This is a genomic window from Chitinophaga sp. 05T412, assembly GCF_056396465.1.
Genome location: NZ_JBFTLN010000026.1, coordinates 1 through 49,731 on the forward strand (window position 1 = coordinate 1; position 49,731 = coordinate 49,731).

Consider the following 49,731-nt stretch of genomic DNA (forward strand, 5'->3'; position numbering starts at 1 on the left):
CTTTTTAAACGTTTGGGTGATTGAAGGGTTTCGAACCCTCGACCCTCAGAACCACAATCTGATGCTCTAACCAACTGAGCTACAACCACCGTGTTTCAACGGTTACCCCGTTTTTCGGAGTGCAAATATAAGAGAATCTTTTTCTACTAAAGAAATTTTTTTTGATGTTTTTTCAGATAATATTTTTCTGTTGGAAGAAAGGAGATTTTTGAGCAGTTTTTGCGCAAAAATTATGGCGCGATGTTTTACGCAGGATGTAAAAACAAAAAAGGCTTCCTTTTACAGAAGCCTTTTTAAACGTTTGGGTGATTGAAGGGTTTCGAACCCTCGACCCTCAGAACCACAATCTGATGCTCTAACCAACTGAGCTACAACCACCGTATTTCCGTTGTTGGGAGTGCAAAGATAAGCGAAACTATTTTTAAATTCCAAATACTTTGAATAAAAAATTTTCAGCCTATTACACATGTAGATAATTTTTCAAGTAAAAAGCTGCATCAGCCGGAGATGATGGAGGGACTTGTATAAGCAGGGCTGTGACTGATCAATTTCCTTTGCTGGCTTGTGTTTACTGCGTTGTGCACTGTGAATTATACCCGGGCAGGTATGATATCAAAAAACAGCTATTTATACACGCTTATCAACAGCTATAACCGCTGCTCCCTTTATGCCCCGGGCTTTTTGTTGCTTCAAAAAATATCGTATCTTTGCGCACTTTCCCATTCCATTCCCATTTATATAAGTTGTTGGTAATCAACTGTGTGTTGTTTTTCAAAGCATCCGCGCGCCCGTGTTTTTGGCCTGTTTAGGCTGGATATGTTAACCAGCGCGAAAATTTTTTTTAAAATTACGATGCGCTATCAAGGATTTAAAGTAAGTATTTAATATTTAATTGTATATACATTATGGATCAGCTTAAACTGAAGTTGCAGGAGTACTATCAGCGTTACCAGCAAATGGATCAACGGGTGAAGCCTGGAAAGGAGGAGCCTGGTTTTGAGGACGTGCTGGACATGGAAAACGATATTCTTTCACAATTTGGATTGCCTGCATCACGGCGCTTTGTGCAAATACTGCATGATTTTGTGCATCATGGGCACGTAAGTGATCAATTGGTGGATTATGTGAGCAAGAAACTGCGTGCGGCAGCACGTAAGTACCTTTTGGCACCGGTTATGTCAGATATTGATCTTTTAGAAAGTGGACGCGACCAAAAACGCAGTCCATATGACGTGTTACCTGAATTGGGATACCCGGCACAGGAATACGCCTTATTTCTCATTGGAGAACTCTTCTATCGCCGTAATATGGATGCCGGCGATATCCTGGATGAATTGAAAAAAATGCAGCATTTCGACAGCTGGAATGACCTGATGCTGCTAAGTAAAATACATAATCATACTACGCATKAACTCTATGCTAAACTGAAAAAGCAGGAGCTGCGTTTTATTGATGAATTCATACAATTCACCCGTCGCCAAGAACCTTCCCGCCTCGTGAACAAGCGCGCTACGCCACTGGAAGAAGGGTATACGCCCAACTATAAAACCATTACCAAAGTACAGGTAGAAGATATCATCTTTGATGAACAAACGACGCCCAGTTTATTTGGTAAGATAAAAAGCGGCAGAGGCTATGCCCGCATCACCATCAGCCTGGAGTTTTCAGAACTGAACCAGATCCTGATGAGCAGCGATGAACTAGGCGTGACCATCAGCAACCACATTAAAAAACGGTTGGCTAATCCCGCTGCTGAAAAACCAACGGTGATAGATATACGCGCAGAATTTGGAGACGTGTTAAAACTCGACAATTGCTACCTCGAAGTGTATAAACCACAGCACAGAGAAGGCAAGAAGTGGGTAGAAGATAAGGATAACTTCTACTTTGTAGATAAAATTCTTACTAAAAAGGAATTCGAAAAACGCTCCAAAGAAGCAGAAGTAAAAACTAAAATAACGGAATGCCTTGAGCTCATTGGTGGTTCTTATGTATACTATCAGCGCTTGCGCCGCTTAGGTATCACTGACGAGGAAGCCAAGCTGCGGGCAGGTTTGCAGGACGAACTGTTGTTTAAGTTGTCCTACTTCCTGAATAAAGTAAAAGAATAATGTTAAGGTGAGATGAGCAGCATAGCTCATCTCACTTTTTTTATAGTAATCCTAACCCAAGCGTAATTACACTGACCCCCAACATCACTACTCCCACATACAGGATACCAATCCATTGATTGGGTTGTGTGCGGCCACTGCCTGCTGCCGCAGCAAAAAATCCTCCGCTGATAAATATAGTACCTAAAGGAATGCCTATTCTTACTCCCCACAACAGGGTGGCGCCTAACATGGCTTCATCTGCCAGCAGCTGRCAAACCAGCGATAATATCACCAATACGCCGGCATGCGCATGTCCTGCACGGAACATGGATCGCTGGAAAGGCGTGAGTGGCAGCTGTTTCATTTTACCACTAAGGATTTTTAACAGGAAATACCCCCCAAATTCAATGGTAGGAATAGTAATGAGAATAGCACCGCACATTAATTTGGCTGCAGGAGTCATAACGGTTGTATTTGGTAAAGCCAAAAGTAAATGCTTCCCCTGCCATATACCCTAACAAATGTTAGTTTATTCCTTTTGCCGGAATTTTTTATGTTTGAGGAAAAAAGAAAGATGGAAGAACTCACACTTGGCGTTGGCTCCAGGGTACAACATGCGCACTATGGTCCCGGCGTAATTGTGGCGGTAAAATACGCCCAGTACCGTGTTACTTTTATGGACCATGGCATTAAGATGATCGATAAAACAGATCCGCTTTTTGAGGTGCTGGTAGCTGAAAATACCACCCCTGAAGTGGAAACGGCTTCAGAGGTGGAAACATCGTTGCTGAAAATTCTGCGTTTATGGGGAGGCATTGCCGAAGTAGTGCCATTGGGTGATCGCTGGAAAGGTGGTAATCTCATCCTTCAGCCCGGCGATCCAACGCTGAAAGCCAAAGAACTGCCGATTGATACCTTCTTCCATAAAATAGTCATGCTACGGGATCGCCTTCGTGTACTGGAGCAAAACATCAACAGTCACAAAGTACTCACCGACGAAGAGAAGGTAAATATGCAGCAATACATTACCCGCATTTATGGTTCCCTCACTACTTTCAACGTGTTGTTCAGAGATAAGGAACATTGGTTTACCGGAGAGAAGAGCGGTAACGATTAATTGGCGTCTACATGGTAGATCTGCTCCAGCTCCCATCTGTAGGGCTCTAACATGTGATGCCTGAAAATGTTTTTGCCATCAAACGGAAAATTCTCATCGTACCCTTTTACCGGGTATAGAATAACAGGCGTACCTGCCGGCGTATAATTGTGACTGGTCACAAAATCCGGGCGCTGATACTCCGGCAGTATCTTTTTTACACGGGTATAGGCAAACTTGCCTAAGATCCGCTGCATACGCCTGGCGGCCCGTTTGGCCGGACGATCCAGCCGGCCGTACATATAATTGAGTACCCAGCGGATGGCCCATTTCTGGTCCTTCATAGATGCTTTAATGTTAGAGAAAGGATTCACCGTCGTGAAGTCCCGCGTAGTTTGCAGGGAAAATGGTGTTTCCGGTACCCAGTCGCGTGTATTCACCACACGTAGTCCCCAGCCATCTCTGGTAATATAATCGTAGTCGTAAGCATAGTTCAGGTTACCCGGCTTCGGGGCTGCGCTGGCGTAGGTTTTAAACACGATGTCTTTGGGCAATCCATCCGTATAGGCAAAATAGGAACGCATCAGAAAAGAGATGGCGCCGCCCTGGCTATGACCAAAGATGATAAATTCGTGTATGCCTTGCTGATAGTACTCTTTTATTTTACGGATCATATCCGGTCCCATGGCTGCTACGGCCAACATCCAGCCGGCGTGTACATAGGCTTTGGGATCTTCTGCTACTTTATAAGGAACGGAAGTACTGTCGTTGAGTTTCACCGTACCCTGCGCAGGAATCATGCCCGCATAAAAGTTTTCCAGCCACGAAGTGCTGCTGCCTACTGTGCCCCGGATCACTATAATCCCCACACCATCTTTTCGTTTCCACAAATCCCAGCGATTCACCAGCCCCGATTCGGGGGAACGGTATACCAGTTCACAATCGCGGGGAGGACTGCTTTTTACTTTCGTCCAGGGAGTATCAGCCAATCGGTCCACCATTTTCAATAGTTCCGCATATTCAGATGGGTTAAAATGAGGTTGGAGGTGTTGGGCAAAAGTTAGATTTCTCCCGAAAAATAAAAATAGAAAACAAACCAGTGAAAGGCGGTAGATCATGGAAATTTATGAATTACTAATCGTGAACAATAGGCGAACTACTAATAAAAGCGCATCTCTTTAAGATAAAATAAAACAATTCGCGCTGTTTCATTGTTGTAAATGCGTTTAACTTTCAAGCCTAAATTACTTTAAATATGGCAAAGAGAATTGAGCACGATTTCCTCGGTGAAAAAGAAATACCACACGACGTCTATTACGGTATTCAAACCCTGCGTGCAATTGAGAATTTTCATATTACGGGCATTCCCCTGAAGGTAGAACCCATTTTCGTACAGGCGTTAGGCTATGTAAAGAAAGGCGCTGCGATGGCCAATCGCGACCTTGGTGTACTGGATAAAAATATTGCGGAATATATTATTAAAGCCAGCGATCGCGTGATTGCCGGCGAATTTGATGACCAGTTCCTCAGTGACCTGATACAGGGCGGGGCCGGTACTTCCGTGAATATGAATGCCAATGAAGTGATCGCTAATGTGGCCCTTGAAATGATGGGCAAAGAAAAGGGGCAATATGAATTCTGTCACCCTAACAACCATGTAAACTGCTCCCAGTCTACCAACGATGCGTATCCTACTGCTTTTCGTATAGCCCTCATCAATAAGCTCACCGGATATAAAGTTACCCTCAGCCAGCTGGCAGATGCCTTCGCAGCCAAGGGCKAAGAGTTTAAGAACGTGCTGAAAATGGGACGTACCCAATTGCAGGACGCTGTTCCGATGAGCATGGGGGATGAATTCAAAGCCTTCGCTACCAATATCAATGAAGAGTTGGCACGTGTGGAAGAAAGCAAACGCCTGATCTCTGAAATTAATATGGGCGCTACCGCTATTGGTACGGGCGTAAATGCACCGAAAGGATATGCGGAACTGGTGACTAAACACCTGGCCACTATTACGGGGCTGGACCTCATACTGGCAGGCGATCTGATTGAAGCTACGTATGATACCGGTGCTTATGTGCAATTATCAGGTGTGCTGAAACGCACAGCTGTAAAGATTTCCAAGATCTGTAATGACCTCCGGTTATTATCTTCCGGCCCACGTACAGGCTTAAACGAAATTAACCTGCCACCTATGCAGCCGGGATCTTCTATCATGCCTGGTAAAGTAAATCCGGTGATCCCGGAAGTAGTGAATCAAACGGCATTTTATGTAATTGGCGCTGATTTGATGGTAACCATGGCCGCAGAAGCGGGACAGTTGCAACTCAATGTAATGGAGCCTACCATTGCGTTTGCATTGTTTACTGCCATCACTTATATGAATAATGCATGTCAAACGTTGAAAGATAAATGTGTGGTGGGTATCACGGCCAATGCGGACCGTACCAAAGAAATGGTGATGCAGAGCATTGGTATTGTGACGCAGCTGAATCCTATTATCGGTTACGAAAAATGTTCTGCCATTGCAAGGGAAGCGCTGGCAACGGGTAAGTCGGTGCACGACCTGGCAGTAAAAGAAAAGAAGTGGGTAACACAAGAGAAATGGGATGAGATTTTCACTTTCGACAATCTGATCAGACCCCAATTCATACAATAAAGTACGAAGGCAGCCGCCCGGTGATGCCGGCTGGCTGCCTGTTTTATTTTCCCTGTCAGAGCCGGTTGGCAGAGGAGAAAAAGCTAATCATCAGATATACACGCTTCATATGATCTGGTTACAATTTGCAATTTTGTTGGCGGCTATCCTGGTAGGCGCGCGTATGAAAGGCATTGGCCTGGGAGTGATGGGTATGGTGGCATTGGCCATTTATATATTCCTGTTCCGGATGCGGCCCGCTGACCCGCCCATTGATGTGATGCTGATTATCCTGGCGGTAGTAACTACTGCGGCTACTTTGCAGGCAGCCGGTGGAATGGATTACCTGGTACGACTGGCCGAAAAAATATTGCGTAGCAAACCTTCGCTGATTGTATTGCTGGGACCATTGGTCACGTATATGTTTACGTTGTTTGCAGGCACTGCGCATATTACGTATTCACTGTTACCCATTATTTCAGAAGTATCTACCAAAAAAAGAATCCGTCCGGAGAGAGCGCTTAGTATTTCTGTAATTTCTTCTCATCTGGCGATTACCGCCAGTCCTATATCTGCCGCTACTGCGGCGTTGCTGACTATACTCAGCGGCAAAGTAGAGCTGTTGGAAATTCTTAAAGTATGTATCCCGGCTACGCTGGCAGGTACATTGGCAGGTGTGGCGGTTTGCTGGAAGAAAGGGAAGGAGCTGGACAAAGATCCGCTGTTCCTGGAAAAAATGAAGGACCCCGAATTTGCAGCAAGTATTAATGCAGATCAGGCATCTGCAGAAGCGCCATTGCTGCCGGGCGCAAAATTATCGGTGTTGATTTTTGGACTGGCCGTGTTGTTGATTGTATTGGTGGGTGCTTTCCCTGCGATGTTGCCTTCCTTTGGCCCTGGTGTCAGCAACCTGGCGGTAGATGGCGTGGGCAATGTTAAGATGGCTGCTGTGATAGAACTGGTGATGCTGGCTGCTGCTGCGGCGATTATGCTGCTGTGTAAAACGTCTGCCGCATCTGTTGCCAAGGCCAGTTTGTTTAACTCCGGCGCGCAGGCTGTGGTGTCAATTTTTGGCGTGGTGTGGATGAGCGCTACGTTCATGCAAACGAATACGGCCGTGATAGAACATACCTTGGGAGACATGGTTCGTTCTGCTCCCTGGACTTTCGCGATTGCTTTATTTCTCCTGAGCATCCTGCTCTTTAGCCAGGCCGCTACTACCAAGGCGTTGATGCCGTTGGGATTGTCGCTTGGCATTATTCCTCCTCACCTGGTAGCCATGTTTCCGGCGGTGAATGGCGATTTCGTTTTACCAGGCTATCCTACATTGCTGGCGGCGATTAACTTTGACCGCACCGGCAGTACACATATAGGCAAATTTCTCGTGAACCATAGTTTTATGATACCTGGTATTGTGAGCGTAGCGGTTTCTGTCGCGGTGGGCTTCCTCCTGGCGGGAATATTGTGGTAGCGCTACATACCGGCTAGTTACTTCCGAAATCTATTGATTATGCATATCCGTAAATGGTGGATGGCATGCATACTATTGTATGCTGTCACTGCATCCGCGCAGCAGCAGGAAGCCAAAAATGATACCCTGCATACCCCGTTGATCCCCGTCAGCAAGCAGTCTTTACTCAATAATGTAGATGTGCTGGCTAATATGCGTGTTGCATTCCGCAATGATTTTCAAAATGGGACGTATACTGGTTCCCGTTTCGTGAATGAACAGTTCCGGTTGGAAATCAAAGGTAAGGTATCGGATAAGTTGTATTTCCGATTCCGTGATCGCTACACCCGTGACCCTGCCACCCAATCGGTCGATAACCTCAGCAGATCCACCGACCTGGCATATGTACGTTTTGATCCGAGCGAGAAATGGAAGATATACGCCGGTAAGTTATGCGCCGACTGGGGCGGTTATGAGTTTGATTTAAACCCCATCGATATTTATGAATACTCTGATATCATTGAGTATGCCGATAACTTCCTGACAGGCGCCGGGCTGGGCTTTCTGCCGGATAAAAACAATGAATTTACTTTCCAGATTTTAAATAGCCGCACCAAAACATTCAAAGAATTATATGATACCATCCCCGGTATCAACGAAAGTAAATTCCCATTTGCCGCCGTAATTAACTGGCGGGGTAATTTGTTTGATGGCAAGTTCAGTACGATCTGGTCTTACAGCATCTTTAAAGAAGCTACCCATCAATACATGAATTATTTTGCTTTTGGTAACCAGTTGTCCCTGCACAATTTCCGGCTGCAATATGATTTTAAATTAAGCCTGGAGAACCTGGATCGTAAATTATTGGTGAGCAGCTTTACACCTGATAAAAAGGCTGTACAGGGAGTGAGGTATATGAGTCATTGGCTGAGTGCTGATATTAAACTGAGCCGCATTGTGCACCTGGCCTTAACCGGGATGGTGGATTTTGCTTATTGGGATGGTAATCCTGATCCTGCTAAAGATAAGAAACTGCGTACTGCCTGGGGATATATACCGGGGGTAGAAGTATATCCGTTTAAAACAGTCAACTTAAAAGTATACGCTAATATGATCGGCCGGGTATACCGTTATAGCGACTACGCACAAACGAAATTTGGTATGGTGAACAATGATAACTTCCGTTTCTCTGTTGGGATCGTAACACCGTTATTGATTTTGTAACAGCGGATATTTTTGATTAAAAAATTAGGGAAGATGAATGCGGATATTCGCTTTCATCTTCCCTGATTTTTTATAATCTATTATCAGAATAATTCTGAAAAAGGCTAAAATCCGCTTTTATAATTCCTGTTCCAGTCTGCCTACACTACCATCATCTCCAATGCCTTCTACTACTAAACGGAAACGTTTAGTGAAGTCGTTGTTGTAGAACTGTATTCTCGCGGTGTGCGTGAGGGTATCTACTGCCACATTTGGATTCCAGTAGAGGGTCAGGCGTTTATCAGGTAATGCATGTACTTCTTTCTTGACGGAGTAATCCGGAGAATAGAATTGTTTTACGATGGTATAACCTGCTTTTTTATAGAGTTTGAAACCGCGGATACTCGGATCGTTTTTAGGGGCGTTATCACCGCCTTTCTTAGTGTATACCGCGATAGCGCCGTTAGCGCCGCCAAAGCCACCCATAAACGGAGGACGGAATACTTTAACGAGGGCGATGTCCTGCATAGAGAGGGTACTCAGCATGCTTACATCTGTTTGCATTTCATTCAGGTATAAGCCTGGTTTACCACCCCGCCAGGAGAGCGAAGGATTATTGTAGTCGCCGGTAATCTGGAGGCCGGCTACTTTTGATTGCAGGTATTGGAATACGTTGAGTGCAATCGGATTTTCCTTGGTGAGGTCAAAGGTGTAGCCATCGCCGCCGGAGAACATACCGGAAGTATAGCGTTTCTCGGTGGTTTCTTCTGGTTTTACTTTGGCTGCGTTTACGTTTACCTCTTTCAGGTATACCATTTTATTGTTGATAGAACGGTTTACCTTATTGCCTTCTGAAGCGCTGGTGAGGAATTGTTTCAATGCATTATTATCTACTGCTGGTGGAATGCGCAGCGGATAAGGTATCTTAATTTGTGTAGGCCGTTCGAAGAAGTGATTATCGAACTTCACGTTGACGTCTACACCTTTTTTCACGAGGTCGTTGCCCTGGTAGTAAATGTAGGCGGTATCCGGGAATACCATGTTGGCTATTTCGAATTCTCCTTTTTCGTTGATGGGAGCAGAAGCAAACATAGAGGAGCTGTCTATCGGCAGGCGGATGATCATATCCAGTTTACCGGTAGGCATGGGGCGGCCATTCAGCATGGTAGCCTGTCCTTTCATGAGCAGTCCTTGTTCATAGGGGAACCTGATTTCCGGGAATTCGTTGTTCTCAATTTTTTTCCAGTCGAAGCGTGTCCAGCCATGGGTCATCATCACGAGGTCGAGGCCACGGATGGTAGAATCGGCTTCGTTACGGAAATACCAGGAAGGGTTGTATATGTAGCCTTTCAGATCGGAGGTGAGTAAGAAAGTAGAGATGATGTTATTGGAATTTTTATCTACTGGTACCGCATCAGCGTCTGTGATAGACATCGATATGTTGGTGGTCATAGAATCCGGCAGGCGTATTTCGATGGCATTTTTGGCTCTGGGCTCTTTGTGGGTGTCGGCATCCAGTACATCCATTTGGAGGAAGTCATTTTTGCGGACAAAGGAGAGTCTTTCAGAAAGTGGCAAGCCGGATTTGGCGAAAAGGGTAATATGTAAGATGCCGGAGGGCAGGTGGTCAGCCGGGATAAAGCCACTGATCCGACCTTCGCCGATATCCAGGTTGGCTTTATATACCAGTTGAGAACCCATCTGGGCAATGATAACGAGGTCATTAAAGGCGGTATCGCTTACGCTGGCGGGAACGGCCTGGTAGAAGATGCGGGTGCCTTTATTGAATACTTTCAGGGAAACGCCGGTGGTAACTGGTGCGGGGAGGGCAAAGGTTTTGGTTTGTCCTTTCGCATTTTTTATCGTTGCCTGGAAAATATCCTGTCCGTTGGTGGGAGTGATATCGAAGGTACCCATCCCATCGTGAACAGATTTGAGGGCAATGGGATTGCCGCCTTTGGCATCTTTCACGGTACCGGTGATCTCAGTKGGGTAGCCGTTGTTATCGATGGCTTTGAACGCTACGATGTTAGGCTGACCGGCGATGAGGTTACCCCCTTCCGGGAAAAACTGTACGGCAAAGTCGGGCGTGGTAACGCTATCGGCTGGTGCGGCTGTTTTTTGGGAAGGATCAAATATTTGTATGGTTCTGCTGTAGCTGAAAGCGGGATCGAAGTTGAGCATCCATGCGGTATAAGCACGGAGCTGATATACGCCGGGTTTCTGTGTTTCGGGCAGGTCGAAGTTGCCCGGAGAACCTGCATTACCCGCTGCGAACAGTTTCTTTTGTACTACGTTATTATTCTTATCCAGCAACTCTACATAAAGGTTGGTAGCGGTGGTGGAAGGCATTCCCTGCAGGGTGATATAGCCTTTAAACCAGATGGTTTCACCGGCAGCATAGTAGTCCTTATCAAGGTGGAGATATACTTTTTCGGCTGGGTAACGGGTGCCGAATGTTTGTAATGCCTTTACTATGTGATCAGACCAATCGTTGGGCGAAGGTAGTATAGCCAGTGCACTCATTGCGCCGGTCAACAGAACGGCAGGGATCATCCATTTCAGGTGTCGCTTTTTCTTCAGGTGCGGTTGCATGCAATATATTTTGAGCCAGTATAATATATGTAAAAATATAAACTTCGGAAGATTAATCGGTAATTAATCGCAGGTTTGTTATTATTGCGTGTTCAAGCCATGGTTTTAACAAGATTTTAATGAGTTCAGAACAGAAACGTTTAGTGGTGGCAGGCGGTGGAGCTGCCGGATTTTTTTGTGCGGTAAATGCAGCCAGACTATGCCCGCAGCTGGAAGTAGTGCTGCTGGAGAAAACAGGCAAGCTACTATCGAAAGTGAAGGTAAGTGGAGGCGGCAGGTGTAATGTGACCCACAACGCACCGGATATTACGTACATGGCTAAACGTTATCCGAGGGGACAAAATTTTGTCAAAAAATCATTTTCCCGCTTTTTTGTGACGGATACCGTCAACTGGTTTGCGGAAAGAGGAGTGAAATTGAAGGCAGAAGATGATGGCCGCATGTTTCCCGTAACAGACAGTTCCCAGACCATTATAGACTGCCTGCTGCGTGAGGCAGATAAATACCGCCTTAGCATCCGTACCAATACAGAAGTGACTTCCTTTAAGAAAGATGCTGGTGGCCGTTGGCAGCTACAACTGCAAAATGGCAATACCCTCACAGCGGACTACCTTTGTATTGCCGCAGGTGGCTACGCGCAGGCGGATAAATTTGCCTGGCTGGTGCAAAGCGGCCATAGCGTAGTGCCTCCGGCGCCTTCGCTGTTTACGTTTAATATGCCAGGGAATCCTATCACCAGCCTGATGGGCGTGGCACATACCGCCCATGTTAAAATAGCCGGTACCAAACTACAGGAGCAAGGTCCTTTGCTGATCACCCACTGGGGAATGAGCGGGCCGGCAGTACTCCGGCTCTCCGCCTGGGGCGCCCGCGAGCTGCAGCAACTGCAATATACTTTTACAGCCATCGTAAACTGGTTGCCGGATTATAATGAAAACAGTTTGCGGGAAGACTGGCAGCACCTGCGTTTTGAGTTAGGCAAACAGAAACTGCATCATAAAAATCCCTTTGGGTTACCACAACGGCTATGGCAGTTTTTGCTGCAGCAGGTGGGAATCCCTGAAGATCTGCGCTGGGCCGACCTCCCGGCAAAAGATCAAAACCGGTTGATGAAATTACTGGTGAGCATGGAATTTCCGGTAAAGGGCAAAACGACTTTCAAAGAGGAGTTTGTGACCTGTGGCGGTATTACCCTCAGTGAAATTGATCCCGCTACCATGGAAAGCAAGCTGGTACCCAACTTATATTTCGCCGGAGAGGTGATGGATGTAGACGGGATTACCGGTGGCTTCAACTTTCAGCACGCATGGACCAGCGGTTTTGTAGCCGCGAATGCTATTGCTGGTAGGCAGAAAGCATAAAGCGGAAAGCAAAAAGCTATTGTTGCGAATGATTAGAGCGTATAAATATCCGCATTGGTCATTCGCAACAATAGCTTTTTGCTTTCCGCTTTATGCTTTTTGCTACAGTTTCAAATAGTGTACTCCCGGTGTATACTCCTTTTCCAACGCTACCAGCAGGTTTTTAAAATCGTCCGGCTGACGGATAAAATCCACTTTAGTAGTATCTACCATGAGCGTACGTATAGGATGCTGCTTGATGTACTGCATGTAGGTATCGTGTACACTCATCAGGTATTCATCCGGTATCTGTTGTTCGTACGTGCGATTGCGGTGTTTGATATTTTCCTGCAGCTTGGTAACTGGTGCATTCAGGAAAATCAGTAAATCGGGTTGTACCAGTTGTGGATTAATGATATCGAATAACTTTTGGTACAGGGCATATTCTTCTTCCGGCAGATTCACTTTGGCAAACAGCAGGCTTTTGATAAAGAGGTAATCGGAGATGATGATATCGCTGAAAAGATCCTTTGATTGCAGCATTTCCTTGAGTTGCTTGTAACGTTCCGCCATGAAAAACAGTTCCAGCGGGAAGGCGTATTGCTGGGGGCGTTCGTAGAACAGTGGCAGAAAAGGATTGTCTGCAAATTCTTCCAGGATTAGTTTGGCGGAGAAATGAGCAGAGAGCATATTGGCTAAAGTTGTTTTGCCAGCGCCGATGTTTCCTTCTACCGTAATAAATTTATAGTGCATGAATATGTTGTTTAGTGTGTAGGCTTACCAGTTCTTTAGGGAAGCTGGTAGCGGGTTACCGGTAATGTATCCGGGCAGATATCAGCCAATTCCTGTACTGTTTTGTGTAGCACAGGATGTACGTAGTCTGGCACAATTTCGTTTAAAGGTACCAGTACAAATTGTCGCAGTTGCATTTGTGGATGCGGAATCTTTAATTCCGGCAGCGACAGGATACTATCGTTAAAAAAGATCAGGTCGATGTCGATGACCCTGGAACCCCATTTCTCCTGACGAATCCGGCCAATCTTCCTTTCTATTTCCAATAGTGTATGCAGTAACGTTAGTGCATCCATAGTGGTGCGAATGGCTACTGCCTGATTCAGGTAATCAGGTTGGTCCACGGCTCCCCAGGGAGCGGTCTGGTATAAGGAGGAGGTGTTTACGACCTCACCGGCTGTTTCGTTGATCAATTGTACCGCCTTTTCCAGGTTCCCGGTACGATCGCCCAAATTGCCACCTATAAGTAATATTGCTGTATTCATGTATATTTCGAATCCCAAAAGTAGCCATATTCCTTATTTTTGAAAAAATGTATCTTTCCACTTCAGTTTCATCTTAACAAAAAAGTATGCGTTTCTTCAAAGTTTTTCTGGCCGCCCTGCTTGCATTCATTGTATTTGCAGGTATATGCGTCATCGTTTTGCTGGTGATGTTAGGCAAGGCCTTAGCCCCCAATGAGATTACCATTAGCCCCAATTCGGTACTGGTGCTGGAAACCGGTCAATCCTACAAGGAACAAACTGTCAGCAATCCGCTGGGCACCTTCCTGCAGGATGAAGAAGGAGAGACGCCAGGTTTGTTTCAGGCAGTACGATTAATCGAAAATGCCTCCCATGACGATAATATTAAAGGCATTTATCTGAAAGTAAATGGTAACCCCAGCGGTTTTGCCACTACTGAAGAGTTGCGTAACGCGTTACTGCGCTTCCGCAAATCCGGCAAGTTTGTATATGCCTATGGCGAAGTAATTGGCCAGGGTGCCTACTATCTGGTGTCTGCAGCAGATAAAGTGTATCTGAATCCCAAAGGAGGCCTGGATTTCACCGGTTTCTCCACACAAATGCCTTTTGTAAAAGGTACGCTGGAAAAGCTGGAAATAAAACCAGAGATTTTCTATTGTGGTAAATTTAAAAGTGCCACAGAGCCGCTACGCGAAACGCAGATGACAGATGCTAACCGTATTCAGACCAGCCAGTTCCTGGGTGAGTTATACGGCCATTTCCTGACAGGTATCGGCACTGCGCGTAATATAGACACGGCGGCTTTACATGGCTACGCCAACGAAAACATGATTCAGGAACCCAACGACGCCCTGAAATATAAGCTGGTAGACGGCTTGAAGTATGATGATGAAATTACCGCAGAATTGAAAAGCAAAACCGCTACCAAAGCAGATGATGCCATCAATTTTGTGTCTCTCGGAAAATATAACGTAGCGGCCGACTTGCCGATCAGCACCGCCGACGGAAAAATTGCCCTGATTTATGCAGAAGGTGATATCGTGGATGGGGAATCTGACCGAGGCACCAACATTGCCAGTGCCGACTATATCAGTGAAATCCGCAAGGTAAGAGAAGATAAAAGTGTAAAAGCCATCGTGTTCCGTGTGAACTCCGGTGGAGGTAGTGCCCTGGCATCTGAAGTGATCTGGCGGGAGCTGTCGCTGGCGAAGAAAGTAAAACCCGTGGTAGTATCTATGGGCGATTACGCTGCTTCCGGTGGTTATTATATTTCCTGTATGGCAGATAGTATTTTCGCAGAACCTAATACCTTAACGGGTTCTATCGGTGTATTTGGGGTGATGTTTAATATGCAGGACTTCTTTAAAAATAAGCTGGGGGTAACGTTCGATGGCGTAAAAACCGCGCAGTACGCCGATCTGGGCAGTGTTGGTCGTCCGTTGACAGAAGGCGAAAAGCGCTTTATCCAGAATGGGGTGGACAGCACCTATGCTTCTTTCAAGTCGCGCGTAGTAGCCGGCAGAAAGCTGGATGCTGCTGTGGTAGACAGCATCGCACAAGGACGTGTATGGAGCGGTCTGGAAGCAAAAGAACTGGGCCTGGTAGACCGTATTGGTGGCGTAAAAGAAGCCCTGGCTTGTGCCGCACATCTGGCCAAATTATCTGATTATCGTTTGAGGGAATATCCGGAAGCCAAAAAGAACAAAATTGGCCGGTTCCTGAGAGGATTGGGCGCGGAAACCCGCACTGATATGGTTAAGAAAGAATTAGGTACTAATTACGAATTATACCAGGAGCTGAAAGAAGTACAGCAAATGCATGGCCGGATACAGGCCAGGATGCTGCCATTTAAGTATAGCTTCTAAAAAGAGCAGAAAGCGGAAAGCTTAAAGCAAAAAGCTATTGTAGCAAGTGACCAACGCGCATGAATATTCGCAAAGATCACTTGCTACAATAGCTTTTTGCTTTAAGCTTTTCGCTTTCTGCTTTCTATCCTATGCTTTCTCCTTTTTTATTGTAGTTTTGCCTGCAACTTTAGAAAAAGGATGAAAGGAGCTAAGTACAATCAGTTGAGGGCCATGTTGGCTATTACGAAAGGAAGTTTAAGGGGTATATTCCGCAGTCCTTCCGCCGTGGTGTTTAGTTTGGGGTTCCCGCTGGTATTTATCCTGGTGTTTGGGTTTATTGGGGGGAGTTCCGTTTCTGTAAAAGTGGGGATCGATCGCCAGACCGATATTAAAACGGGCTTTTACCAGACCCTGGAGCACGTTTCTACGCTCAAACTGGTAACCACCCAGCCAGCGGCCGAAATGGAGGACGATTTGAAGAAGGGAAGACTGGTCGCCATTTTGAATATAGTGCCGGTTCCTGGCACAGATTCCATCCCACATTACGAAATCAACATCCGTACTTCTACCGCTTCCGATGCCGGCAAGAAGATGATCCTGATGGGAATATTGAAGAGTGTGACCACCCAACTGGATGATGTAAGTTATAAACGTCCTTCTGTGGCTGTTTTCAAGCAAACAGAGATCCCCGGACGTGAATTTAAGACCATTGATTTTATTTTACCGGGACAGCTGGGCTTTGCGCTCATGAGTGCGGCCGTATTTGGCACTGCTTTCCTGTTTTATAATATGCGTCAAACGCTGGTTCTCAAGCGTTTCTTCGCTACCCCKATCAAACGCACGTACATTGTACTGGCAGAGGCGTTGAGCCGGATGATTTTCCAGCTGATCAGCTCTGTCGTGATTATTGCGCTGGGACATTTTGCGTTTGGCTTTACGCTGGTGCATGGTTTCGCTACATTCCTGGAAATGCTGGTGCTGTCTGTATTCGGGCTGCTGGTATTTATGGGCTTTGGCTTTGTGGTGAGTAGTTTGGCGAAGAACGAAAGCACCATTCCGCCGTTGGCCAATATCGTTACCCTGCCGCAATTCCTGCTGGCGGGTACCTTTTTCCCGATTGATTCTTTCCCGGGCTGGTTGCAGCCTATCTGTAAAATAATGCCGCTCACTTACCTGATTGATGCGTTACGTAAAGTGGCCTTTGAAGGTCAGCATTTGTGGCATGTGGGCTGGGATATTGCTATTTTGACTTTATGGGGCGTTGTCGTGTATGCGGTAGCCGTGAAAGTATTCAAATGGGAGTAGCCTGATTTTATTTAGCTTTGTGCTATCTAAAATCCAGTCAGATGCAAGCCTTTTTCATTATTCTGGGTGCATTTATTGTCCTTGTGCTGGGGCTTTTCATTTTCAGTTTCTTCCTGTCACCCACCGTTAAAGTGGAGCGTTCCCTGGTAATGCCGGCGGCAGTTGGGGTGATTTTTCCGTTGGTGAACGTAGTCCGAAACTGGGAGTTATGGTCGCCCTGGAAAGAGCTGGACCCTGCTACCCGGATTACGTATGGTGAGAAAGAGAGCGGGGTAGGTGCGGGATATAGCTGGGAGAGCAATAACCGCAATGTAGGCCGGGGACATATGTCGGTCACGGAATCGAGAGAAGACCAATACATTGCGACCGATAATGATTTTATGGCCATGGGCATTGCCAAAGGCTATTTCCGCTTTGATGCCGTTCCCAATGGCACCCTGGTTACCTGGGGAATGGTGTGTAATACCGGGCAGCATCCGTTACGAAAGGTGATGGGGCTGATGATGGATAAGTGGATCGGGAAAGATTTTGAAAAAGGATTGGAGAATATAAAGCGGTTGTCATCCGCTCAATCATAAGCATGCCGGAGCATGCATTCGTTAGCTGTAATTTCTGTTTATGCGTTTTATTAAGATGTTGCTGCTCAGTGTGGTTATTCTGGGTAGTATGATTTTTTTGTTGTCGTTGTTATTTCCTTCCACGGGTGTAGTGGAGCGTACCGGCGTGATCCGGGCGCCTATTAGCGTGGTATATGCGCATGTGGGTGACCTGAAAGCCTGGGAATCCTGGAACCCCTGGACCAGACCTGATACCACCGCCAACCTGGTATTTTCTTCCCCCTCTGCGGGTACTGGTGCCTGGTATAGCTGGGATGGTAAACAGAGCAGCGGCAAAGTGACGATCCTGGATAGTGACTCCACCAAAGGTGTACATTACCTGCTGGACATTAAAAATGCCCGCCCGGTAAATGGGGGTATAGAGCTGAAACCTACTGCCGATGGCACAGGTACTGCAATATTCTGGCATATGGAAATTAAATTGGGGATGTTGCCCTGGTGGAAATTAAGAGGTTTTGTGACCGACCGGATTTATGGTCCCTCCATGGAAAGTGGGTTGACGAAGCTCAGCGATATCTGTGAGAAGAAATAATATGGAGTTATTTTACCATTGGTCCCAATGTTTTGTTTGCAACGGATTTAAAGGGTTAATTTAAAGGATAAAGCTTTCTTGAAAAATTCTTCTTATTTCTGAAAAAACTAACAAAATGAAACATTTCTTTTTGGCAACCTTATTTTTGGCCGTTACCAGCCTCGTTTTTGCACAGGAAAAACCGCGTAAAAGCCCTCACGTTACAACAGAAGCCAACGGAATTAAAGTTGTTTACGGACAACCTTCTAAAAATGGCCGTGTAATTTTTGGTACCCTGGAGCCATTTGGTAAGGTATGGCGTACTGGCGCTGATGAAGCTACCTTAATCACTTTTAGCAAGGATGTAGTTTTTGGTGGTAAGCCAGTAAAAGCGGGTACTTACACCCTGTTCTCTATTCCAGATCCTAAAACCTGGACTGTGATCCTCAATGGTAAGCTGGGACAGTGGGGTGCGTATGATTATGAAAAAAATAAAGGAGAAGATGTGGTAGCTGTGAAAGTAAAGCGCGAAGCCCTGTCTAAGCCTGCTGAAAAACTCACCTTCACATTGCCGGGCAATGCCGTGGTGTTTGAGTGGGATGATACTAAAGTTGCTGTACCGGTAAAATAATGTACTGGTAAACGTATTTAAAAAGGGCCGCAACTACTTCGTTGCGGCCCTTTTTGTTTGTATTAAAGTGTGGGTATCAGTTCGCGGATGCTGCTATATACCTGGTCCAGTTGTTCGTTGGTAATACAGTAGGGAGGCAGTATATATAACGTATTGCCTAATGGACGCAGCATAATTCTTTTTTCCCGGAAGAAGCGGTGCAGGTGATCCGCCAGCACATTCGTGTAACCATCAGCGTTAGTAGTGATGATTTCAAACGCAAGAATGGTACCGAGTAGTCGCGGATGTTTGATCACAGGTATTTGTTGCAGTTCCTTCAGGAAGGCTGCATGTTTTTCGTGTATGCGTTCCCGGTTGGCCGCGCAGGCGGGATCTGTAAAGAGGTCCAGGCTGGCCAGTGCAGCAGTACAGGCTAATGGATTCGCGGTAAAGGAATGGCCGTGGAATAAAGTTTTTAGTTTGTCGTTGGAAAGAAAGGCTTCATATACTGCCGCCGTGCTGGTAGTAACGCCCAGCGCCATGCTGCCGCCGGTGAGTCCTTTGGACAAACAAATCATATCCGGTTGTGTATGTACATATTCCATGGCGAAGTTCTTGCCGGTTCTGCCAAAGCCGGTCATTACTTCATCCGCAATGAGCAGTATTTGCTGTGCAGCACAGTATTGCAGCAGTTGTTCAAAAGCGGGCGCCTCGTACATGATCATGCCCCCGGAACCTTGTAGCAATGGCTCAAAAACAAATGCCGCTATATCTTCCGGTTGTAGCGTGGCAATAGTATTAATAATTGGGGAGATGTTATCCGCGGTGGGGACATCAATGAAATGAACATCAAACAAAAGGTCGTCGAACACGCGGGTGAACACACTTCTACCGCTCACACTCATGGCGCCAAAGGTATCGCCGTGGTAGGCGTTTTTGAATGCCAGTATTTTCCGTTTGCGGACGCCTTTATTATCCCAGTATTGTATCGCCATTTTCAGTGCTACTTCGATGGCGGTAGATCCGTTGTCGGAGTAGAAAACGCGGCGTTGATTATCCGGCAGTATTTTAAGCAGACGTTCTGCGAGGTTTACGGCCGGCGGATGTGTATATCCGGCAAAGATGCAGTGTTCCAGTTGCAGCGCCTGGGCGGCCAGCTGCTGTGCAATATGCGGATGTGCATGACCGTGTATATTCACCCACCAGCTGGAAGTAGCATCGAGGTAAGCATTGTTTTGTTCATCAAAAAGGAGAGCGCCCTGTCCGCGTACAATGCCGATGGGGGCAGGCGCGGTCTGCATTTGTGTATATGGATGCCAGATCACGTCGAGGTCGCGGGCCGACAAAGAAGAATTTTGCATATTGTTGGCTTTTGTGCAGGCGCGAAGGTACTACAAAAGACATCAATGCGGTGGCGATTATGCTTTGCTGTATTGTGCCAGCATCTGCAGCAGATCTTCTGCCGCATAAGGCTTTGGCAACATATCTTTCACCTGTAGTAGTGCAAGACGTTCTTTTACTTCCGGCATTACATCGGCGGTGAGTACAATAATGAATGCATGCGGTTGCAGGTGCTGGATATGCGGAATGGTAGCATAGCCATTCATTTCCGGCATATGCAGATCGAGGACCACGCCATCAAAAGATTGTTCCTGCATTTTTTCCAGTGCCTGCCGGCCATTATTGGCGGTAACGATGGTAACACCGGAATTTTTCAGTTGCAGGCCAATGATGCGGATGTTGATGGCATTGTCTTCCACTACAAGAAGGTTCATCCCTTCGAGGAAGCCGGGGCCATGTGCCTGTTTTTGGCGGATCTGATTCGCCGCCGTTTCCGGCACGGGGAAGTCCACTTCAAAACGGAAGGACGTGCCTTCATTTTTTTTGCTTTCCAGTGTAATGTCGCTGTTGTGCAAGGTGACCAGTTTTTTAGTGATGGCGAGTCCCAACCCTGTGCCGCCATGGTGGCGGGTAGTAGCGGAATCTTCCTGTACAAAGGTTTCAAATATTTTGTCGTGCATTTCGGGAACGATGCCGATGCCGGTATCTTTTACCTGGAAAGAAATTCGGCAATTGTTGCTGGCCATCGCTTCCTGATGTACGGAAATGGTTACGCTACCTTCTTTGGTAAATTTGACAGCGTTGCTAAGCAGGTTATTGATGATCTGCGACAGTCGCACCGGATCGCCGGTAATCTGTGCTGGCAGCCTTTTATCAATATCGGTGTGTAACGCAATGCCTTTGGTTTTTGTTAGCGGCAAATAATTATTGGCAATGCCTTGTATCAGTGTAGCAGGATCGAAATGAATTTTTTCCAGCTCAATTTTTCCGGACTCCATTTTGCTGAAATCGAGGATGTCGTTGATGAGGCCCAACAGGTGGTTGGCGGAGAACTGCAAACTCGGAATGATATCCGCTCCTTCCGGTACGGTACTGCCTTCCAGGATATTGGAGATGCCAATGATTGCATTTAAGGGCGTGCGTATTTCATGGCTCATCACGGATAAAAATTCACTTCTGGCCTGTGCTGCTTTTTGTGCATTATCTCTGGCAGTGGTGAGCGCCAGTTCTGTATCTTTCTTATCGGTGATATCCATGATAATGCCGCGGAAATGGGTCAGCTGGCCGTTGCTGTTGTACACTGGTTTGCCTACAGAGCGTACCCATGTTTTTTTGCCTTTGGCCGAAATCTGCCTTATTTCCAGGTCAAAGGGAACCTGTTCGTTGATGAGGCGATCTCTGGCTGCATTGAACGTGGGCTGGTCATCAGGATGATAGAAACTGGTAGCGCCCTGCATCGTAATAGGATAGCCGGGAGGTACTTCTCTCAAAGCATATATTTCTTTGGTCCAGTACATTTCTCCGGTGACCACATTAAATTCCCAGCCTCCCATTTTTCCCATCTGCTGACAAATACCCAGCAGCTGGTTACTGCGTTTGAGTTCCGATTGCGCCTGCTGGTAGCCAAGGTGCTGTCGTTCTCTGGCAGAAATATTCCGGATCAGTATCAGTATGCGTTTAGGGCCGGGGCTGTTGATCAGCGTCATTTTTATTTCATACCAATGTTCGAGGTCCTGCCGGATATCGGGATAGATGTATTGTTGTGCTTCGTTTGTCCGGAGAATTTTATCAGCCAGGCGATTAAAGGCAATGGCATGGTGACCGAGTACTTCTGAAATGGTTTTGCCTATCACTTCTTCCCGTGGTCGGAACAGCAGGCTTTCCTGGCTACACCATACTTTGGTAAAGATTTTCTGGTCGTTCATCTCAAACACAATATCGTCCAGCGTCAACATCAACGCTTCCCATTCGGATTTCTGGGTAGCATGTTGTTGTTTCAGTTGCTGATAGTGGCCAACGGCTTGTGCATTCACATGTTGATACCCCAATACCTGCAGGAGTGGCTGCAGGAAATGAATGGTATCTTTCGTATAAACATTAGTGGAGCTGACGATCCCGATTACTGCCAGTGTTTCCTGTTGGAAGATGACCGGCAGGCCGATAAAAGTAGTAGTATTATTGATTTTGCTGATTTGTGGTTGCCTGGTATGCGCTACCACCAGCAGGGCAGCTATCACACTCCATTCGCTATTGGGCAAGGGATTGCAGGTGGCGAGTGGCTGCAGGCGGGTACCACCTTCCGGACTTTTGATAACTTCTCCTATAAAACCATGTGTGCCCTGCAATAGCAACAGTAGTGCTGGCAGCAGGCGTTCATATGCTTCGGACAGTTGATGACAGGCCGGAAAATCAACATGAGTGCGCCCAATGATGTCCAGTAGTTGCTGTTGTATGTTTGGTTCATGTCCTTGCGCACTGTTTTTCAGTTCCCCTTTGGTAGGATCATGACGGGAGGGATCTGTAAAAGTAGTAGCCAGCATGAATAATAAAGATTTTATTGTTTTGGTTGCTGCTTCAATAAGGTATAGCTGTCAACAAAAGACAGGGCTTTTACATCACTTGACTGCAACTTAAAATAGGCCAGATTATGAGCGCCGGTGGGTAGTAAACAATCTTAAGAATACCGGAAAAATAAATTTAGGGAATTAAGTGCAGAAATAAGCTGAAATTTTAGAATCTTTCGCGGTAATGCATTAAAAAAAAGGCCGGAGCATTTTATCGCTCCGGCCTTTTTTTATTTATTTTTTCATGCCCCCGTTTTTAAACAGGAAGTAGGCCGTTTGATAGTTGGCGATACTGTTTCTGAGCAGCGCGCTATCCATGGGCGCCGGGTGTTGTTCATTGCGGGCTTCATTCCAGTTGAAGCATTCTGCTTTTTGTTGTGGGCTGAGGATAAGCAGTTTGCCTGGTTCCAGGTAACCCAGTTTCTGGTAGGTGCTAATCATGGCGCGAGGCTGATACCCCGGTTCCAGCACGTTTTTACCATAGAGCTTGCTATTATAGTTCCAGTGCAGTAAGTTCAGCAGGGTAGGGTAAATATCGATCTGGGAGCACATGGCGTTGATTTCCCGTGGCGCCGCACCTGGCACGTTGTACACGATGCAGGGGATATGATATTTACTGATTTCAATTTCATTCTTACCGGCGCTGCTGGCGCAATGGTCGGCCACAAAAATGACTACTGTATTTTTAAACCAGGGTTTGGTGCTGATGTTTTTCAGGAACTCGCCGATGGCGTAGTCAGTGTATTTCACGGCGCCTTCGCGGCTGGTACCGGATGGGATATCAATTTTACCAGTGGGGTACGTGTAAGGGCGGTGATTGGAAGTAGTCATGATGAAGTCGTAGAACGGCTTCCCAGCGGCATATTTCGCGTCCGCGCTTTTGATGGCGGCGTTATAAATATCTTCATCGCACACACCCCAGGCATTTTCAAAATGCACATCGCTATCTGGTATGTTGGTACGGGTAGTGGTAATTTCATCGTGTACAAACTTATTGCGCAGGCGGTCGGTAATATCGTAGCCGTTGTTGCCAAAAAATTTGTTCATGTTATCGAAATATCCGTCGCCACCATAGAAGAAGGTGCTTTCGTAGCCTGCCTGTTCAAAGATTTGCCCGATAGAAAACAGGCCTTCGTTGTTTTTGCGGCGCACAATACTTTGTCCCGGTGTAGGTGGAACGGCCAGGGAAAGGGCTTCCATGCCTCTCACTGTACGGGTGCCGGTAGCATACATATTGGTAAACAGGATACCTTGTTTGGCGATGCTGTCGAGTACAGGCGTGATATGTTGTGTATTCCCGAAGCGTGTCATGAAGTCGGCGCTGAAGCTTTCAATGGTCACCATGATCACATTAGGTGTTACGTGTGCAGTGGTATCAGTAATGCTTCTGAGTATGCTATTGCCGTTTTCCACATAGCGGCTATCGGGCGATTGCAACAGGGTGCGCATACGTTCAAAGGCCCGGCTGTTATCTTCCTGTAAATAATATTTATCGTAAGCCAGTTCATTATTCAGGTAGGCCGATACAAATGAGTACACGCCTGCTTTGGAAAGCTCTTGCGCATAGCGGTTTTTGCTTTGCTCTGCCCAGGTATTGCTGATCAGAAAAGTATGCAGCAATAATAATCCGAGGAGCACTGCAAACGTACCGAGTCTTTTTCCGAAAGAGGTATTGGATTGAAAGCTCCGGCGGAAAGTACCACGACGGGCGAGGCCCCAGGTCAGCAGCAATGTAAACAACAATACGCCGCCTATCAGCAGGGGCAGCGGATAAGATTCGTTGATATTACTGATGACTTCATACGTGTAGATGAGGTAATCAACCGCAATAAAGTCAAAGCGACCAGCGTATTCTCCCCAGAAAGTGAATTCTGCAAAGAAGGAAAATACCAGGATCATCAGTGCCAGAAAGCTGCCGATATAAGTGAACAGCCGGTTGAATAAGGTATTATTCAGCCGCTGTGGTAATATCAGCAGATAAAAAGCGTAGGCGATGGTGAAGAACAATGCCACACCGATATCATATATCAAGCCTTTGCCATAAATAACGGGTACATCAGAAAAGTGGAKGCCGGATTGTGGGTAAATCCAGATCAGCAGCGCAGTTCTTACGAGGAAAGACAGTATAAGGAGCAAGGCGCCGAAGCCAAATAGAACGGCGTACCTGTTTTTTGCGAATTTCATCTTAATACAGAAAATTAKGATCGCAAAGGTACGCCGTTCTTAATATTATCTATAAATTAAATTTTACGGACAGGTTGATGGTACGTCCATCGATAGGGCCCCAGAGGGAGGCAAAGTTTGGATTACTTACCGGGCCGGTAAAGAGTGGAGCGTTTTTACCCTGACGTGCGTCAAAGATATTTTCACCATTCAGTACTACGGTGATATGCTCGCCAAATTGGCGGGAAATCATAGCCGCCCAGAACCAGTAGTTCGGTGTTTTCTGGTTGTTGTAATCGTATTGATTGCCAATCCAGCTGTTTTCAATGCCAAAGCGCCATTTCCCTTCTATTTCATATGCCAGGGTGCTGGCAAATTTATCCTGTGGCGCAAAAGGAATGTTTACAGATCCCGTGTTGTTGTAGCGGGAAACGGTGTGGTTATAACCGAGGTATAATTCCAGGTGGTCTAATGCAAAGCGGAGGTAAGTATCGGTACCGAGGCTATTGACCGCGTAGGGCATATTTTCCAGCAGGAGCATGTTTGAATGAGTGGTGCTGGCGACTGGCAATATTGGGTCTTTGATGTGCGTGTAGTAGAAGGCCTGGTTAAGGATCATTTCTACTTTGCCAAATGAGGTGCGGTAGTTGCCATCGAAGTTGATACCCTGACTTTTCTCAGATTTGATACCGGCGCTCAGTGGCAGCAGGTTGCGGTAGCCGATGGTTTGTGTTTGTGCCGTAAAGATAGCGGGTGATTTATACCCGGTACCGGCACTCAGGCGCAGCGAAAGGTCGTCGACTGGTTTGTATACAAAAGCGAGGCGTGGTAATACATACCATCCGAATACGTTGTGGTAGTCGGCGCGTAGTCCTGCTTCCGCGAGGAACTGATCAGTGATGTGGTAGCCATCCTGAATAAAGGCGCCCATGGTGTTGTAGGTGTAGTTGCCGAGCAGGGTGCTGTCGCCGGTAGCGCGGCGATAAATTTCGCCGGTGTTGTTGAGACCTGCTACCCAGTCGTGTTTGCCACTTTTTTTGTTATAAGAGGCTTCTGCATAGGTGCTGGTTTGATTACCCAGCAGTGCAAAGGTGCCCTGATCGTTTTGCAGGTGGAAGAAGCTTCCCACGCCTTTGATGGCGAGGGTACCGCCGCCCAGATTTTTGCGGGTAAACTGGAGGTCTACGCTATGCCGGTCGCTGTTATTTACCTCTGTGTATTGGTGAATATGATCGGCCTGATGTTCCAGTACCTGCATATCGCCACCTTCTCTTTTTTCGATGGTACCGGTGTAACCTGCTACCAGGGTGGTAAGCGGGTTGATGTACCAGAAGAAGCGGGGATGCAGGAGGTATTGGCGCAGGCGGGGTACATCACTGAAGCCGTCTTTGTTCACGTCTACCGGATTTTGCGTGGTTACACCGGCAAAGAGGGTGAGTCCTGTTTTGCCATAGCGTTCTGAATAGAAAGCATTTACGTTGGTTTCTTTCAGTGTGCTACGATTGGCAAGGATGGTGAGTTCCGGTTTGCTGCCGGGTGTTTTGGCCACGAAGTTGATGATGCCGGCAATGGCGCCGCCGCCATACAAGGTGGACACAGATCCTTTGATGATTTCTATTTGTTTGAGGTCCAGTGGGGGAATAGCAAGTACGCCGAAGTTGCCGCTGAGGCCTTCATATACGGGTACTCCATCGCGGAGCAGCTGTGTGTATTTACCATCCAGTCCCTGCATGCGGATGGCGTTGTTGCCACTCACTGCGGACGTGTTTTGAATATGTATCACGGATAAGTCGCCGAGAATGCTGGCTACGTTGCCGGGTTTGATACCACTTTCTTCTATCATTTCTTCTTTACCCAGTACTTCCACTTTCATGGGTAAGTCTTCAATGCGGCTGTTATTACGGGTAGAGGTAATGATGACTTCATTCAGATCGGACACTTTACTGATGGTGTCTGCCGGAGCAGGTTTGACAGTGTCTTTAACGGGGGCGGCTACACGATTTTGAGCGGCCAACGGAAGAGCTGCGCTGAGTACAGTAAAGGCTAGTAATATTTGTTTCATTTAACGGCGCTTATGGTTTACGGGACAAAGTAAAGCAGTGAATCTGGAGTAAATCTGAGCAATTATACGGTGATGGTAAAAGTATGTTGGTTATTGCTATAATCATAGTGGATGTTCAGGTGATAGGAATCTGCAATTTTTTTCACGATAGCGAGTCCAAGGCCATTGGAATTCGTATAGCCGGCAGATTGTTTTTTAAAGCGCTGAAACAGCATGGCGGCAGGGATTTCCGGCAACTCGCTGGTATTGCTGATGAGGAACGTATTTTCTGTAATCCGGATATCAATATTTCCTTCCCGGTAATTGTATTTGATGGCATTGCCCAACAGGTTACTGACGAGGATATCTGTGAGCGCCGGGTGCAGGGGCCAGGGGGCACTGTCTGTCATTTCTTTATGGATGCTGATATGCTTCTCCCGGATTAATTCTTCAAAAAGGAGTAAATACTTTTCTATGACGGCACAGAGGTCTGGCTGTTCCGTAACAGGGTATTGCTGATTTTCTATTTTAGCCAATAGCAATAGGTTATGATTAAGTCTGGATAAGCGTTGCAGCTCGTCATAGCTTATCAGGATGCCATTGAGTTGTGTTTCAGACAGGGTATCATCCTGCAGTAATAATTCCAGTTTGCTTTGCGCAATGGCCAGTGGTGTTTGCATTTCATGGGCAGCATCTTCCGTGAGTTCTTTGATGCTGGTATAGTCCTGATGAATGCGGCTGGTCATGTTGTTGAGCGCGCCGTTGAGCTGATTAAATTCGTGGGTATTGGTGCGGTCAAATACGGTGTTTTCCAGTTTATTCAGTTGCAGGCGTTGTATCTTATCGAGGGAGCGATAAAACGGGCGCCAGATGCTTCTGCTAATCAACCAATTGATGATCAGCACAAACAGCAGTAATCCACCGAAAGCGGTGAGCATAACGTAAGCTACGTTTTTGATCAGGTCATCTTTTTCGATGAGTGATTTGCGCAGGGTGAGTTCGTAGTTCTGGTTGTGCAGGGTGATTACCTGCGACAGCTGCCGGAAAGGAGCGTAACTATTTTCCGGTTCCTGGTAAATATTGATGCCTTTTAGTTTGTGTTTATGCTGTGCTGCTTTTTCTGTTGGCTGCAAATTAAACTCTGGTGTATGGATGCTGAACACGGGATTGTTAACGCTGGCGGTATCCAGGTAGCGCATCCACTGTAGTTTATCGTTGATCAGTTCTTCATCTGTTTCATGTTTTATCTCTTTATTAAATTTAGTATAGAAGAAGAAAGCGCCTGCGGTAAAAACAGGTAACATGATCAGCAAAAAGTACACGGTTGTTTTGGTCAGCAACTTCATGATAGCGGTGAATATTTATTTGTGAGGGCGGGGTTTATCCGAAGCGGTAACCGGTGCCATAAACCGTTTTGATATAATCTTCTCCGCCAGCTTCCAGCATTTTTTTACGGAGGTTTTTGATATGGGTATAAATGAAATCGTAGGAGCCGGCCTGGTCGTATTCATCTCCCCATAGATGTCCTGCCAGCGCGGATTTGGTGACTACCCGGTGTTGGTTAGCAATGAAATAAAGCAGCAACTGGTATTCTTTGCCGGTGAGGGTGATAGATTTATGGTGTATCAGCACTGTTTTAGAAGCCGGTTTTATCACAATTTCCTGGAAGCTGATGGTGGTATTGCCATCAAAGTTTTTGCGCCGTAAAATGGCGTTTACGCGGGCATTTAATTCAGATAGATGGAAAGGCTTGGTGAGATAATCATCTGCGCCGAGTTCCAGGCCACTGAGTTTATCTTCCAGTGAATCTTTGGCGGAGATAATAATGATGCCTGCTTTGGATTCCAGCATTTTCAGTTCTTTTACCACATCCAGCCCGTTGCCGAAAGGGAGACCAATATCCGCTACAATACAATCGTAGTCAAATTCATTGACTTTATCAATGGCCTGGTTAAAGTCGGCGGCCAGTTCACAGATATAGCCCTGGTGTTCCAGATATTCCTGTATACTGTTTCTGAGCGCGGGTTCATCTTCTATAATCAGCACTTTCATGGGCTAAAAATAGGGATAATTCCTAAAGGAATTCTGTAGTGACGGTGTTGAGCCGTATACAAATGGGGAAACGGTGCCAACCATTGCTAAATGGTTTTTCTCCTAAAAAGTAAAACTATGCATGCACGCGTTTCGTACATACATGCATTACGGAGATCAATTTAATCATGCAGGCATTATTATGAATTCTTACTTTAAAATGATTGCAGATAGTATATGGTTAAAGAAGTTGCCCGAAGAGCCAACAGTAACCAGGCGCGTAACAGACGAAGAAACCAAAGAGCTGATTGCTTTAATGGACAATATACCTAACGCCAGATCAGTAGCAGCCGTTTACCAGAAAATGATGAAGTCAGGTCACCGTTTCAAAAGTGGTGATCCCGGCAAACGTTGGCTGGAACTGGAGCAGATGGTGCTGAACAGAGATGAGCGGCGCAAGGGAAACCGGCGTAAAGTTATTTGGATGTTGGTGGTGTTTGCCTTGATGGGTATTGCGTCTTACCTGGGTGGAGTATACTTGTTAACGAAAGGTAAATACCTGGGTGTACACGTAGTCAGATAAGTGTGAATAATACGCTTGTTTCATAATGATAGATAATAACCAGGCTGATTAAAAAGAATACTTTAATCAGCCTTTTTTTATGCCCGTTATTTTCTTTCCGGCATGGTTACACTGACTGGTATTTCATTGCGTAGCATTTTCGCCGCTTCTCCCGTTAACCATAAATAATGATCCGATGGTTTTCCATCCAGGTCAATAAATGGCGTGGTATTGCTTACGGGTGGCTGGTTAGTGGTTTTAAAAATGGCCGTTGCTTCATTTACTTCATCGAACATCGCTACATAGAGCATATCCGCACCGGCGCTGAGGGAGGTGGTGATTTGCTGCCAGTAGAAACGCCCGCCTTGTCTGGGGATAGAGCCTGATGGTTTTACATCATCCGGAAATTCGTAGCGGCTCAGGTTATGCCAGCTGAAGCCGGGATATACGCAGGGTACATATTCCACTTTGTGGGCGCGGCACCAGGCCAGATCGGCGATGGTATTGTCGCGGAACCGGTCCATGTCGTTGTGTAGCAACGGAGAATAACGTTGTACCGTCCACGGTAATACGATATCGGCTTGCTCGATCAGCGTATGCAGGTAGGGATCGGGAAGACAATCTGCTTGTAACGTACGCCAGGCGGTGGGGACGCCCAGCATCACCGCACAACCTCCGTATACCGGATCATTTTTAAGAAAATTGATCAGCCGATCCAGGCCAATATTACGAAGTTGGTAGGGCCGGTCCGGAAAACCAATACCCCAGATAGCGACTACCGGTTTACCATTTTCCTGCAAATACGTTTTGTTGCCTGGTTGATTGGTGACGTTCAGCTGATCTACCAGGTATTTCCAGTCTTCGATAATAGTGGAACAATCTTCCCCGGACGCTTTCAGGCCGGAGAGGTCGTACATAACGGCAATGGCTCTTTTATATTTCGAGGCGGCGGCAAAGGCATTTTTGAGGATGGCGCCGGAGGTACTGTCGTGTCGTTTGGCATTGTTAAAAAAGCGTTGCATAAAAACGCCGTCGATGTTGTATTGCTGCATCCATTTGAAGTGGAGGTCTACCGTGCTTTTATCATAGGAGCTGAAGAAGCGGGCGGGTTGTCCGTTCGCGAGTTTAAACGGGGTGGCATATGTTTTTTCATATTCGCTGACATCGGGCCACATATCGATTCCACTGCGGTTTTCGTCGCCATAGGCATAATGTTGGGCGCCGGAGCCGTCGCCGGCGGCGCGAAACCAGCCCTGGTAGCCGGCCATGATTAATCCGTGGTAAGTGGGGTACTGTGACGCCTTGCTGTGTTTCAACTGTGCCAGGCCGGGTACTGCGAAGAGCAGCAGTAAAGCCGTTAAGATACGCTTCATATGAACTGTTTTTTAATAACGTGGAATGGTGGTGACCGTAAAAATTGGAGAACCCGGTGGGCCGGATTCTCCATAGGTTTTGCATTCACCTTTTGTTATTCCGGTATATCACACCGGAATAAGCTGCAAGTAAAGCGGATAGCCCTAATGAAAGCGTTAATAAAGCATTAACCGGATGGATTAATGGGCACTATGGAGACAAATTTTTTTAGCGATACAAGGGGAGCGGAATAACATTATCTTGGTTCAATATAACTATCCATCATGTTGAACCACACCCTCCGCTTTTTTTTCGGGTTATTGTTATTGACTGCTTTATCCGGCACGGCCACTGGTAAGCCGGCATTCAGGGCGTTGGTGTTGTATGAAAACGGCGGACATCATGTAGCCTTTTCTGCAGCGGCGCGTATATGGCTCGACCAGCTGGCGGCTACCCATCATTTTGAGGTGGAGTATATTCAAAGTCCGGATGTAATCACCGATGCATACCTGGCGCAATTTCAGTTGTTTATACAATTAGACTACGCACCGTATGGCTGGAAACCTGCTGCGGCAGCAGCTTTTGAGCGATATATCACGGACGGGCGCGGTGGTTGGGTAGGGTTGCATCATGCCACGTTGTTAGGAGAATTCGATGGTTTCCCTATGTGGAACTGGTTTTCCGGTTTTATGGGCGGCATTCGTTTCACCAACTATATCCCGGATTTTGCCGATGGCAGGGTTAAGGTGGAAGATAAAAAACATCCGGTGATGAAGGGTATTCCTTCTTCATTTATTATTCAAAAAGAAGAATGGTATACCTATGATAAAAGCCCCAGGAGTGAGGTGCGTGTGCTGGCCAGTGTAGATGAAGCTACTTATGTGCCGGCATCAGACCGGAAGATGGGAGATCATCCCGTGGTGTGGACCAATGAGCACATGAAAGCAAAGAATATCTACATTTTTATGGGGCATAGCCCTGCGTTACTGCATAACGCCGTGTATACGCAATTGTTACAGCAGGCTATTTTATGGGCGGCTGCGAAGTAGTATTTATTTACGCGTAAAAAGATCCACAGCAGGCCATGGTGTAGCTGTATTGTTGACCGCACCCCATAATAAACCATCGAGGTCGTTAAAGAAGCTGCCGTCTGTGCGGGTATTGCAAAGTATTACCCAGGTAAAGCCGTGATGAGAGCGAATAATTTCGCTGGCGGTGCCGGGCAGTGAACCGGCATGCCACCAGTTATGATAAGGATTTACGCCCCAGCCCAGGGCGTAGCCTGTATTAGCTTTGGAACCCGTTGTCATAGCGGTAATGGCGGTATTAGTGAGGATATCTTTGGGCGAAGGAAATCCGTCTATATGTACCAGCAGGCGGGCCAGATCAGTAGCGGAGGCAATCCATCCGCCATGTGCATCCATGCGGGTGATGTTGTAGATGTAAGGTCGTTCGCCATTTTGCCCATAATAGGTGACTTCGTTTGCTTTTTGTTGTGGACGGGTGTTGCCGCCGATCTGCATATCGTTGATGCCGCAGGGTTGCAGGATAGCTTTCTTCACATAGGCCTCGTAGGGCATGCCGGAGACTTTTTCGATGATTCTACCCAATATGCAATAGCCGAAGTTAGAGTAGGCGAATACTTCGCCGGGCGTATTTTTCAGTGGTTGATTCATGATGGTCCATGAAATCAGTTCATCAGCCGACAGGTTGGGGTGGCTAAACATCGGATCGGTGCTGTTGTTCGTCCAGCCGCCGGCGGTGTGTTGTAGTAGCTGTCGTACCGTGATTTTCCGCAGATTTTCCGGATACGGCGCCTGTCCGTATGCGGTGCCGAGTACGCCTTTTTCCCCAAACACGGTGGCGTCGAGGGAGAGTTTCCCGACATCCACTAATTTTAGTATAGCCGTGGCCGTTATGCATTTAGATACGCTGGCAATACGAAAGAGGCTATTGGTAGTTACGATTGTTTGTTGTGAAGTATCCGCATAGCCATAGCCTTTGGCGTATACCAGCTTACCATGATGGGTAACAGCGATGGCCATACCGGGAACGTGGTATTGGGTCATGAAGGCGTTGACGGTACTATCTATGGCCGGCAGACTTTGTGCAGTGGCGAATGTGGTAAAGCAGAGTAATATCCAGAGCGGTATAAGGTAGCGTGTCATTGTTTTAAGGTACAAAAATATTTCCTTCGAGATAGGTTTGGCACTGGCCACCAATGAATACGCGATCGCCGGCATCCACGCAATACAACTTTCCGGTTCTTTGAGATACCTGTAGTGCGATCATTTCTTTTTTATCTAGTTGTGCACTCCAGAAGGGGATGAGGGAGCAGTGGGCAGAGCCGGTAACAGGATCTTCGAGGATGCTGGCCTGTGGCGTAAAGAAGCGGGACACGAAATCTACTTCCTTTCCTTTTGCGGTGACGATAATACCGCCGGGGTCCAGATTGATTTGGTCCAGTATGGATTTATCTGGTTGCAGCTGGCGTACAATATCTTCATCGTGGTATACGAGTATATAGTCGCGTGCTTTCAATACCTCCATGGGATATACGCCGATGCCTTTGAGTATTTCCGGTGGCAGAGATGCGGTGGTAGCGGGCCTTGCCGGGAAGTTGAGCGTGAGCAGGTGGTTATTTTTGCTGACGATCAGCGGGCCGCTTTGCGTATGAAATGTGATTTGGTGGAAGTCCCACCCCAGGTGATTGAACAGCACATGTGCGGTGGCAAGGGTGGCATGTCCGCAGAGATCCATTTCTATTTCGGGCGTAAACCACCGGAGTTCATAATGCCCGGATTGTGCGGTGGGCAGGAAGAAAGCGGTTTMCGGCAGGAAGTTTTCGGCGGCAATTTTTTGCAGTATACCGGTGGGTAACCAGGTTTGCAGCTGACATACTGCGGCTGGGTTGCCGCGGAATAATTCGTCTGTGAATGCGTCTACCTGGTAAATGGGTATATGTGGCATGACATGGGTTATTTACGAAGCCCTAAAGTTATCGCTTTTTTATGGGTGCGGGTGCGAGGTAGGGTGATGGCCCAGAAAGCGAGTCCCATGGCGCTGATGGCGGCACCGAGTATGCATACGCCTGTCCAGCCCGCGTGGGCATACGTGGTCGTTGCTGCAATGCTGCCGATGCCGCTGCCGATGGAGTAGAAGAGCATGTATCCGGCTACCAGTCGGTTTCTGGACTCCGGTCGGATTTGATAGATAATACTTTGGTTGGTGACATGCACCGCTTGTACAGCAAGGTCCAGCAAGATGATACCGATAATGAGTGCGGGAAGGTAGCTGGTTGTAAAGCCCAGTGGTAGCCAGGAGAGTAGGAGTAAGGTGAGTGCGGTGCCGGTAGTCCATTGGCTGCGGCCCTGATCGGCCAGTTGTCCGGCTTTGGTAGCGCCGAGTGCGCCGGCAACGCCGATGAGTCCAAACAAACCGATTACGGTATGACTGAATTCATAAGGTGGTGCGCTGAGGGGAAGTACCAGGGAGGTCCATAATACGCTGAAGGCGGCAAATATAAATCCGGCGAGGATGGCGCGGGTACGAAGTATTGGCTCCTGTAGCAGCAATTGAAAAACGGAGGCCAGGAGTTTAGGATAGGTCGTTACTGTTTTGTTTGGGTCTTCCCGGGGAAGCACGCGGAACAGGGCGATGGCGGTGAGCAGCATGAGTGTGGCAGAAAAAAGATATACCGCTCTCCATCCTGCAATATCCGCCAATGTGCCGGAAATGGTGCGTGCCAGCAGGATGCCGAGTACTACGCCGCTGGTGACTAAGCCCACCATGCGGCCGCGTGCAGCTGGTGCAGCGAGTGTAGCGGCATAGGCTACCAATGTTTGGGTGACTACCGCCAGCATTCCTACCGCCGCCATTCCGGCAAAGAAGAACAGGCGGTTGGGCGCCCAGGCTACCAGGCCGAGTGCGGCCATGGCAAGCAGCAGCTGGGTGACAATTAGTTTGCGGCGATTGAACAGGTCGCCCAGCGGGAGCAGCAGTAATAGTCCGGCTGCATAACCGGTTTGCGTAATGGTGACGATGATACCTGCATCGGCTGCCGGGATGTGCAGATCCTGGCTCATAGTGTTGAGCAGGGGTTGCGCGTAGTATACATTGGCAACGGCGCACCCGCTGGCGATGGCAAATAGTATGGCGGTGGCGGTAGTGAGTGGTGTGGTTTTTTCCATGCTAATGAATTTATATTGTACTAAATGGTACAAAATTAAGTAAGCGTTTATCTGATGCGATTAAAAGGAGTCTTTCGATTAATCCAGGATTTTTAACTGCATTTCTATGAGTTCCCCGAGGGTTTCATTATCGGGATAGATCCGGCGGGTAATACCCAGTCCGTTCCAGTTGTTGAGTAGTAAACGGGCCAGCAGTGCGGGATCTTGTTTAGTATGCAGTTTGCCCAGCTCTTTGCCGCGGAGCAGGGCCTGATGGAAGAGTCCTTCCAGTTCCTGCAGGTGATGGGCGGCTTTTTTCATCAAAAGGGCGTCGGTGTGTGATAATTCTGCTACCGTATTTCCCATGATACAGCCGCGTTGGTGTATTTTTTTGGGGCTGAGGGTAATGCCGCGAAAGAACTGCCGGATATATTCGATTGGGTCAGTTGCTTCGGCGATTTCTTTTTTAAACCGGGTGATGGCTCTTTCACTGTTTTGGGTTAGGGCTTTTTCGAACAGTTCTTTCTTCCCTCCTTTGAAAGCGAGGTAAAAACTGCCTTTGCCGATGCCCATTTCTGTCAACAGGTCTTCTGTAGAAGTGGCTTCATATCCTTGCCGCCAGAAAAGATCCGCCGCTTTATCGATCACTTCGTGCTCATCAAATATCTTGGGTCTGCCTGACATGGGTGTATGATTTTAGGGTAAAGGTATATTCTTTACCAAATAGTACAAAATTTATTTCCAATGTTGAAAGCTTGATACAGACGAATACAACATTGGAAATAAAGTGGTTAGTGATGCGGGGTTTGTGGGTGGAGGAGTTGGAACAACGCTTTCTGCAAATCATCATTGTGAAGGTTGTTCAACGCCTCGGTGGCGATTTCGTAGAAGGCTGTTTTTTTGCCTAATACGCCAATCACAAACGTGTGTCCAGCTTGTACTGGTTCACCTGTTTGAGGGTGCTTTTTAGATAGTGTCACCACTACGTCTTTGAATTTTGACATTTAGTGAATGTAACAAAAAAAAGTGGATTGGTGGGGAGGAATGCGGAATATCTGTATTTTACTGTATGACATTAAGCAAGCGGGCGCGATTTGAAGGCTGTATTTTAGCCGGCGCCATTGGTGACGCCTGGGGGAGCTGTTTTGAAAATACGCCTTCCCGCGATGATTCACGTACTTTTTACCTGGGGAAAATAACCCCTCCACCGCCTCGGTGGCTATTGACCGATGACACGTGGCTCACGCTGGCTACCTGCGAAGTATTATCTCTCGATAAAAATACAGATGCGCTGGCTGCACAATTCCTGCAGTACTTTAAAGCCGGTAACATCGTGGGCATTGGCGCCAGCACTTTAAAAGCCATGCAGGATTTAGCAGCGGGTATACATTGGCGTTATGCCGGCAGTAAAGGCGAATATAGCGCTGGCAACGGCGCAGCTATGCGTATTGCCCCCTTTGCATTTTGGGATAGCCGTTCCCGTGAGGATATCAGAGACGCCTGCAGGATCACTCATCAGCATGAGGAAGCTTATATCGGTGCACTGGCGGTGGTACTTGCCATACAGGCTGCATTGATGGGTACCTGGACCACCACCACCCACCTGCTCGATTTACTCATTCCACAACTACCGGATACGCGTATACGGGATCGGCTGATGGAGATACAGCAGTTGGGAAATACAGCAGGCATAAAGGATGTAGCGGCTCTGGGGAATAATGGCTATGTAGTTAACTCCGTTCCCCTGGCCTTGTTTGCAGCGTCGAAGGTAGCGCAGACCGGGATGCAGGAAATGTTTGAAGGGCTCATGGCAGCAGGTGGGGATACAGATACCAATGCTTCTATCGCCGGACAGGTAGCGGGCGCGCTATTGGGACCAACAAAAATTCCGGCCACGCTGTTACAAAAGTTACAATCGTTGCCGGAATATGTATATATAGATCGGGTACTACAGCATAGTTACCCTAAGTCGCATTAACTAACTCTCACCCCATGTAGCAGCTTCTCCATCGCATTTTGTAGCGACCCAGCGCGGGTCACTTCTCCCGAATTCACAAAATATATTTCATCTGCATTCTCAATGGTATTCAGTCGGTGTGCAATAATTACGCGGGTGGTGGTATCCGGCAATTTCTCCAGGATTTCGCCCAGTAATTGTTCGGTTACCGTATCAATATTAGCGGTAGCYTCATCCAGGATCAGCAGGTCTGGTTTGCGGAGCACTGCGCGCATAAAGGCGATCAGCTGTTTTTGACCCAGGCTGACACCATCGCCGCTGGCGGCTACTTTTGTTTCCAATCCTTCTTCAAAGATGGCCAGCAGTTTTTCCAGGTTGGCTTCTTTGATCACTTCCGTCAGTTGCTCGTTAGAATAGTCCTTGTAATGCGGATTGCCGTACAGGATATTTTCTTTTACGGTACCGGTGAATAAAAATGGTTCCTGTAAAATGAATCCTATTTTTTGAGAACGTTCATTGGCATCATAACTACGGATGTCTTTCCCATTCAGTAATACGGAGCCTTGTGTGGGATCATAGAGGCGCGCCATGAGAGATGCGGTGGTGGTTTTACCGCCACCAGTGGGGCCTACCAGTGCATAGGTTTTTCCTTTTTCCAGGATAAGACTGATGTTATGCAGTATTTCCCTGCCTTCCGGATAGCCGAAGTGTACGTGTTTGAATTCCAGCAAAGGTGCATTGGGAGCAGGAGTAGCAGTAGCCGGTACGGTGATCAGGTCTGTTTCCAGCGCCAGTATTTCAGAAATACGATCCCATCCGGCCATGGCCACCTGGAAGTTAGCCCAGAGGGTAGCAAGTTGTCGTAATGGGTTATAGAAATAGTTAGCATATGCAAGATAGCTCACTAAGAGTCCTATCGTGAATTCGCCCTGTGAAATCAGGTAGATACCGCCGGAGAGTACCAGCAGCTGCGCCACGCTGGCACACATGGCATAGAAAGGTAAAAACACGTTATTCGCTAAGCCTGCGCCAATGGCTGTTTCATAGTTTTTAGTGTTGGCTTCGTTAAAGCGTTTTCTAAAATAATCGCGGCGGTTGAAGGCAACGATCACTTTAAAATTGCTCAGACTTTCCTGGATTTCCGCACTCATGCCGCCCACTGTTTTCATACTGGCCGCATTCTTTCTTTTGATCCAGGGAGATAGTACCCGGGTGAAAATAAGAATGAGCAAAGCCGGCGCCAGTGCGGCAATACCGATTTTATAGTTGATGATGATCAGGAAAACACCAGCGCCAATCATCATCATAATGTTACCCACAAACTGCATCAGTGATTGAGAGAAAAACTGGTTGAGTTTATCTGTGTCGTTGTTGACACGGGAAATGAGATCGCCTGCCTTGTTCTGATTAAAGAAGGCTACTGGCAGCTGTTGTATTTTACTGAAGATGGAATTGCGCAGGGTAAAGAGGGTACGCTGACCTACACCTCCCATCAGTTTGGTTTGGAAGTAACTGGTGAAAAATGCCACCACATACATACAGAGGAGAATGCCGGAGAACACCAGTACGCCATGATATTGTTTCTGCACTACATAATGATCCACGGTATAACCAATCAGCAAAGGGCCGGACAGGTTAAGGGTAGCATTCACAATGATGGCCAGCAACGCAATGTACAGGTTCTTTTTTTCATGCGTGATGAGTTGCAGCAGGTTTCTGAATGCAGTATAGTTGGATGTTTTATGTTCCTTCCCGGTATATTTATTAAGATTGTAATTCATAGTTGCTGGTACTTTGTTGGGAATTAAAAATCTGGATGTACTCCGGGCTGGAATTGATCAGTTCATGGTGCGTACCGCTGGCAATAATTTCGCCTTGCATGAGCAGGATGATCTGGTCGTAATGCGTTACGGAGGCAATCTTCTGCGTTACTGACAGCAGGGTGATGCCCGGGTAGGCCGACTGTACATTATCCAGTATTTTCTTTTCTGTATTGGTATCTACTCTGGCGGTGAAATCATCCAGCAGCAGAATGGTAGGATTCATGGCCAGCGCGCGCGCCAGCATCAGGCGTTGTTTTTGTCCGCCGGAAAGACTGGTTCCTCTCTCTGATACGATGGTTTCCAGTTTTTCGGGAAGTGTGTCTGTGAAGTCCCGCAGTGCTGCGGTATCCAATGCTTTTTCCATGGCGGCATCGCTTACGGTATCATTGAAGGCGATGTTTTCGCGGATACTGATGTTGAAGATGATGCTGTCCTGGAATACGAAGCCGATTTGTTTGTGAATGGCTTCGGAGTCGTAGGCTGTAACCGGCTGCCCGTCTAGCAGCACTTCGCCGCTATCTGGCTTTATGAGGCCGGTGAGTAAGTAAAGCAGCTGGGTTTTACCGGCGGCGGTAGGGCCTATTACCGCTACTTTCGATCCTGCTTTTACAGAAAAGGAAATATTTTTCAGCACTGGTTTCTGACCGTAGTTGACAGATACATTGTTGAATTGGATATCTCCCTTAACAGGGGTAGTAATGGTACCCGCGGGCATAATGTCGGGCATATTGATCACGGAGCTGATTCTTTGGTAAGAAGCAGATGCCTGGGCAATCACGTTACTCATAAATCCGATCACGAGGATGGGGAAGATGAGCATGGCGAGGTAGCTGTTGAACGCTGCAAAATCACCGAGGCTCATACTATTGGTGATCACGAAATGTCCGCCGAGGGCGAGGATGATGAGTCCGGCAATGCCAGCGGTAAAGGTGATCACGGGAATCAGTCCGGCGAAGAGGCGGATAATGGTCAGGCCAAAGTTCATGGCTTTGGTGTTGGCATCGAGGAATTTTTCATATTCCAGCTGCTGGGAATTGACCACGCGGATAATGGCGGCGCCCAAAATACTTTCGTTGATGACTTTATTGAGCCAGTCCATGACTTCCCTGCTTTTCATGAACACGGCTCTGACTTTGCGCAGTACCAGGAAAAAGGTGATGCCAATTACCGGGAGGGTGGCAATGACTGCCAGCGCCAGTTTCCAGTTGATGGTAATCAGCAATATGCTGGCGCCGATGATGACGAACAGCGAAGATACCAGCGACACGATGGCCTGGGACACAAATAATTTGATGGAGTCTACATCTGCGATCAGGTTGGTGAGCAGGCGCGAAGGGTTGGCTTGTTCCACCCAGGCGTAGCTTTGGCCGGATATCTTATTAGATATTTGTGTGCGCAGATTCCGGGCTACTTTTTCAGATACATATGTTTGTATGATATTCTGAAGATAGGTGAACACCAGGATAACGATAATGGCGACGCTGAATTTTATCAGCAACGGATTGAGCTGAAATGTGCCGTGTTCGTAAGCATCGATGCCATTTCCGATAATTTTAGGGAGCCATAAATTGAGGCCATTACTCAACAGCGTAAACAGTATCAGCAAACCGACCATTCCCATGTATGGCCGTAGCAAACTGAATATGCCGGCTTCTTTCTTTTTAGTACCAGCTTCTTGTTTCATCTTACCAGATATATGTTTTGCAGGGTGTGTGGCTAAAAAACAGGATTTCCTTTTTGAAGACGATTGTGTTCTGCAAATATTGTGGAAATATTTAGCAAGATATCACATTTTTTTAGCTGTGCACATCATTTATTTAAATGCATACAGCGGAGAATGCCCGTATTCTCCGCTGTAGCGTTGTTGTGTTAAATGCCGGCAACTGCCTGTTGTTTCTTGTCTGTGATAGCGGTAGCCAGCCATTGGAATTCGTCTATGAATCGTAGTGCCGATCGGGTGGTGATGTCACTGGTGAGTTCCTGTGCCTCGTTGAAGGCGCCGTAAACTTCGGGTACCAATAGTTTGGTGGGAAGCGGAAAGGCGCCAAGGCTGAGGATCACGTGTTGTAGTTGTGTAGCTGCATTGATACCGCCGAGTTTGCCCGCGCTGACGGTTACAATGCCCACTACTTTTCTCGAAAATTCGCTGTAAAAATAATCGAGTGCATTTTTCAATACCCCGGAGAAGCTGCCATGATATTCCGGGGTCACCATGATGACCGCGTCGGCGGCATGCAGGCGGTTACTTAAATCCTGCACTACGGCTGGTAGCTGCGGATGTTTACCTACGCGCTCTTCCAGCATGGGGAGCGGTGTGGCCGCCAGGTCTACCAGGTCAATATGGTGACCATKGCCCGTTAGTTTATGTTGCAGATAATGGGCAATCTTCTGGGATTGTCGTCCCTGACGGATGCTGCCGATGATGATCGCTATTTTCATGGAAGTAATGTTTATGTTTTAGTAGGCACATGCCGGTCTGGTACTGCAGGATAAGTCTGCAGCGCAAGCGTTGATTCATCAGTTATATTTAATCTTATCCCTCCGGAGGGCCCTGCCGGAGGAGTGATGCCGGAGTACCCCGCATACAGCCACTGCGCACGGTATACACGCGGCAGTACCGGTATGGCGGTACGGAACTATTCATCGTATTTCTGGAACAAAGATAGTATCTTTGCTGAATAAACCAAATAAACACTTTGTTTATTATGAATAATAGCTTTGCCGACAATGAGCGCGCGATATGGATACTTAAAACCAGGGGACCACAACCGCTGCAGACGCTGGCAGACGAGTTGAAGGTGACCATGGAAGGCGCGCGTTTTCAATTGCTCAAACTGGCAAATGAAGGGCTGGTCACAGCTACCACCGTATCAGAGGGCAGGGGCAGACCTAAACAAATATGGGGACTAACAGAAGCGGGCAATGCCCGTTTCCCTGATCGTCACCAGGACCTGGCATTGAAATTACTCTGCAACATGAGTAAAACACTGGCGCCGGAGATGATGGGACAGGTACTGCAAGCCACCGCGCAAAGTACACTGGAGAAATACCAGGAAGAGCTGAAAGACTGTAAAGACCTGGAAAGTAAAGTGATTTTACTGGCCGATCTACGCAAGCGCGAAGGCTATATGGCAGAATTTAAAAAAGAAGGTGCTACCTTTTGGTTGATAGAAAATCATTGTCCCATTCAGGCGGCAGCTAAATGCTGTGGCTATTTTTGCCAGATGGAGCAGGAAATTTTCAGTACGGTACTCGGGAAACACGCCGCTATTGTGCGGACAGAACATATCACCGACGGGCAACGCCGTTGTGTGTATGAAATTACCGCAAAATAATTTTTAGGGAGATGGATACCGGGATGTAGTTTTTTTGTTTCGGTCTGATGTAGCGATGACTCCTGAAAATGAGATATACCTATGGAAGCAATCATTTTTTGTGGCATTCAGGCCACTGGTAAATCCACTTTTTACAGACAACATTTTTTTGATACTCATTTGCGGATCTCGATGGATCAGCTGCATACCCGTAATAAAGAGGGGAAGTTGCTGGACTATTGTTTTTCCAGAAATGAGCAGCTATTTGCAGGAAGAAGAGGTGAATTTGTTCTATTGCAGGGGCATCGAAAGTTTAAAACTGCGCTGCGGAAAAGGAGCCTAACAGCTCATTTATCCTGAATATCTTCCTATGTTTAGCGCTTTGAATACGTATTCCTTATAGCTGCTGCCAATAGGCAGTGAGATGTTGTGTATTTCTAGACTGGCGGCCGTAAAAGAAGTGATATTAGATACGCTTACAATAAAGGAGCGGTGTACCCGGAGGAACCCTTTTCCTTCCAGCTCTTTTTCAAAATCACTGATTTTATATTTGGCGATGATCTCTCTTTCTTTGGTACACACTTTAATATAGTCTTTCATGCTTTCTACATACAGGATATCATCTATGTTGATCCTGAAAAATTTGTTGACCGACTTGATGTAGATGAAATTTTTTTCGCTGGAAGACGATACGTTAGATACCGTTTTATTACTGAGTCGCAGGAATTTTTCTATTGATTTGAGGAAGCGGTTAATGGTAATGGGTTTCAGCAGGTAATCAACGATGTCAAGGTCGTAGCCATCCAGGGCATATTCCCGGTAAGCTGTAGTAATGATCACGTTCGGGGCGCGCCGTAATGTTCTTAACAGGTCGATGCCGGATACTTTAGGCATTTTGATATCCAGGAATAGGAGGTCTATGTCCTTTGTATTCAGGATCTCCACTGCCTTTAACGCGTTATTGCAGGTGCCCACCACTTCAAAATTTTCCAATTGCTCCAGGTGTTTCTGCAATAACGAAATAGCCAGTGGCTCATCATCTACCAGTAGACATTTTATTTTCATAGTTGAATAGTCATAGACGCGATAAATAACCGGTCTGTTCGCTCAATATCTAAGATATGCTTTTTAGGGTAAATTAGCTCCAGTTGCTGCCGTAGATTTGGCAGACCTATCCTTTTGCCATGATGGTGGAGTGCGTCGGGATCATAAGTGTTTTTCACGGTAAACTGGAAGAGGGAGGTGGTAGACGAGAGCGTGATGTCTATCATCGGGTCGTAAATACTTTCACTTGTCCCATGCTTAAAAGCATTTTCCACTATGGTGAGCAGGAGCATCGGAGCAATGTTGCAGTCATGGTCACATGACGTTTGAAAGTGTACCTGCAGCTGGTTGTTATACCGTAGTTTCTCCAGTTCTATATAGTTCCTGAGCAGATTAACCTCATCAGACAGTAGTACAAATGGCGCATTGCTCCGGTAAAGTACGTGGTCCAGTATTTCTGACAAGCGCTCAATGGATTCGGATGTTTTCGCCGACTGGGAAATAGACAGGGAATAAATGTTGTTTAATGTATTGAACAGAAAATGCGGGTGGAGTTGATTTTTAAGCATCTGCAATTCTGCCGCGGATTTTTCTTTTTGAAGCTCCAGTGATTGCTGGGCTATATCATTTTGATCTTTCAATGATTTGATCAGGAGAAAAATGAGGGCTACAGAAAAGTTCCTGAAAAAATAAACGTATACCAGTTTGGAAACATTAGTAGTGATATTCAATAAGTTTTCACTCTGTTTGGGTGGCACACCAGATAAAGGCTCCTGGATATAGATAGTAATCACCCGTGACAATACACAGATGATGTACATGCCCGCTATGAAAGTGAATAACACCAGCGGGTATTTTTTCAGCTGGAAAAGACGCGGAATAATAAAGTATGCCAGGAAATACGATGTCATTACCTGTGTGGCAAGGGTTAAGCCGTTATATATGTAGGTGTTCCATGAAAGCCAGTTTTCCCGGTAATTATAATTCCTTTCTTCTGTGGAGATCAGTAATACGCCCAGCCAGAAAAATATATGGGTTAACACCCGGTGGTGCTTATGGAACTTGTTTATTCTTCCAAGTAAATTCATAATGGTAATAAAGATAATATTTATTTATCTAATTTGTTTCGGGGAATTTGAGGGTCCGGTATCCCTTTTTTTGCCGAAAAAGCGAGCGTATTTTTGCGAACGAAAAGTAAAATGTTTCCGGAAACCGATTACAGGATGAATATCGTACTGTTCATAATTTGGTAACACAGAACCCTCTGTCAAGCGTGGTTTCGGGTTTTGTCTTCTTTTCGTAAAAACCGCAATAGGATTACGTAGTAATACTATTGGCAGGCTTTTTATTTTGATTTACCTTTAAAAAAATGATTCGTAAAACCATTGTTATTGGTTCCCGTAGAACTTTAACGCATGTTTATTAACCAGCTTTTTGAGCAATGTCGGATAAGAGTTTGGTCTTAAAGCCCTTTGGAGTAAATTGTTTTCGCTTTTTACCCTAAACCCTGGATTTTAGTGTTGCCCGCGAATTCAATTGCATCTATCCGGACCTGCCACGTGGTTATGCGCGATCAGGTGAAGCCAAGAGTGCAGGAATTTTGAGGATGATTATTAGTTAACAACGAGGCGATAGTCAATTACAGGCTGCGGCCAGCAGCAATTTGTGTAACATTTATTTTCTTAGAGTGCTGTGTGTGTCACTTGCAGTAGCGATAGCTCTGCCCCGAAATGAGCGATAGTTAAGGAAATTCCCCAATTTGAAAGGATACCCTGATAAAATAGATCAAAGCAATCACAACGAGACCACTCAAGTTAAATATGCTGACTGTCACAAAAAAATATCCGGACATATTTCAGCTGAAAACGTAACGACTATAACATCTCTGACTGTTTGCTACGGCCGCTGAAATACAGCACCGTGTGAATCCTATTTTTTACCGCTGATTATGATAACCACTACCACACTTCAATTCCTTAAATCGAAGCCAATGAAGAACTTTAACGCTGGATGGTACCTGGTCTACACACGCCCTCGCCATGAAAAGAAAGTAAATGATTTACTTACTGCAATGAACATCAAATCTTTCCTTCCCACCAGAAAGGTTTTCCGACAATGGAATGATCGGAGGAAGTATATTCTTGAACCGTTATTTCCATCCTACCTTTTTATTTACCTGGAAACACCCAATGAGTACTTCCAGGTGATGAATATTGATGGTTGTCTCTATTATGTAAAATCCGGAAAAGAAATAGTCAGGGTCGATGCATCCATTATCCACGATATACAGCAAGCAGTTGATCATGCGAATGAAATGGAAGTTAGCCACCATTATTTTCAACCAGGAAGACGCCTTGTGATCTGTGAAGGCGCACTGTCAGGCCTTTCGGGAGAGGTGGTGGAACTTGACAATAAACAGAAATTGCTGATCCGCGTAAATCTCCTGCAGCGATGCATCCTTGTGTCATTGCCGGAAGAGCATCTGCTAGCCATCTAGTCTTTTTTCTTTCATATCGTCCCATGCAAATCTGAGTCATTTATGCAAGCCTCCAAGAAGAGTGTCATTGATCACCTGATCTTTTATGCCCGCTCGTGTCCAGACAAGACCGTTTTTTCTTTTACCGACAACGGTTTGGATATTACCCACCAAATATCATATCATCAACTCCTAAACAGCGTAAAATCGTTGGCCGTGCAGCTTGCCGGCCGGCAGCTCCACGGGAAAAGGGCCCTGCTCGTGTTTCACGATGTGGCTTCTTTTATCGTTTCATTTCTCGCATGCCAGTATGTGGGTGTTATTCCTGTGCCGGTATCGTATGGGAAAGGAACCCGTCAATATACCCGGCTGAAGAGTATTACAGAAGATGCCAATGCATCGGTGATTCTTTGCACACTCACCATTGCCAATCACCTGGAAAAGGAAATGAGCAGTTTCCTCACCGAACGCCACGTCAATTTATTACTCACCGGGTATGACCCGTCAACAGATAATTCCGGACTTCACATCGAACCGGTTTTTCACCCTGTCGCATTTATACAATATACTTCCGGCTCTACAGGCCAGCCCAAAGGCGTAATCATTTCTCAGGAAAACCTGTTGCATAACCAGCAGCTGATCAGAGAAGCATTTGGTTGTGATGAAGCATCCCTCATTTTTTCCTGGCTTCCTTTTCATCACGATATGGGGCTTATCGGGAATATCCTGCATACCATTTACATCGGCTGCACTTGCGTACTGATGTCACCTTTTAACTTTATGCAATCGCCGGAACGCTGGATAGAAGGGGTTTCCCATCACCGTGCCACACATAGCGGCGGTCCTAATTTTGCGTTCGATCTTTGTGTAAACAGGGTTGCCCCGGAAAAATTACCACATCTCAATCTCTCTTGCTGGAAAGCCGCGTTTAACGGTTCCGAACCGGTGAGATATGATACACTACAACGTTTTACCACACATTTCCGTTCGGCCGGTTTCCGGGCGGAAGCCTTTCATCCCTGCTACGGCCTGGCGGAAGCCACACTGCTGGTAGCAGGAATACCGTCATCCAAAGAGCAGCGGGTCATCTTCATAAAAAAAGAAAACAGTCAGATTCACCTTTCCAGTCAGGAAGATGCAGCTGCCAAACCAGTAGTAGGCGCAGGAAAAATCCCGGCAGGCATGGACGTAAAAATTGTTGCAACAGGCGGGGATATATGTGCAGCACTGGAAGAAGGGGAAATATGCATACACGGAAACAGTGTGACCACAGGATACTGGAATAAAGATAATACCAATGTGTTTTATCAGATAGATGGGAAACCCTATCTGAAAACCGGTGACCTGGGATTTATGTTTGAAGATACGCTCTATGTCAGCGGAAGAGCAAAAGAAATGCTGATTGTGCGTGGGCGCAATATCTATCCATATGACATAGAAGAAGCAATTGCAGAAAGTCATACTGCCATAGAAAACAATGGTGTAGCGCTTTTCAGTGAGGAGGAGTCATCCACAGCGTTGATCGTGGTAGCTGAAATAAAAAGAAGTCATTACCGCGGATTGGATATGGATACCGTGATAGCCACGATTCACAAAACAGTGGCTGGCCTTACCGGCTTGCACCTGCAAAATATTATACTCACTACGCCACTGGGTATCCCGCGAACTACCAGCGGAAAACTGCAACGCCTCAAATGCAGGGACTATTATCAACAGCAACTATTCAATGTGCTGGCTTCTGCACTGGAAATGCCGGCACCATCTATAAATGAAAGAGATCCTGTTTTACTGGCAGCAGTATTGCAAAACCCTGACCAGTACAACATCAACAGATATGTACAGGATCTCGTAGCCAGTAAACTGGGTAGCCACAAGATATTACCGTTAGATGAAAATGCGGAGCTGACCAGCCTGGGACTTGATTCTCTCCGGGCCATGGAGATGGTGAATACGTTGTGCCATGAACTGCATATCCAGCTGGATGTAGCACTGGTCCTGCAGGAAAATAGTCTGCGGCAACTGGTAGATGCTATCGAAAATTTTCTTTGGTTAAAAAATGAAAAAACTTCCGGTAAGGAAATTACGATATGAATACTTCAGAGATCATTGCAGCACTGAAACGATATAACATTGTTCCCAGACTGGACGGAGATCAGCTTAAACTGGTTGGTGAAACAGACACCTTACCGGACGCGTTGTTACAACAGGTAAGGATGGCTAAATCAGCTCTGATAGCCTTGCTGAAAAATGTGCATGCACCTGTTACTACTTTTTTAACACCGGTGCCGCTGCAGGAACGTTACCCCGTTTCTCACGCCCAACGGCGTTTATGGGTGCTCAGCCAGTTTGAAGGCGGACTGGAAGCCTATAATATTACAACACGGTTTTACCTGAAAGGAGAGCTGGTGCCCAGCCTGCTCAAAGCCGCATTTGAGGCGAGTATAATACGGCATGAAAGTTTACGTACCGTATTCACCAACACGGATGGCATACCGGAACAGGTGATCCTGGACAACATCACATTTGTGATGGAGGAGGAAGATATTTCCCTGCACACCGATCCCAAAGCAACATTGCAGATAGCCGCAGCAGCTTGCAGCCGATGGCAGTTCGACCTGGAAAATGGCCCGTTGTTGCGAGTGAAGTTATATCGTATATCGGCACAGGAACACGCGCTGATGATAGGCATTCATCACATCATCAGCGATGGTTGGTCGGTGGCATTGCTGATAAAGGAAGTGATCGGGAATTACCATGCGCTCTCTAATGAAAAACAACTGTCAGCGCGGCCCCTGGAATTGCAATATAAAGAATATGTACAATGGCAGGAGGCGGTCGTAAATGGCGATAAAGGTGCTGCTGCAGCTGATTTCTGGAAACAGCAGCTGACCAATCATATTGATCCGCTGGAATTACCATATGATTTTCCACGGCCCGATGTGCAGTCCTTTGAAGGTGGGGTCTCTAAATTCTATTTGGATGATCACTTCTATGCAGAAGTAGAAGACTTCTGTCAGCAATGGCAGGTGACGCCCTTTAACTTTTTTAATGCTACTATCGCTATACTGCTGCATAAATGTTCCKGGCAGCAGGATATTACGATCGGTGTTCCGGTAGCCGGACGACACCATTCTGGCCTGGAACAACAGGTAGGCCTATACGTTAACACGCTTCCATTCAGGATGCATGTGGACACACCCGATACTTTTCAGGAATTTTTGAAGCGGCTCACAGAACAGTCATTCCGTATAATGGCGCACCAGGACTACCCGCTGGACCGTATCGTGGACGATTTGCAGGTGCCCCGTGACACCGGAAGAAACCCCTTGTTTGATGTGATAGTGACCCTGCTGGATACCAGTACGGGTGATAGTAAATCGTATGACTTTGAACTGGAGCATCTTGACAGCTACCTGCAACAGGGTAACGTTATTACGCGGGAGCATGTTTTTGCCAAAACAGACCTCACTTTTACTTTTGGTAATGATCCCGGGAATCTTTTTTATCTGGAGATAGAATATGCATCGCGGCTTTTTGCAAAACACCGTATTCCCGGTTTTTTTCACTCCTGGCGTTATATTGCTGCACAGGTAATGCAGCAGCCGGCTATCCGGCTATCTGCTATAGCAGCAGCCACTGAAGCGGAGAAACAACTGGTACTACATGATTTTAATGATACGGCTGCTGCTTACCCGGAAGATAAAACATTGGTGCACCTGTTCGCAGAACAGGTAGCAAAAACGCCGGATGCGGTAGCACTGGTATTTGAAGATAGCTCCTTTACCTATGAGCAACTGGATGCATACTCCAACCAGTTAGCACATTACCTGCGCGGGCAATATGCTATTGTTGCAGATGACCTGGTGGGGGTGCAGCTGGAAAGAAGTGAACGAATGATCATTGCTTTGCTGGCGGTGCTGAAGTCAGGTGGGGCTTATGTTCCCATTGATCCTGACTTCCCGCAGGAACGTATTGATTATATCGTGTCCGACAGTAGTTGTAAAGTGCTGATTGATGAAGCGGAGCTGTTGCGTTTTAAAGCAGTGCAATCAGCATACAGCACCACAACGCCAGCTATTGTTAACCAGCCCCACGACCTGGCTTATGTGATTTACACTTCGGGTTCCACGGGTCGTCCTAAAGGCTGTATGCTGGAACACCGTGGTGTGGTGAACCGGTTGGAGTGGATGTGGCAGCATTACAATTTTACGTCTGCAGACATCATTTTACAGAAGACCACTTTCACTTTTGATGTATCGGTATGGGAACTGTTTCTGCCACTGTGCTGGGGCGCCCGTATGGTGCTCTGCCACAAAGATGATATCGGTGCGC

General features: G+C 46.7%; 40 protein-coding genes and 2 tRNA genes. 18 read left to right on the forward strand and 24 right to left on the reverse strand.

All coding sequences use genetic code 11. The features are described 5' to 3' along the window. Positions 1 to 15 precede the first annotated feature (15 nt). Positions 16 to 89: transfer RNA gene (locus AC1DFM_RS33845), tRNA-His, on the reverse strand. A gap of 215 nt (positions 90 to 304) precedes the next feature. Next, positions 305 to 378: transfer RNA gene (locus tag AC1DFM_RS33850), tRNA-His, on the reverse strand. Between the two features lie 527 nt (positions 379 to 905). Here AC1DFM_RS33850 and AC1DFM_RS33855 point away from each other — a divergent pair. Then, positions 906 to 2,111: a hypothetical protein gene (locus AC1DFM_RS33855; RefSeq protein WP_477081214.1), complete on the forward strand. Its 1,206-nt coding sequence runs from the start codon at positions 906 to 908 to the stop codon at positions 2,109 to 2,111. 40 nt (positions 2,112 to 2,151) lie between these two features. Here AC1DFM_RS33855 and AC1DFM_RS33860 read toward each other — a convergent pair whose 3' ends face one another. Beyond that, on the reverse strand, positions 2,152 to 2,556 hold the full coding sequence (locus AC1DFM_RS33860) for a hypothetical protein (protein ID WP_477081215.1): 405 nt from the start codon (positions 2,554 to 2,556) through the stop codon (positions 2,152 to 2,154). Between the two features lie 111 nt (positions 2,557 to 2,667). Here AC1DFM_RS33860 and AC1DFM_RS33865 point away from each other — a divergent pair, with 111 nt between their 5' ends. Next, complete coding sequence (locus AC1DFM_RS33865) at positions 2,668 to 3,210, forward strand: hypothetical protein (protein WP_477081216.1); 543 nt, start codon at positions 2,668 to 2,670, stop codon at positions 3,208 to 3,210. On the opposite strand, the gene AC1DFM_RS33870 is transcribed toward AC1DFM_RS33865, so the two are convergent. After that, a complete protein-coding gene (locus AC1DFM_RS33870) occupies positions 3,207 to 4,190 on the reverse strand; it encodes a lipase family protein (protein WP_477081217.1) in 984 nt (327 codons plus the stop codon). The two genes, AC1DFM_RS33865 and AC1DFM_RS33870, sit on opposite strands and share 4 nt — an antisense overlap. 254 nt (positions 4,191 to 4,444) lie before the next feature. Between AC1DFM_RS33870 and aspA the strand changes: the two genes are divergently transcribed. From aspA to AC1DFM_RS33885, 3 genes are all read left to right on the forward strand, one after another. Beyond that, positions 4,445 to 5,848, forward strand: coding sequence for an aspartate ammonia-lyase (aspA, locus tag AC1DFM_RS33875; RefSeq protein ID WP_477081218.1), 1,404 nt, complete (start codon positions 4,445 to 4,447; stop codon positions 5,846 to 5,848). 109 nt (positions 5,849 to 5,957) lie between these two features. Then, positions 5,958 to 7,298: an anaerobic C4-dicarboxylate transporter family protein gene (locus AC1DFM_RS33880; protein WP_477081219.1), complete on the forward strand. Its 1,341-nt coding sequence runs from the start codon at positions 5,958 to 5,960 to the stop codon at positions 7,296 to 7,298. Positions 7,299 to 7,337: 39 nt separating this feature from the next. After that, on the forward strand, positions 7,338 to 8,501 hold the full coding sequence (locus AC1DFM_RS33885) for a porin (protein ID WP_477081220.1): 1,164 nt from the start codon (positions 7,338 to 7,340) through the stop codon (positions 8,499 to 8,501). Positions 8,502 to 8,618: 117 nt separating this feature from the next. Here AC1DFM_RS33885 and AC1DFM_RS33890 read toward each other — a convergent pair whose 3' ends face one another. Beyond that, on the reverse strand, positions 8,619 to 11,075 hold the full coding sequence (locus tag AC1DFM_RS33890) for an MG2 domain-containing protein (protein WP_477081221.1): 2,457 nt from the start codon (positions 11,073 to 11,075) through the stop codon (positions 8,619 to 8,621). A gap of 119 nt (positions 11,076 to 11,194) precedes the next feature. Here AC1DFM_RS33890 and AC1DFM_RS33895 point away from each other — a divergent pair, with 119 nt between their 5' ends. Next, the gene (locus AC1DFM_RS33895) at positions 11,195 to 12,436 is read left to right on the forward strand and encodes a BaiN/RdsA family NAD(P)/FAD-dependent oxidoreductase (protein ID WP_477081222.1); all 1,242 of its coding nucleotides are present in this window, start codon (positions 11,195 to 11,197) and stop codon (positions 12,434 to 12,436) included. A 102-nt stretch (positions 12,437 to 12,538) separates the two neighbouring features. Here AC1DFM_RS33895 and AC1DFM_RS33900 read toward each other — a convergent pair whose 3' ends face one another. Both AC1DFM_RS33900 and folK read right to left on the reverse strand, forming a co-directional pair. After that, the gene (locus AC1DFM_RS33900; RefSeq protein ID WP_477081223.1) at positions 12,539 to 13,168 is read right to left on the reverse strand and encodes a deoxynucleoside kinase; all 630 of its coding nucleotides are present in this window, start codon (positions 13,166 to 13,168) and stop codon (positions 12,539 to 12,541) included. Between the two features lie 35 nt (positions 13,169 to 13,203). Continuing rightward, the gene (gene folK / locus AC1DFM_RS33905) at positions 13,204 to 13,692 is read right to left on the reverse strand and encodes a 2-amino-4-hydroxy-6-hydroxymethyldihydropteridine diphosphokinase (protein WP_477081224.1); all 489 of its coding nucleotides are present in this window, start codon (positions 13,690 to 13,692) and stop codon (positions 13,204 to 13,206) included. 86 nt (positions 13,693 to 13,778) lie between these two features. Here folK and sppA point away from each other — a divergent pair, with 86 nt between their 5' ends. The 5 genes from sppA to AC1DFM_RS33930 all read left to right on the forward strand — a co-directional run bounded on the left by sppA (position 13,779) and on the right by AC1DFM_RS33930 (position 18,582). After that, a complete protein-coding gene (gene sppA, locus AC1DFM_RS33910) occupies positions 13,779 to 15,536 on the forward strand; it encodes a signal peptide peptidase SppA (RefSeq protein WP_477081225.1) in 1,758 nt (585 codons plus the stop codon). Between the two features lie 180 nt (positions 15,537 to 15,716). Then, on the forward strand, positions 15,717 to 16,823 hold the full coding sequence (locus AC1DFM_RS33915; protein WP_477081226.1) for an ABC transporter permease: 1,107 nt from the start codon (positions 15,717 to 15,719) through the stop codon (positions 16,821 to 16,823). 41 nt (positions 16,824 to 16,864) lie between these two features. Then, positions 16,865 to 17,401, forward strand: coding sequence for an SRPBCC family protein (locus AC1DFM_RS33920; RefSeq protein ID WP_477081227.1), 537 nt, complete (start codon positions 16,865 to 16,867; stop codon positions 17,399 to 17,401). Positions 17,402 to 17,441: 40 nt separating this feature from the next. Next, positions 17,442 to 17,972 carry an SRPBCC family protein gene (locus AC1DFM_RS33925; protein ID WP_477081228.1) on the forward strand — a complete coding sequence of 177 codons (531 nt, stop codon included), beginning with the start codon at positions 17,442 to 17,444 and terminating at the stop codon, positions 17,970 to 17,972. Positions 17,973 to 18,087: 115 nt separating this feature from the next. Beyond that, positions 18,088 to 18,582 carry a DUF2911 domain-containing protein gene (locus AC1DFM_RS33930; protein WP_477081229.1) on the forward strand — a complete coding sequence of 165 codons (495 nt, stop codon included), beginning with the start codon at positions 18,088 to 18,090 and terminating at the stop codon, positions 18,580 to 18,582. Positions 18,583 to 18,644: 62 nt separating this feature from the next. On the opposite strand, the gene bioA is transcribed toward AC1DFM_RS33930, so the two are convergent. The 6 genes from bioA to AC1DFM_RS33960 form a co-directional block, all read right to left on the reverse strand. Continuing rightward, the gene (bioA, locus tag AC1DFM_RS33935; protein WP_477081230.1) at positions 18,645 to 19,922 is read right to left on the reverse strand and encodes an adenosylmethionine--8-amino-7-oxononanoate transaminase; all 1,278 of its coding nucleotides are present in this window, start codon (positions 19,920 to 19,922) and stop codon (positions 18,645 to 18,647) included. 57 nt (positions 19,923 to 19,979) lie between these two features. After that, entirely contained in the window at positions 19,980 to 22,442 is a 2,463-nt protein-coding gene (locus AC1DFM_RS33940) for a hybrid sensor histidine kinase/response regulator (RefSeq protein ID WP_477081231.1), read from the reverse strand. Between the two features lie 258 nt (positions 22,443 to 22,700). Further along, positions 22,701 to 24,650, reverse strand: coding sequence for an LTA synthase family protein (locus tag AC1DFM_RS33945; RefSeq protein ID WP_477081232.1), 1,950 nt, complete (start codon positions 24,648 to 24,650; stop codon positions 22,701 to 22,703). Positions 24,651 to 24,699: 49 nt separating this feature from the next. Further along, a complete protein-coding gene (locus tag AC1DFM_RS33950) occupies positions 24,700 to 26,691 on the reverse strand; it encodes a TonB-dependent receptor plug domain-containing protein (RefSeq protein WP_477081233.1) in 1,992 nt (663 codons plus the stop codon). Between the two features lie 62 nt (positions 26,692 to 26,753). After that, complete coding sequence (locus AC1DFM_RS33955; RefSeq protein WP_477081234.1) at positions 26,754 to 28,016, reverse strand: sensor histidine kinase; 1,263 nt, start codon at positions 28,014 to 28,016, stop codon at positions 26,754 to 26,756. Positions 28,017 to 28,050: 34 nt separating this feature from the next. Next, entirely contained in the window at positions 28,051 to 28,722 is a 672-nt protein-coding gene (locus AC1DFM_RS33960; RefSeq protein WP_477081235.1) for a response regulator transcription factor, read from the reverse strand. A gap of 181 nt (positions 28,723 to 28,903) precedes the next feature. Here AC1DFM_RS33960 and AC1DFM_RS33965 point away from each other — a divergent pair, with 181 nt between their 5' ends. Beyond that, on the forward strand, positions 28,904 to 29,284 hold the full coding sequence (locus AC1DFM_RS33965) for a hypothetical protein (protein WP_477081236.1): 381 nt from the start codon (positions 28,904 to 28,906) through the stop codon (positions 29,282 to 29,284). An 86-nt stretch (positions 29,285 to 29,370) separates the two neighbouring features. On the opposite strand, the gene AC1DFM_RS33970 is transcribed toward AC1DFM_RS33965, so the two are convergent. Beyond that, positions 29,371 to 30,636, reverse strand: coding sequence for a glycoside hydrolase family 99 protein (locus tag AC1DFM_RS33970; RefSeq protein ID WP_477081237.1), 1,266 nt, complete (start codon positions 30,634 to 30,636; stop codon positions 29,371 to 29,373). 264 nt (positions 30,637 to 30,900) lie between these two features. Here AC1DFM_RS33970 and AC1DFM_RS33975 point away from each other — a divergent pair, with 264 nt between their 5' ends. Then, a complete protein-coding gene (locus tag AC1DFM_RS33975; RefSeq protein ID WP_477081238.1) occupies positions 30,901 to 31,665 on the forward strand; it encodes a ThuA domain-containing protein in 765 nt (254 codons plus the stop codon). Positions 31,666 to 31,668: 3 nt separating this feature from the next. Here AC1DFM_RS33975 and AC1DFM_RS33980 read toward each other — a convergent pair whose 3' ends face one another. The 5 genes from AC1DFM_RS33980 to AC1DFM_RS34000 all read right to left on the reverse strand — a co-directional run bounded on the left by AC1DFM_RS33980 (position 31,669) and on the right by AC1DFM_RS34000 (position 35,789). Continuing rightward, a complete protein-coding gene (locus tag AC1DFM_RS33980) occupies positions 31,669 to 32,784 on the reverse strand; it encodes a serine hydrolase domain-containing protein (protein WP_477081239.1) in 1,116 nt (371 codons plus the stop codon). Positions 32,785 to 32,788: 4 nt separating this feature from the next. After that, the gene (locus AC1DFM_RS33985; RefSeq protein ID WP_477081240.1) at positions 32,789 to 33,586 is read right to left on the reverse strand and encodes a PhzF family phenazine biosynthesis protein; all 798 of its coding nucleotides are present in this window, start codon (positions 33,584 to 33,586) and stop codon (positions 32,789 to 32,791) included. 8 nt (positions 33,587 to 33,594) lie between these two features. After that, positions 33,595 to 34,806 (reverse strand): MFS transporter, encoded by a 1,212-nt coding sequence (locus AC1DFM_RS33990; protein WP_477081241.1) that lies wholly within the window; start codon positions 34,804 to 34,806, stop codon positions 33,595 to 33,597. A 78-nt stretch (positions 34,807 to 34,884) separates the two neighbouring features. Beyond that, positions 34,885 to 35,469, reverse strand: a complete 585-nt coding sequence (locus AC1DFM_RS33995) for a TetR/AcrR family transcriptional regulator (protein ID WP_477081242.1) — start codon at positions 35,467 to 35,469, stop codon at positions 34,885 to 34,887. Between the two features lie 107 nt (positions 35,470 to 35,576). Continuing rightward, a complete protein-coding gene (locus AC1DFM_RS34000) occupies positions 35,577 to 35,789 on the reverse strand; it encodes a hypothetical protein (protein WP_477081243.1) in 213 nt (70 codons plus the stop codon). A 65-nt stretch (positions 35,790 to 35,854) separates the two neighbouring features. On the opposite strand from AC1DFM_RS34000, the gene AC1DFM_RS34005 reads away from it, so the two are divergent. Beyond that, positions 35,855 to 36,763, forward strand: coding sequence for an ADP-ribosylglycohydrolase family protein (locus tag AC1DFM_RS34005; RefSeq protein WP_477081244.1), 909 nt, complete (start codon positions 35,855 to 35,857; stop codon positions 36,761 to 36,763). Here the strand turns inward: AC1DFM_RS34005 and AC1DFM_RS34010 are convergent. The 3 genes from AC1DFM_RS34010 to AC1DFM_RS34020 form a co-directional block, all read right to left on the reverse strand. After that, positions 36,760 to 38,523 (reverse strand): ABC transporter ATP-binding protein, encoded by a 1,764-nt coding sequence (locus tag AC1DFM_RS34010; protein WP_477081245.1) that lies wholly within the window; start codon positions 38,521 to 38,523, stop codon positions 36,760 to 36,762. The two genes, AC1DFM_RS34005 and AC1DFM_RS34010, sit on opposite strands and share 4 nt — an antisense overlap. After that, the gene (locus AC1DFM_RS34015; protein WP_477081246.1) at positions 38,507 to 40,249 is read right to left on the reverse strand and encodes an ABC transporter ATP-binding protein; all 1,743 of its coding nucleotides are present in this window, start codon (positions 40,247 to 40,249) and stop codon (positions 38,507 to 38,509) included. Before AC1DFM_RS34015 ends, AC1DFM_RS34010 begins: the two co-directional genes overlap by 17 nt. Positions 40,250 to 40,434: 185 nt before the next feature. Beyond that, positions 40,435 to 41,004, reverse strand: coding sequence for an NADPH-dependent FMN reductase (locus AC1DFM_RS34020; RefSeq protein WP_477081247.1), 570 nt, complete (start codon positions 41,002 to 41,004; stop codon positions 40,435 to 40,437). Between the two features lie 266 nt (positions 41,005 to 41,270). Between AC1DFM_RS34020 and AC1DFM_RS34025 the strand changes: the two genes are divergently transcribed. Further along, the gene (locus tag AC1DFM_RS34025; RefSeq protein WP_477081248.1) at positions 41,271 to 41,900 is read left to right on the forward strand and encodes a helix-turn-helix transcriptional regulator; all 630 of its coding nucleotides are present in this window, start codon (positions 41,271 to 41,273) and stop codon (positions 41,898 to 41,900) included. A 330-nt stretch (positions 41,901 to 42,230) separates the two neighbouring features. On the opposite strand, the gene AC1DFM_RS34030 is transcribed toward AC1DFM_RS34025, so the two are convergent. Then, a complete protein-coding gene (locus tag AC1DFM_RS34030; protein ID WP_477081249.1) occupies positions 42,231 to 42,944 on the reverse strand; it encodes a LytR/AlgR family response regulator transcription factor in 714 nt (237 codons plus the stop codon). Then, complete coding sequence (locus AC1DFM_RS34035; RefSeq protein ID WP_477081250.1) at positions 42,941 to 44,011, reverse strand: sensor histidine kinase; 1,071 nt, start codon at positions 44,009 to 44,011, stop codon at positions 42,941 to 42,943. Before AC1DFM_RS34035 ends, AC1DFM_RS34030 begins: the two co-directional genes overlap by 4 nt. A gap of 902 nt (positions 44,012 to 44,913) precedes the next feature. Here AC1DFM_RS34035 and nusG point away from each other — a divergent pair. The 3 genes from nusG to AC1DFM_RS34050 all read left to right on the forward strand — a co-directional run. Then, entirely contained in the window at positions 44,914 to 45,420 is a 507-nt protein-coding gene (gene nusG / locus AC1DFM_RS34040) for a transcription termination/antitermination protein NusG (protein ID WP_477081251.1), read from the forward strand. Between the two features lie 42 nt (positions 45,421 to 45,462). Continuing rightward, the gene (locus tag AC1DFM_RS34045) at positions 45,463 to 47,490 is read left to right on the forward strand and encodes an AMP-binding protein (RefSeq protein ID WP_477081252.1); all 2,028 of its coding nucleotides are present in this window, start codon (positions 45,463 to 45,465) and stop codon (positions 47,488 to 47,490) included. Beyond that, a partial coding sequence (locus AC1DFM_RS34050; RefSeq protein ID WP_477081253.1) for a non-ribosomal peptide synthetase occupies positions 47,487 to 49,731 on the forward strand: 2,245 nt, incomplete at its 3' end. The genes AC1DFM_RS34045 and AC1DFM_RS34050, both read left to right, overlap by 4 nt.

What these genes read in the sequence shown, in the direction of transcription:
- AC1DFM_RS33865 (WP_477081216.1), top strand. Translation starts at nt 2,668, where the DNA reads ATGGAAGAACTCACACTTGGCGTTGGCTCCAGGGTACAACATGCGCAC.
- AC1DFM_RS33870 (WP_477081217.1), bottom strand. Translation starts at nt 4,190, where the DNA reads ATGGTGGACCGATTGGCTGATACTCCCTGGACGAAAGTAAAAAGCAGT.
- AC1DFM_RS33880 (WP_477081219.1), top strand. Translation starts at nt 5,958, where the DNA reads ATGATCTGGTTACAATTTGCAATTTTGTTGGCGGCTATCCTGGTAGGC.
- AC1DFM_RS33885 (WP_477081220.1), top strand. Translation starts at nt 7,338, where the DNA reads ATGCATATCCGTAAATGGTGGATGGCATGCATACTATTGTATGCTGTC.
- AC1DFM_RS33895 (WP_477081222.1), top strand. Translation starts at nt 11,195, where the DNA reads ATGAGTTCAGAACAGAAACGTTTAGTGGTGGCAGGCGGTGGAGCTGCC.
- AC1DFM_RS33900 (WP_477081223.1), bottom strand. Translation starts at nt 13,168, where the DNA reads ATGCACTATAAATTTATTACGGTAGAAGGAAACATCGGCGCTGGCAAA.
- folK (WP_477081224.1), bottom strand. Translation starts at nt 13,692, where the DNA reads ATGAATACAGCAATATTACTTATAGGTGGCAATTTGGGCGATCGTACC.
- sppA (WP_477081225.1), top strand. Translation starts at nt 13,779, where the DNA reads ATGCGTTTCTTCAAAGTTTTTCTGGCCGCCCTGCTTGCATTCATTGTA.
- AC1DFM_RS33920 (WP_477081227.1), top strand. Translation starts at nt 16,865, where the DNA reads ATGCAAGCCTTTTTCATTATTCTGGGTGCATTTATTGTCCTTGTGCTG.
- AC1DFM_RS33925 (WP_477081228.1), top strand. Translation starts at nt 17,442, where the DNA reads ATGCGTTTTATTAAGATGTTGCTGCTCAGTGTGGTTATTCTGGGTAGT.
- AC1DFM_RS33930 (WP_477081229.1), top strand. Translation starts at nt 18,088, where the DNA reads ATGAAACATTTCTTTTTGGCAACCTTATTTTTGGCCGTTACCAGCCTC.
- bioA (WP_477081230.1), bottom strand. Translation starts at nt 19,922, where the DNA reads ATGCAAAATTCTTCTTTGTCGGCCCGCGACCTCGACGTGATCTGGCAT.
- AC1DFM_RS33940 (WP_477081231.1), bottom strand. Translation starts at nt 22,442, where the DNA reads ATGCTGGCTACTACTTTTACAGATCCCTCCCGTCATGATCCTACCAAA.
- AC1DFM_RS33950 (WP_477081233.1), bottom strand. Translation starts at nt 26,691, where the DNA reads ATGAAACAAATATTACTAGCCTTTACTGTACTCAGCGCAGCTCTTCCG.
- AC1DFM_RS33955 (WP_477081234.1), bottom strand. Translation starts at nt 28,016, where the DNA reads ATGAAGTTGCTGACCAAAACAACCGTGTACTTTTTGCTGATCATGTTA.
- AC1DFM_RS33960 (WP_477081235.1), bottom strand. Translation starts at nt 28,722, where the DNA reads ATGAAAGTGCTGATTATAGAAGATGAACCCGCGCTCAGAAACAGTATA.
- AC1DFM_RS33965 (WP_477081236.1), top strand. Translation starts at nt 28,904, where the DNA reads ATGAATTCTTACTTTAAAATGATTGCAGATAGTATATGGTTAAAGAAG.
- AC1DFM_RS33970 (WP_477081237.1), bottom strand. Translation starts at nt 30,636, where the DNA reads ATGAAGCGTATCTTAACGGCTTTACTGCTGCTCTTCGCAGTACCCGGC.
- AC1DFM_RS33975 (WP_477081238.1), top strand. Translation starts at nt 30,901, where the DNA reads ATGTTGAACCACACCCTCCGCTTTTTTTTCGGGTTATTGTTATTGACT.
- AC1DFM_RS33980 (WP_477081239.1), bottom strand. Translation starts at nt 32,784, where the DNA reads ATGACACGCTACCTTATACCGCTCTGGATATTACTCTGCTTTACCACA.
- AC1DFM_RS33990 (WP_477081241.1), bottom strand. Translation starts at nt 34,806, where the DNA reads ATGGAAAAAACCACACCACTCACTACCGCCACCGCCATACTATTTGCC.
- AC1DFM_RS33995 (WP_477081242.1), bottom strand. Translation starts at nt 35,469, where the DNA reads ATGTCAGGCAGACCCAAGATATTTGATGAGCACGAAGTGATCGATAAA.
- AC1DFM_RS34000 (WP_477081243.1), bottom strand. Translation starts at nt 35,789, where the DNA reads ATGTCAAAATTCAAAGACGTAGTGGTGACACTATCTAAAAAGCACCCT.
- AC1DFM_RS34005 (WP_477081244.1), top strand. Translation starts at nt 35,855, where the DNA reads ATGACATTAAGCAAGCGGGCGCGATTTGAAGGCTGTATTTTAGCCGGC.
- AC1DFM_RS34015 (WP_477081246.1), bottom strand. Translation starts at nt 40,249, where the DNA reads ATGAAACAAGAAGCTGGTACTAAAAAGAAAGAAGCCGGCATATTCAGT.
- AC1DFM_RS34025 (WP_477081248.1), top strand. Translation starts at nt 41,271, where the DNA reads ATGAATAATAGCTTTGCCGACAATGAGCGCGCGATATGGATACTTAAA.
- AC1DFM_RS34030 (WP_477081249.1), bottom strand. Translation starts at nt 42,944, where the DNA reads ATGAAAATAAAATGTCTACTGGTAGATGATGAGCCACTGGCTATTTCG.
- AC1DFM_RS34035 (WP_477081250.1), bottom strand. Translation starts at nt 44,011, where the DNA reads ATGAATTTACTTGGAAGAATAAACAAGTTCCATAAGCACCACCGGGTG.
- nusG (WP_477081251.1), top strand. Translation starts at nt 44,914, where the DNA reads ATGAAGAACTTTAACGCTGGATGGTACCTGGTCTACACACGCCCTCGC.
- AC1DFM_RS34045 (WP_477081252.1), top strand. Translation starts at nt 45,463, where the DNA reads ATGCAAGCCTCCAAGAAGAGTGTCATTGATCACCTGATCTTTTATGCC.